This window comes from Rhizobium sp. 05L419 (assembly GCF_056397845.1).
Window position 1 is genome coordinate 1 of record NZ_JBFTOF010000015.1, and the last position, 55,613, is coordinate 55,613.

At 61.4% G+C, this 55,613-nt stretch carries 55 protein-coding genes and 1 pseudogene (1 of these 56 running past the window's edge); 19 read left to right on the plus strand and 37 right to left on the minus strand.

All coding sequences use genetic code 11. The features are described 5' to 3' along the window. The 12 genes from AC1DMK_RS18670 to AC1DMK_RS18725 form a co-directional block, all read right to left on the minus strand. A partial coding sequence (locus AC1DMK_RS18670; protein WP_477860995.1) for a transposase domain-containing protein occupies positions 1 to 422 on the minus strand: 422 nt, incomplete at its 3' end. A gap of 117 nt (positions 423 to 539) precedes the next feature. After that, positions 540 to 1,031 (minus strand): F0F1 ATP synthase subunit B, encoded by a 492-nt coding sequence (locus AC1DMK_RS18675; RefSeq protein WP_477860997.1) that lies wholly within the window; start codon positions 1,029 to 1,031, stop codon positions 540 to 542. Positions 1,032 to 1,034: 3 nt separating this feature from the next. After that, on the minus strand, positions 1,035 to 1,673 hold the full coding sequence (locus AC1DMK_RS18680) for a F0F1 ATP synthase subunit B (RefSeq protein ID WP_037059748.1): 639 nt from the start codon (positions 1,671 to 1,673) through the stop codon (positions 1,035 to 1,037). A gap of 78 nt (positions 1,674 to 1,751) precedes the next feature. Then, a complete protein-coding gene (locus tag AC1DMK_RS18685; protein ID WP_003588243.1) occupies positions 1,752 to 1,979 on the minus strand; it encodes a F0F1 ATP synthase subunit C in 228 nt (75 codons plus the stop codon). Between the two features lie 71 nt (positions 1,980 to 2,050). Next, positions 2,051 to 2,803 carry a F0F1 ATP synthase subunit A gene (locus AC1DMK_RS18690; protein WP_037059746.1) on the minus strand — a complete coding sequence of 251 codons (753 nt, stop codon included), beginning with the start codon at positions 2,801 to 2,803 and terminating at the stop codon, positions 2,051 to 2,053. A gap of 73 nt (positions 2,804 to 2,876) precedes the next feature. Further along, positions 2,877 to 3,221 (minus strand): AtpZ/AtpI family protein, encoded by a 345-nt coding sequence (locus tag AC1DMK_RS18695; RefSeq protein WP_037059744.1) that lies wholly within the window; start codon positions 3,219 to 3,221, stop codon positions 2,877 to 2,879. A 281-nt stretch (positions 3,222 to 3,502) separates the two neighbouring features. Then, a complete protein-coding gene (locus AC1DMK_RS18700; protein ID WP_051973909.1) occupies positions 3,503 to 4,717 on the minus strand; it encodes a cell wall hydrolase in 1,215 nt (404 codons plus the stop codon). A gap of 162 nt (positions 4,718 to 4,879) precedes the next feature. Further along, positions 4,880 to 6,778: a potassium transporter Kup gene (locus AC1DMK_RS18705; RefSeq protein ID WP_037059741.1), complete on the minus strand. Its 1,899-nt coding sequence runs from the start codon at positions 6,776 to 6,778 to the stop codon at positions 4,880 to 4,882. Positions 6,779 to 6,796: 18 nt separating this feature from the next. Beyond that, positions 6,797 to 7,774 carry a magnesium/cobalt transporter CorA gene (gene corA / locus AC1DMK_RS18710; protein ID WP_477861001.1) on the minus strand — a complete coding sequence of 326 codons (978 nt, stop codon included), beginning with the start codon at positions 7,772 to 7,774 and terminating at the stop codon, positions 6,797 to 6,799. A gap of 407 nt (positions 7,775 to 8,181) precedes the next feature. After that, positions 8,182 to 9,333, minus strand: coding sequence for an iron-sulfur cluster carrier protein ApbC (apbC, locus tag AC1DMK_RS18715; RefSeq protein WP_037059736.1), 1,152 nt, complete (start codon positions 9,331 to 9,333; stop codon positions 8,182 to 8,184). Positions 9,334 to 9,861: 528 nt separating this feature from the next. Continuing rightward, the gene (locus AC1DMK_RS18720) at positions 9,862 to 10,593 is read right to left on the minus strand and encodes a helix-turn-helix transcriptional regulator (protein ID WP_037059734.1); all 732 of its coding nucleotides are present in this window, start codon (positions 10,591 to 10,593) and stop codon (positions 9,862 to 9,864) included. A gap of 197 nt (positions 10,594 to 10,790) precedes the next feature. Beyond that, positions 10,791 to 11,585, minus strand: a complete 795-nt coding sequence (locus AC1DMK_RS18725; RefSeq protein WP_477861002.1) for an IclR family transcriptional regulator — start codon at positions 11,583 to 11,585, stop codon at positions 10,791 to 10,793. A gap of 108 nt (positions 11,586 to 11,693) precedes the next feature. Here AC1DMK_RS18725 and AC1DMK_RS18730 point away from each other — a divergent pair, with 108 nt between their 5' ends. The 5 genes and pseudogenes from AC1DMK_RS18730 to AC1DMK_RS18750 form a co-directional block, all read left to right on the plus strand. Continuing rightward, on the plus strand, positions 11,694 to 12,455 hold the full coding sequence (locus AC1DMK_RS18730) for an SDR family NAD(P)-dependent oxidoreductase (protein WP_477861137.1): 762 nt from the start codon (positions 11,694 to 11,696) through the stop codon (positions 12,453 to 12,455). Then, positions 12,455 to 13,372, plus strand: coding sequence for a 2-dehydro-3-deoxygalactonokinase (locus tag AC1DMK_RS18735; RefSeq protein WP_037059730.1), 918 nt, complete (start codon positions 12,455 to 12,457; stop codon positions 13,370 to 13,372). Before AC1DMK_RS18730 ends, AC1DMK_RS18735 begins: the two co-directional genes overlap by 1 nt. 15 nt (positions 13,373 to 13,387) lie before the next feature. Next, on the plus strand, positions 13,388 to 14,020 hold the full coding sequence (locus tag AC1DMK_RS18740; RefSeq protein ID WP_477861004.1) for a 2-dehydro-3-deoxy-6-phosphogalactonate aldolase: 633 nt from the start codon (positions 13,388 to 13,390) through the stop codon (positions 14,018 to 14,020). 5 nt (positions 14,021 to 14,025) lie between these two features. Continuing rightward, positions 14,026 to 14,913 (plus strand): SMP-30/gluconolactonase/LRE family protein, encoded by an 888-nt coding sequence (locus AC1DMK_RS18745; RefSeq protein ID WP_037059727.1) that lies wholly within the window; start codon positions 14,026 to 14,028, stop codon positions 14,911 to 14,913. Positions 14,914 to 14,978: 65 nt separating this feature from the next. After that, positions 14,979 to 15,215 (plus strand): annotated as a pseudogene (locus AC1DMK_RS18750) (PRC-barrel domain-containing protein); the annotation flags it as partial. A 156-nt stretch (positions 15,216 to 15,371) separates the two neighbouring features. Here AC1DMK_RS18750 and AC1DMK_RS18755 read toward each other — a convergent pair. Together AC1DMK_RS18755 and AC1DMK_RS18760 are read right to left on the minus strand one after the other, a co-directional pair. Beyond that, positions 15,372 to 16,727 (minus strand): putative bifunctional diguanylate cyclase/phosphodiesterase, encoded by a 1,356-nt coding sequence (locus tag AC1DMK_RS18755; protein WP_477861007.1) that lies wholly within the window; start codon positions 16,725 to 16,727, stop codon positions 15,372 to 15,374. A 124-nt stretch (positions 16,728 to 16,851) separates the two neighbouring features. Next, positions 16,852 to 18,570, minus strand: a complete 1,719-nt coding sequence (locus tag AC1DMK_RS18760; protein ID WP_477861009.1) for a response regulator — start codon at positions 18,568 to 18,570, stop codon at positions 16,852 to 16,854. A 175-nt stretch (positions 18,571 to 18,745) separates the two neighbouring features. Here AC1DMK_RS18760 and mutL point away from each other — a divergent pair, with 175 nt between their 5' ends. Both mutL and AC1DMK_RS18770 read left to right on the plus strand, forming a co-directional pair. Next, positions 18,746 to 20,563, plus strand: a complete 1,818-nt coding sequence (gene mutL / locus AC1DMK_RS18765; RefSeq protein ID WP_477861011.1) for a DNA mismatch repair endonuclease MutL — start codon at positions 18,746 to 18,748, stop codon at positions 20,561 to 20,563. A gap of 68 nt (positions 20,564 to 20,631) precedes the next feature. Then, on the plus strand, positions 20,632 to 20,862 hold the full coding sequence (locus AC1DMK_RS18770) for a DUF2093 domain-containing protein (protein ID WP_037059721.1): 231 nt from the start codon (positions 20,632 to 20,634) through the stop codon (positions 20,860 to 20,862). A gap of 3 nt (positions 20,863 to 20,865) precedes the next feature. On the opposite strand, the gene lpxK is transcribed toward AC1DMK_RS18770, so the two are convergent. From lpxK to AC1DMK_RS18800, 6 genes are all read right to left on the minus strand, one after another. Further along, positions 20,866 to 21,906, minus strand: a complete 1,041-nt coding sequence (gene lpxK / locus AC1DMK_RS18775; RefSeq protein WP_037059719.1) for a tetraacyldisaccharide 4'-kinase — start codon at positions 21,904 to 21,906, stop codon at positions 20,866 to 20,868. A 106-nt stretch (positions 21,907 to 22,012) separates the two neighbouring features. Beyond that, positions 22,013 to 22,726: an HAD family hydrolase gene (locus AC1DMK_RS18780; RefSeq protein WP_477861013.1), complete on the minus strand. Its 714-nt coding sequence runs from the start codon at positions 22,724 to 22,726 to the stop codon at positions 22,013 to 22,015. Positions 22,727 to 22,738: 12 nt separating this feature from the next. Next, entirely contained in the window at positions 22,739 to 24,058 is a 1,320-nt protein-coding gene (gene waaA / locus AC1DMK_RS18785; protein WP_477861015.1) for a lipid IV(A) 3-deoxy-D-manno-octulosonic acid transferase, read from the minus strand. A gap of 136 nt (positions 24,059 to 24,194) precedes the next feature. After that, positions 24,195 to 24,440 carry a DUF4170 domain-containing protein gene (locus AC1DMK_RS18790; protein ID WP_037059712.1) on the minus strand — a complete coding sequence of 82 codons (246 nt, stop codon included), beginning with the start codon at positions 24,438 to 24,440 and terminating at the stop codon, positions 24,195 to 24,197. A 69-nt stretch (positions 24,441 to 24,509) separates the two neighbouring features. Continuing rightward, complete coding sequence (locus AC1DMK_RS18795) at positions 24,510 to 25,310, minus strand: 3'(2'),5'-bisphosphate nucleotidase CysQ (RefSeq protein WP_477861018.1); 801 nt, start codon at positions 25,308 to 25,310, stop codon at positions 24,510 to 24,512. Positions 25,311 to 25,327: 17 nt separating this feature from the next. Then, positions 25,328 to 26,674 carry a TldD/PmbA family protein gene (locus tag AC1DMK_RS18800; protein ID WP_477861020.1) on the minus strand — a complete coding sequence of 449 codons (1,347 nt, stop codon included), beginning with the start codon at positions 26,672 to 26,674 and terminating at the stop codon, positions 25,328 to 25,330. Positions 26,675 to 26,793: 119 nt separating this feature from the next. Here AC1DMK_RS18800 and AC1DMK_RS18805 point away from each other — a divergent pair, with 119 nt between their 5' ends. Continuing rightward, positions 26,794 to 28,605, plus strand: coding sequence for a monovalent cation:proton antiporter-2 (CPA2) family protein (locus AC1DMK_RS18805; RefSeq protein ID WP_477861022.1), 1,812 nt, complete (start codon positions 26,794 to 26,796; stop codon positions 28,603 to 28,605). 28 nt (positions 28,606 to 28,633) lie between these two features. Here AC1DMK_RS18805 and AC1DMK_RS18810 read toward each other — a convergent pair whose 3' ends face one another. From AC1DMK_RS18810 to AC1DMK_RS18820, 3 genes are read right to left on the minus strand one after another with little or no spacing between them, the layout of a single operon-like run. Further along, positions 28,634 to 29,530, minus strand: coding sequence for a patatin-like phospholipase family protein (locus AC1DMK_RS18810; protein ID WP_037059708.1), 897 nt, complete (start codon positions 29,528 to 29,530; stop codon positions 28,634 to 28,636). A gap of 26 nt (positions 29,531 to 29,556) precedes the next feature. Further along, positions 29,557 to 30,117 carry a 16S rRNA (guanine(966)-N(2))-methyltransferase RsmD gene (gene rsmD, locus AC1DMK_RS18815; protein WP_037059707.1) on the minus strand — a complete coding sequence of 187 codons (561 nt, stop codon included), beginning with the start codon at positions 30,115 to 30,117 and terminating at the stop codon, positions 29,557 to 29,559. Further along, positions 30,098 to 32,239 carry a pseudouridine synthase gene (locus tag AC1DMK_RS18820; RefSeq protein ID WP_477861024.1) on the minus strand — a complete coding sequence of 714 codons (2,142 nt, stop codon included), beginning with the start codon at positions 32,237 to 32,239 and terminating at the stop codon, positions 30,098 to 30,100. The genes rsmD and AC1DMK_RS18820 overlap by 20 nt, the downstream gene beginning before the upstream one ends. An 89-nt stretch (positions 32,240 to 32,328) precedes the next feature. On the opposite strand from AC1DMK_RS18820, the gene AC1DMK_RS18825 reads away from it, so the two are divergent. Both AC1DMK_RS18825 and AC1DMK_RS18830 read left to right on the plus strand, forming a co-directional pair. Further along, positions 32,329 to 32,766 carry a nucleoside deaminase gene (locus tag AC1DMK_RS18825; protein ID WP_477861139.1) on the plus strand — a complete coding sequence of 146 codons (438 nt, stop codon included), beginning with the start codon at positions 32,329 to 32,331 and terminating at the stop codon, positions 32,764 to 32,766. 2 nt (positions 32,767 to 32,768) lie between these two features. Continuing rightward, positions 32,769 to 33,068, plus strand: a complete 300-nt coding sequence (locus tag AC1DMK_RS18830; protein WP_477861026.1) for a hypothetical protein — start codon at positions 32,769 to 32,771, stop codon at positions 33,066 to 33,068. Between the two features lie 17 nt (positions 33,069 to 33,085). Here the strand turns inward: AC1DMK_RS18830 and AC1DMK_RS18835 are convergent, their stop codons facing one another. The 5 genes from AC1DMK_RS18835 to chrA form a co-directional block, all read right to left on the minus strand. Further along, complete coding sequence (locus tag AC1DMK_RS18835; RefSeq protein ID WP_037059702.1) at positions 33,086 to 33,715, minus strand: hypothetical protein; 630 nt, start codon at positions 33,713 to 33,715, stop codon at positions 33,086 to 33,088. A 136-nt stretch (positions 33,716 to 33,851) separates the two neighbouring features. Further along, positions 33,852 to 36,890 carry an isoleucine--tRNA ligase gene (ileS, locus tag AC1DMK_RS18840; protein ID WP_477861029.1) on the minus strand — a complete coding sequence of 1,013 codons (3,039 nt, stop codon included), beginning with the start codon at positions 36,888 to 36,890 and terminating at the stop codon, positions 33,852 to 33,854. Positions 36,891 to 37,141: 251 nt separating this feature from the next. Continuing rightward, entirely contained in the window at positions 37,142 to 38,125 is a 984-nt protein-coding gene (locus AC1DMK_RS18845) for a bifunctional riboflavin kinase/FAD synthetase (RefSeq protein ID WP_037059700.1), read from the minus strand. A gap of 27 nt (positions 38,126 to 38,152) precedes the next feature. Continuing rightward, positions 38,153 to 39,001: a TIGR01459 family HAD-type hydrolase gene (locus AC1DMK_RS18850; RefSeq protein WP_037059699.1), complete on the minus strand. Its 849-nt coding sequence runs from the start codon at positions 38,999 to 39,001 to the stop codon at positions 38,153 to 38,155. A 104-nt stretch (positions 39,002 to 39,105) separates the two neighbouring features. Continuing rightward, the gene (chrA, locus tag AC1DMK_RS18855) at positions 39,106 to 40,452 is read right to left on the minus strand and encodes a chromate efflux transporter (RefSeq protein WP_477861141.1); all 1,347 of its coding nucleotides are present in this window, start codon (positions 40,450 to 40,452) and stop codon (positions 39,106 to 39,108) included. Between the two features lie 490 nt (positions 40,453 to 40,942). On the opposite strand from chrA, the gene groES reads away from it, so the two are divergent. The 3 genes from groES (at position 40,943) to AC1DMK_RS18870 (ending at position 44,085) form a co-directional block, all read left to right on the plus strand. Further along, positions 40,943 to 41,239, plus strand: a complete 297-nt coding sequence (gene groES / locus AC1DMK_RS18860) for a co-chaperone GroES (RefSeq protein WP_037059695.1) — start codon at positions 40,943 to 40,945, stop codon at positions 41,237 to 41,239. A gap of 71 nt (positions 41,240 to 41,310) precedes the next feature. Then, a complete protein-coding gene (groL, locus tag AC1DMK_RS18865) occupies positions 41,311 to 42,951 on the plus strand; it encodes a chaperonin GroEL (protein WP_037059693.1) in 1,641 nt (546 codons plus the stop codon). A gap of 687 nt (positions 42,952 to 43,638) precedes the next feature. Beyond that, positions 43,639 to 44,085 carry a hypothetical protein gene (locus AC1DMK_RS18870; RefSeq protein WP_037059691.1) on the plus strand — a complete coding sequence of 149 codons (447 nt, stop codon included), beginning with the start codon at positions 43,639 to 43,641 and terminating at the stop codon, positions 44,083 to 44,085. A 55-nt stretch (positions 44,086 to 44,140) separates the two neighbouring features. On the opposite strand, the gene AC1DMK_RS18875 is transcribed toward AC1DMK_RS18870, so the two are convergent. Beyond that, complete coding sequence (locus AC1DMK_RS18875) at positions 44,141 to 44,851, minus strand: glutathione binding-like protein (protein WP_037059689.1); 711 nt, start codon at positions 44,849 to 44,851, stop codon at positions 44,141 to 44,143. Positions 44,852 to 45,067: 216 nt separating this feature from the next. Between AC1DMK_RS18875 and AC1DMK_RS18880 the strand changes: the two genes are divergently transcribed. Then, entirely contained in the window at positions 45,068 to 45,511 is a 444-nt protein-coding gene (locus tag AC1DMK_RS18880) for a DoxX family protein (protein ID WP_037059686.1), read from the plus strand. Between the two features lie 65 nt (positions 45,512 to 45,576). On the opposite strand, the gene AC1DMK_RS18885 is transcribed toward AC1DMK_RS18880, so the two are convergent. The 5 genes from AC1DMK_RS18885 to hisS all read right to left on the minus strand — a co-directional run bounded on the left by AC1DMK_RS18885 (position 45,577) and on the right by hisS (position 49,986). Beyond that, positions 45,577 to 45,783, minus strand: coding sequence for a hypothetical protein (locus tag AC1DMK_RS18885; protein ID WP_477861033.1), 207 nt, complete (start codon positions 45,781 to 45,783; stop codon positions 45,577 to 45,579). A gap of 47 nt (positions 45,784 to 45,830) precedes the next feature. Further along, on the minus strand, positions 45,831 to 46,436 hold the full coding sequence (locus AC1DMK_RS18890; RefSeq protein ID WP_037059684.1) for a class I SAM-dependent methyltransferase: 606 nt from the start codon (positions 46,434 to 46,436) through the stop codon (positions 45,831 to 45,833). After that, on the minus strand, positions 46,436 to 47,131 hold the full coding sequence (gene hisG / locus AC1DMK_RS18895) for an ATP phosphoribosyltransferase (RefSeq protein ID WP_037059682.1): 696 nt from the start codon (positions 47,129 to 47,131) through the stop codon (positions 46,436 to 46,438). The genes AC1DMK_RS18890 and hisG overlap by 1 nt, the downstream gene beginning before the upstream one ends. Beyond that, positions 47,131 to 48,249, minus strand: coding sequence for an ATP phosphoribosyltransferase regulatory subunit (locus AC1DMK_RS18900; RefSeq protein WP_477861036.1), 1,119 nt, complete (start codon positions 48,247 to 48,249; stop codon positions 47,131 to 47,133). The genes hisG and AC1DMK_RS18900 overlap by 1 nt, the downstream gene beginning before the upstream one ends. Positions 48,250 to 48,423: 174 nt before the next feature. Then, positions 48,424 to 49,986 (minus strand): histidine--tRNA ligase, encoded by a 1,563-nt coding sequence (gene hisS / locus AC1DMK_RS18905; protein WP_477861038.1) that lies wholly within the window; start codon positions 49,984 to 49,986, stop codon positions 48,424 to 48,426. Between the two features lie 137 nt (positions 49,987 to 50,123). Between hisS and AC1DMK_RS18910 the strand changes: the two genes are divergently transcribed. The 3 genes from AC1DMK_RS18910 to copM all read left to right on the plus strand — a co-directional run bounded on the left by AC1DMK_RS18910 (position 50,124) and on the right by copM (position 51,974). Continuing rightward, positions 50,124 to 50,882, plus strand: a complete 759-nt coding sequence (locus AC1DMK_RS18910; RefSeq protein WP_477861040.1) for a hypothetical protein — start codon at positions 50,124 to 50,126, stop codon at positions 50,880 to 50,882. A gap of 286 nt (positions 50,883 to 51,168) precedes the next feature. After that, the gene (locus AC1DMK_RS18915) at positions 51,169 to 51,480 is read left to right on the plus strand and encodes a BrnA antitoxin family protein (RefSeq protein ID WP_477861042.1); all 312 of its coding nucleotides are present in this window, start codon (positions 51,169 to 51,171) and stop codon (positions 51,478 to 51,480) included. 134 nt (positions 51,481 to 51,614) lie between these two features. Further along, complete coding sequence (gene copM, locus AC1DMK_RS18920; RefSeq protein WP_477861044.1) at positions 51,615 to 51,974, plus strand: CopM family metallochaperone; 360 nt, start codon at positions 51,615 to 51,617, stop codon at positions 51,972 to 51,974. 45 nt (positions 51,975 to 52,019) lie between these two features. Here the strand turns inward: copM and AC1DMK_RS18925 are convergent, their stop codons facing one another. Next, positions 52,020 to 53,069: an aldo/keto reductase gene (locus tag AC1DMK_RS18925; RefSeq protein WP_037059668.1), complete on the minus strand. Its 1,050-nt coding sequence runs from the start codon at positions 53,067 to 53,069 to the stop codon at positions 52,020 to 52,022. A 239-nt stretch (positions 53,070 to 53,308) separates the two neighbouring features. Between AC1DMK_RS18925 and AC1DMK_RS18930 the strand changes: the two genes are divergently transcribed. After that, positions 53,309 to 54,013, plus strand: coding sequence for an HAD family hydrolase (locus tag AC1DMK_RS18930; protein ID WP_477861046.1), 705 nt, complete (start codon positions 53,309 to 53,311; stop codon positions 54,011 to 54,013). Positions 54,014 to 54,024: 11 nt separating this feature from the next. Here AC1DMK_RS18930 and AC1DMK_RS18935 read toward each other — a convergent pair whose 3' ends face one another. Together AC1DMK_RS18935 and AC1DMK_RS18940 are read right to left on the minus strand one after the other, a co-directional pair. Further along, positions 54,025 to 54,498: a hypothetical protein gene (locus AC1DMK_RS18935; protein WP_037059663.1), complete on the minus strand. Its 474-nt coding sequence runs from the start codon at positions 54,496 to 54,498 to the stop codon at positions 54,025 to 54,027. A gap of 5 nt (positions 54,499 to 54,503) precedes the next feature. Beyond that, positions 54,504 to 55,133 carry a DNA-3-methyladenine glycosylase I gene (locus tag AC1DMK_RS18940; RefSeq protein ID WP_037059660.1) on the minus strand — a complete coding sequence of 210 codons (630 nt, stop codon included), beginning with the start codon at positions 55,131 to 55,133 and terminating at the stop codon, positions 54,504 to 54,506. 210 nt (positions 55,134 to 55,343) lie between these two features. Here AC1DMK_RS18940 and AC1DMK_RS18945 point away from each other — a divergent pair, with 210 nt between their 5' ends. Next, positions 55,344 to 55,613, plus strand: the beginning of a protein-coding gene (locus AC1DMK_RS18945) for a L,D-transpeptidase (RefSeq protein WP_477861048.1). Its footprint extends 471 nt past the window's final position; the window shows 270 of its 741 coding nt (coding positions 1-270); the start codon lies at positions 55,344 to 55,346; the stop codon falls past the right edge of the window.

The following is a 55,613-nucleotide window of genomic DNA, read 5'->3' on the forward strand; positions in this document are numbered from 1 at the left end:
TGCGCGCGGTTCTCCTCACTGTCAGACGTGCGCAGCGTGCTGCCGTCCACCGCATAGCGGGCAAGCCCTCGCCAGGACCGGCCGGATTGATGACGCTCATCCCAACAGGCCGAACTCATGGCAAAGAGCTGCGCCAAGGGCGCTTGGCCCAGGCGCTGTCGGGCTTGCGTCAAAGCGCTCTTGGCAATGTCCGGGTTCACCTCATCCGGCAACACCAGATCAAGATGGGCCACCACCTCCGGGATCGACTGATGACGGTAGAGTGCAAGCGCGATCACCAGCCAGACCACTTGCTCGGCCGGCAGCTTGCGCTTGCGGATGCTGGCCTTGCCTGTAACCGCAAGAGCCCGGGCGATCCAGTCTGGATCAATCGCCCGCGAAAGAGCCGATAAATCGGCAGAATGACCAATGGTGCGCGACATCAAAAACACGATCAGGATGGGAAGCGAATCCCCATCCTGATCGATAAAACTTACCCAAGCCTGCTTAACTGAACCGCATTACCCACGAGGGGGCCTTTGGAAAGCGTGCTGCTCAACTCAGTTGAGACGGCTCTTGACTTCACCGACGGCGTTGCCGAAAAGTTCGGACTGAACCTTGGCATCCGCCTTCTTTGCCAAAATGGTTTCGGCAGCGGCTATCGCCAGGTCGACGGCAGCGGAACGAACCGCCTTCATCGCATCGGCTTCGGCCTGCTTGATCTTCTGCTCGGAAACCGCTGTGCGGTTTGCGACGAATTCCTCCGTCTTCTTCTTGGCCTCAGCGGTCAGCATCTCGGCCTCGCGTTCGGCGGCTGCCAGGATATGCGCGGCTTCCGCTTCGGCTTCCTTGCGCTTGCGCTGATATTCGGCCAGCAGGTGCTGGGCTTCCTCGCGCAGACGCTTGGCTTCCGCCAGCTCGTTGCGGATCTGGTCAGCGCGGTCGTCAAGCGACTTTGCCATCATGCCTGGAACCTTCAGGTATACGACCAGCGCCAGGAACAGGATGAGACCGACAAATGCGAAGAATGTTGCGTCCAATGCAAATTCCATCGATCAAGCCCCCTTCTTTGCCGCTACAACGGCAGCGGCGACGTCAGCCTTGGCGGCATTGCCACCGATCAGCTGCTCGACAACGGCGGTTGCGGTTTCTTCGGCGATCGTCCCGACGTCAGCAAATACCTTCGCCTTGATATCGGCGATGCGGCCTTCTGCAGCCTTGAGCTTTTCAGAAAGGCCTGCCTCGACTGCTCGGCGGTCGGCTTCTGCCTTCGCCTTGGCAGCGTCACGTGCGGCAGAACCGATCGCGTTCGACTTGGCCCGAGCCGTAGCGAGCTCGGCTTCGTATGCGGCAACATCCGCATCGGCTTCTGCCTTCAGGCGGCCGGCCTCGTCAAGGTCCTGAGCAATGCGGTCGTGACGCTGATCGAGGATGCCGCTGATGCGCGGCGCGATGACCTTTTGCATGAGCACGAAGAAGACGCCAAACGTAATCGCCAGCCACAGCAGCTGAGACGCGAAAGTCGTCGAATCGAAAGGCGGAAAGACACCGCCATGGTGTTCGGCTGGCACGCCGGTTTCGGTGTGGACCTCGCCTGCGGCCGGGGCGGCATGCGCGTCTGTACCGGTAGCTGCACCAGTTTCTGCGGTTCCCGCCGGGGCTTCTTCAGCGTAAGCCGGGGTCACAAAAAACATGCTCACCTCCAGGTGTACTGCAAATGCAAAGGATCACGGCTTGCGGGTCGCAGGCCGTGATCCTTCAGTGCGCCTGACTTAGACGGCGAAGAGCAGAAGGAGAGCGACGAGCAGCGAGAAGATGCCCAGAGCTTCCGTAACGGCGAAGCCGAAAACCAGACGGCCGAACTGGCTGTCAGCGGCAGACGGGTTGCGCAGAGCGCCGGACAGGTAGCTGCCGAAGATGTTGCCGAGGCCGAGAGCCGTGCCGGCCATACCAAAGCAAGCCAGGCCTGCACCGATGAACTTTGCTGCTTCCGCTTCCATGTTGAACTCCTTTGAAATGGTTGTGTTGCGGCGAATTGACTGACGCACTTCGGCGTCAATGTCGGTATCCCTTAGTGGCCACCCGGATGGATCGCGTCGTTGAGGTACATGCAAGTCAGCACCGCAAAGACGTAAGCCTGGAGGAAGGCGACGAGGAACTCGAGACCGGTCAGGGCGACCGTCATGATGAGAGGAAGAACGGCACCGCCGATACCCACCGCACCCAGCGCTCCAAGCGAGGCAACGAAGCCCGCGAACACTTTCAGCGTGATATGGCCGGCGAGCATGTTCGCGAAAAGACGAACGGAGAGCGAAATGGGCCGGGACAGGAACGAAATGATCTCGATGGAAACCACCAGCGGTAGGAGCAATCCGGGCACCCCTTGCGGGATGAAGACGTTCAGAAAGCCGAAGCCATGCTTGTAGAAGCCGTAGACGAGCACTGTGCCGATGACGAGCAGCGCCAGCGCGAATGTGACGATGATCTGGCTGGTGATCGTGAAGAAGTAAGGGAACATGCCGAGAAGGTTCGCCGTCAGGACGAACATGAAAAGCGAGAAGACCAGAGGGAAGAACTTCATCCCCTTGGTGCCTGCACCTTCCTTCAGCATACCGGCGATGAACTCATACGACATCTCGGCAACGGACTGCGAGCGGCCCGGCACGATCGCGCGGTTCGACGTGGAGAAATACAGGAAGCCGGCAGCGACGGCTGCAGATGCGACCATGAAAAGCGATGCATTCGTAAACGAGAAATCAATTCCGCCGACTTCGATCGGCACAATCTTCTGGATCAGGAACTGATGGGTCGGATCGTTAGACACCGCTTGTTCTCTCTATCTTTGGCCCGCTTGACACGGGATTTCTGCACTGGACCAAGCGCCGGAGCGCTCGGCCCTATTTCTTTTCGTCGTCGCGATCGGCCGGTGTCGGTGTCGCCACCTTTCCAGCCGCCCGCATAACGTTCAACACGCCGGCCCCGAATCCAAGAAGAAGAAGAATCATCAACCCCCAAGGCGCCGTGCCGACAAAACGGTCGAAGACATAGCCAAGAACAGCGCCGACGACGATTGCGGAAATGAACTCGCTCGAAAGCTTCATCGCCTGGGCATAGCCTTTGCGGCTCACCTCGGCGCGGGCTTCGTCAGCCTCGTCCTTCCCCGCCTCTAGGCGCTTGGTTGCGAGTTTCGCTCCCAATTGCGCGCGGCGCTTCTCAAGACTTTCCTCACGGTCATCCGCCATGTTGCTCTCCTCCGCTTGTCGCTGTCCGCAATCCCGCTACCCCGGTCTTCAGGACAACGACCCCAAGGTTTGAGAACCTTCCGGCCCGTTTTGAAGTCGCGCGCAACATAGTTTTAGCAAAAAGCATAGTCAAGGCGTTGGCGACTTCTGTCCAGCCATAAAATAGGTTAGCAAAAACATATGCTTAGGTCACGTTTTGAGCCATTGCGCAAATTCGAAGGAAAGAATCCGCTTTGGGGAGCGTTTATCCGGCCTGAAATCGGAGCCGGATCGACGATTTGTCAGCTCCAGCCCCCGCCATAGGTGCGGTAAAAGACGTGCAGACCGATGCGACCGACCTTTTCCATCGTCCTTGCCCATGTCGGACGGACATAGACGGCATGATAGTGAGTCGCCGAGCCGACTTGGGGCAGCCAGATCTTGCCTGCTGTTACGGCCATCGCAACTTCGCGAGCAATCCGCCAATGATACTGCGAATTCACCCGATCCTTGATGTTGTCGCATGCGAAGGAAAACTGGCAGCGATTGCGCCAGTCCTCGTTCTGATAGACGACGCCGCAGATCGTCTTCGGATAGGCCGGATTGCGCACGCGATTGAGAATGACCTGTGCGACGGCGGCCTGCCCCTTCACGGTTTCGCCACGGGCCTCGAAATAGATGCCGGATGCGAGACACTGCTGTTCGGTCGCCGAAAACACGGATGGCGCCAGCACGCTCGCCGCCCAGGCGTGATCATGCGGACCGATCTGCGGGACGAACCGGCCATCGTCGGCCTTGTCGGTCAGAATGGAATCAAACGGGGACTGGCGTGAATAATCGGGCGCCGGGGGGGCGTAGGCGACGGCCAGAACGTCGGCCTTTTCGCTGGTCACGAGGCCCGCCAGCATCGGCGAGACACCACGGTCCTGCTTCGGCGGCTCTTTCTTATAGAAGTTCGTTGCGATCTGGATTTCCTTGCCCCTGATCTTCGGCTTCACGAAGGCTGACTTGTCCTTGAGATCGAAGGTCGGCTGGAAGAGAAGCCGGGTGCGCTGGAGGATCGAACCTGCGGAAAAGTCTCTGGGCGGCTGCACCTGCTCGACGGCGACCACCCTGCCCTTCTTGGAGCGGCGATTGACGCGGTCTTCATCGGGCGTCGCTTCATGCCCCTTGTCCTTTGCCATGAAGGCGACCTTGCGGCCATCGGGCAGAATCATGCCCGCACCGGAGGCAATCGTGCTGGTCACGATCGGATCGGAAAAGGCGAGTTCGGCCTGGTGGATCGATCCGGCCGGGGAGTTGGTCAGCACCATGCGCCAGTTTTCTCGCCCCTGATCGAGGCCGGCTAGCAATGCCGCCAGGTCGGCGTGCGATGCCGTCGCGGGGAACATCAGCCATCCGCAGACGCCGAAGAGAGCGGGTGAGCTCCAGTTTTGAAGCAAGAGACGCAGCTTGCCACGGGAACGGCTATTTGGACGCAACACCAGACTCCGGCATGAGACGCATGAACATGCCATTGAAAATGTCTCATTAACCTTGATGCTTGGTTAATGCAGTGGTCCTATTTGATCCGCCGGGTGCCAGGCGGCCGTGAAAACGCAAAGAGCCCCGCCAACATGATGGCGGGACTCTTTGAAGGATGATCTCTTTGAACGCCGGTCTTTGAAAGACCGTGCGCCTCAGATGATGACGTGCGAGCCGAGCTCGACCACACGGTTTGCCGGCAGTCGGAAATAGTCGGACGGATTGGCCGCCGCGTTGGCAAGCGCGATATAAAGACGATCCTGCCAATAGGGCATCCCCGACTTCGCATCCGGCACCAGTTTGCGGCGGCCGAGATAGAAGGAAGTCGACATGATGTCGAACTTCAGCCCGGTCTTGCGCAGGGTCGCAAGCGCCTGCGACACGTTCTGCGATTCCATGAAGCCGAACAACAGCTCGACGCGCGAGAAGCGCTCGGAAATCTGCTCCACCTTGTAGCGGTCTGCGCTGGGAACGCGCGGCTTGTTGACCGTTCGGATCGTCAGGATCACATTCTTGTCGTGAAGGACATGGTTGTGCTTCAGATTGTGCAGCAACGCAGCCGGCGCGGACTCCGGATCGCTGGTCAGGAAGATCGCGGTGCCCGGGACGTGCGCGGGCGAGTGATCGCTCTTGCGCTCGATCGAGCTCACGAACGATGCCAGCGGGATATCCGTATGACGCGTCTTCTCCATGAGCAGCGCCGAACCGCGGCGCCACGTCCACATGATGATAGTGAACGCAGTCGCGATCAGAACCGGAATGTAACCGCCGTCGTGGATCTTCAAGAGGTTCGCACCGAGGAAGATCATTTCAAGCGCGAGCAGAGGGGCAAGAGCGATCGTCGCAACCGGGATCGACCAGTTCCAGCGCACGCGGACGAACTCGAAGGCCATGATCGAGGTGACGACCATCGCACCTGTAACGGAGATGCCGTAGGCCGTGGCCAGGGCGTCGGATGTGCCGAAGCTGATGACGAGGAAGATGACGCCGAAGAAAAGAACGGTGTTGACCGACGGCAGGAAGATCTGCCCCGTGTTCGTTTCAGACGTGAAGAGAATTTCCATCCGCGGCAGGAAGCCGAGGTTGATGCCCTGGCGCACGAGCGAGAAGGCGCCCGTTATGACGGCCTGGCTGGCGATAATGGTCGCAGCGGTCGCAAGAATGACGACCGGCAACAGCGCCCATTTCGGGAACATCAGATAAAACGGATCCGACATCGCCTCGGGATTGCCGAGCACGAGCGCGCCCTGGCCGAGATAATTGAGCGTCAGCGCCGGGAAAACGAGGGCGAACCAGGCCCACTGGATGGGACGACGGCCGAAATGTCCAAGATCGGCGTAGAGCGCTTCGGCCCCGGTCACGGTCAGGAAGACTGCGCCCAGCACGACCACGCCGTAAAAGCCTTCGTGCAGCAGGAAGCTGACCGCATAATAGGGGTTGAACGCGGCAAGGATCCCATAGTCGTCGGAGATATGCGAAATACCGGCTGCGGCCATGACAATGAACCACAGCGCGGTGATCGGTCCGAAATACCGCGCCATGGTACCGGTTCCGCGCGACTGCACGGCAAAGAGAAGGGCCAGAATACACACGGAGATCGGCACGATATAGCCGCTCATGTTGGGGGCCACGAGCTTCAGACCTTCGACGGCCGACAAAACCGAGAGAGCCGGAGTGATCATCGCATCGCCGAGGAAAAGCGCGGCACCCACCAGGCCGAGCAGCATCAGAAATGCCGTGTGCCCATTGGCCGTCTTCATCAGCAGCGCAAGCAGGGACAGAGTTCCGCCTTCGCCTTCGTTGTCTGCGCGCAGCAGGAAGAGTACGTATTTGATGGTGACGATGATGGTCAATGCCCAGATCATCAGCGAGATCAGGCTGATCACCTCAAACCGAGTCAGCCCGTCGATCGCCACAGGTTTCAGGGCCTCGCGAAAGGCGTAAAGGGGGCTGGTGCCGATATCGCCGTAGACGACGCCGACCGAGCCAAGCGCAAGATAAAAGAGCTTGCGCGGCCTCATTTTTTGATCGTGAGAATGGCTGCCTTCGGACATGAAATGAAAACAGGCTCTTCAGAGCCAGCCTTTCCATCGGAAAAAGAAAAAGGGGATGATGGCGGAAATCACCATGAGTCCGAGCGAATAGGGATAGCCCTGGACCCAGTGCAGTTCCGGCATGAGTTCGAAATTCATACCATAGATGGAGGCGACAAGCGTCGGTGGCAAGAAGACCACTGACGCAATCGAGAAAATCTTAATGATCGAGTTCTGTTCGATGTTGATCAAACCGAGAGACGCATCAAGAAGGAAGGTGACATTACCGGCGACAAACGACGAATGCTCGGAAAGCGACTGGATGTCGCGCGAAACCGTGCGGCAGAGTTCCTTCGTGTCGCGGTCCTGCTGAACGGCGGGAATGTTGTAGAAGAACGTCATGAGGCGGGATAGCGAAGCCAGGCTGTCACGAACCTTGCTGACAAGACGATGGTGGCCGGCAATATCGCGCAGCTTTTCCTCAAGATAGTTCGAGGGCTTGCGGACCTGCTTGGCGCGCTCCCCGAACACATGCATCGATAGGATATCGATCCGCGCTACCGATATTTCCAGGATTTCGGCCGTGCGGTCGATGATCGTTTCGAAAAGCTTGGCAAGCAGCGCCGCGCCGCTGCGCCATTGCTCCGGCACGCGGTGAAGCGCGGCTATGAACAAGGCAAAGGACTTCGGATTTGCGTACCGGATGGTCACCAGTCGCTTGCCTGCCAGTATGAAGGCGACGTCGGTCAGCGTCGGTGCCCCGGTCTCAGCTTTCCAGATGAGCGATGCCGTCATGAAGACGGCATCGTCTTCGACATACAAGCGGGCTGACGGTTCAATGTCCTTGAGATCGTCGCGGGTCGGCACTTCGATGGCAAGCGCCTTCTCGATATACAGCTCTTCCTCATGCGTCGGCTCGATCATGTCGATCCACACGACGTCGTTCGGCAAGGCGGGGCCCTGCGATAGGTCACCGAGCTCGATCGACTTGCAATTGGAACAGTATGCCGTGATCACCGGGCGCTTCTCCGGCAATCAGGCCAACGCACGACCATCGCCTTTTTCATCAAAAGCCCTTCCGCTGCACGCCGGCCAGGACGGCGCGCGGGTTATCGGTCTTCGATCCTAACGAAAGCAACTGAAGAAAGGTCATACACTTCCTGTCATATCCCGGCCCGGCCTGGATATGCTTTACGCGCAACGGCATCGCAGTCACCAATCCTTCGACCGACAAGAGAACTCCGAACACGCAGGTGGCGCAGCATCCGGCAACGCCGGATATCATCGAGCATTCGCAAAATCGCCATCATGGCGACGGCGCGCCATATGACGTAAACCTAGACAAGAATCAAGACATCTTACGTGAACTGCGCCGTTTGATCACATTTCCTCCTCAATTGGGAGTCTGGCGGCGCAGGGTGTCGTCACTCGAAAACGATCGCCGGTGCCGGACGCTGCGGCTGTATGCCGAGTTGTTCCCACACCTTGGCTGCGATATCGCGATAAATGCCGGCGACAACGCCGTTCGGCTCGGAAGCGACCATAGGCGTGCCGGCGTCGGATGTCTCGCGGATGCTGATCGTCAGCGGCACTTCGCCAAGGAACGGGACTCCGATTCGTTCCGCTTCCTTGCGGGCGCCGCCGTGGCCGAATATGTCGTATCGTGTGCCGGTGTCGGGTGCGATGAAGTAGCTCATGTTCTCGACGATACCGAGAACCGGAACCTCAACTTTCCTGAACATATTCAACCCTTTGCGAGCATCGATCAGGGCGAGATCCTGTGGTGTCGAAACGATGACGGCGCCTGCCAGGGGCACTTGCTGCGCCATGGTCAGCTGCGCGTCACCCGTGCCGGGCGGCATATCGACCACCAGAACGTCGAGATCGCCCCAGGCGACTTCGCGCAGCATCTGCATCAGCGCCGACTGCACCATCGGGCCGCGCCAGATCATCGCCGTTTCCTCGTCGACGAGGAAGCCCATGGACATCACCTTGAGGCCGTAGTTTTCCATCGGGTTGATGATGCGGCCATCGATCTGCGTCGGCCGGCCGGAGATCTGCAGGAGCCGCGGCATGGACGGACCATAAATATCCGCGTCGAGAATTCCGACGCGCAGTCCGTTCGCCTGCAGGCCAAGCGCAAGATTGACCGCCGTCGTCGATTTGCCGACACCGCCCTTGCCCGAGGCAACCGCGATGATCGCGTTGATACCGGGGACGCCAATCTTGCCTGCGCGCTGCGGCTGCGGGGCGTGGGAGTGGGCGTGATGGTCGTGGCCTGCATGCGCCTGCGGGCGGGAAACGGGCGCTGCCGCCGAACCGGCCTTCTTGTCGGCTGTCAGGGCAACCAATGCGCCCTTGACGCCCGGCATCTCCTTGATGACGCGCTCGGCAGCAAGCCGCAGCGGTTCCAACGCCTGTGCCTGATCCGCCGGAACGGTGACGGAGAAATAGACCTTGCCGTCGGAAATGAAGACGTCGGAGACCATGCCGAGCTCGACAATATTGTGTTCGAGATCGGGGCCGCGCACCGTCTTCAGCGTTTCGAGAACTTGTTCCTTGGTAACGCCGGTCATCCCATCCTCATCGCCTGTTTCGGCAATCTAGATAGAGGAGTGCCGCGGCTTCGCCAAACAAAATCGGCGCATCCTGTGGAACGGACGGGAATGTGGGTCATGCTGCTAGCGGATCCCGTCGCGCCACCAAGTCCGCCGGGCTTTCGCCCTGATGGCGCAACGGGTCTGCTACCAAGCATCAGGGATTCCTAGGGCAGGCTCTTCAAAATGCCAGCTGCAAGGCGCAGATTGTGAATGCCGGGCGTCCAATGCGTGACAAGGCGTATCCAAAATACAACAAACCGCCGCCCGATACCCGTCTCACCGAATGGGAGCGCAGACATCGAACGGCGGCGTGCAGGTCGCGCCGTTTGTACGGCGTCGTTACCAGGTCCCCTCTGGACCGCTGGCAATAGAGAAGCAGAAAACGTGCCAGTTGGGAAGACACCGCGAAAGCTGAAAAATGCCCCTGCGCAACGCCAGGCAACAAACGCTGATTGGCGTAATTTTAGGCTCAGCCTCTCACCTCGCCCGCAATTTAAGCAGGCGTCACTTTATCAATCCGATGCGAAGGGCCTTTGCCACAGCCTGCGTACGATTGACGGTGTCCAGCTTCTTGGTCGCGCGGTTGAGGTAGTGATTGATCGTATGCTCCGACAGGGCGAGGATCTCGGCAATCTCGACACTGGTCTTGCCCGCGGCAGTCCAATTGAGGCAGTCGATCTCGCGATCGGTCAGAGCATCGACCACGCGATTGTCGAGCGTCCGGATCTCGGCAAGCCTGTCGAACACATGGATGGCGATGTAATTCAGCTCACGCATCTCTTCAGCGCCGAAGCCTTCCCGATCGCCTGAAAACGAAATCGCGCCGCGGCAACCTGACGAGTCGTGGGTCGGGAAATAGGCGCAGCACGTCATCCGAAAGCGCTCGAACATAGCGGCGACGATCCCGGCCTTGCCGTCCGAGCGATCCAGCTTGGCTTTCGACAGGTCGTTGAAGAATGGAAGCGTCGATGTGCGCAGCCGCCGCATGACCGGGCTGTTCGTCACCAGGCCTTCGTGGTCATAGGCCGATAGCAGCTCCACCGGCCAATTGGTGATAACCGTATTGCTCTGCAGGTCACGCGCTGTCGCGGAAGGAAGATTGAACACCATGAACGCGCGCGTCCGATACGCTTCGGTCACTTTCTTCATGAATCGAAAAATATCGAACTGGGTATTCAGTCCGGCGACTTCGCTTACGTAGACGTCTACGGAAGACGCTTTCGGCACGTAGGTCATTGGTATGTTTAACTCGAGTTTCTCGGGGATTATTGAGGGGCGGCACGCAATGTCTTACGCCTGCAGTTGCATCTCCGATCACAAGCCGACGGCAGATACACAGCAGGACGGGATTGACAACTTTCAATTGTGATGATTCGTCACAAAATCACAATATCAGAATACTCTTATTTTTGGGCAAAAGATGGTGATGCCGCTCAGCGGCGCGGGCCGAGCCCGATGCGCATGCCGCTCATGATCTTTGCCGCCGTCTGCCGAACGGGAGCCGCCCATTCATTCAACCGCTCCATCGTCAGCCGATAGGCCGGGCCGGTGACGGAGACACCGCCGACGAAGGACAGATCTTCCGACCAGATCGGCGCTGCTACGCAGCGAATTCCGACTTCGTGCTCCTCTCGATCGAACGCGGTGCCATTTCTCCTGATCTCCTCCATTTCCGCCAGCAGCGTTTCGGCGGTTCGCGTGCTCGGCGTAAACCGCTGAAACGTCGCTTCGGCGATCAGCGCGTTCATGCGTTCGTCCGGCAACACGGACAGCGCAGCCTTGCCGACGCCGGTACAATAGACTGGCGAAGCATTGCCGATCTGCGAGTACATCCTGACCGGCTGGCGGCCTTCGACCTTGTCGAGATAGATGACCGACGCGCCACGCAGAACACCGAGATGCACTGTCTCGCCCGTCAACTGCTGCAGGGCATTGAGATGCGGCTCTGCAATCGATCTGAATTCGTTGCGAGCCCAACTGCGTGATGCAAGCTCGAGAAGACGCAGACCGGGGCTATAGCGGCCATCGCTATCAATCTCCAAAAGCCCTTCCTCGACCAGATGGCCGAGCTGACGGTGGAGCGTGGCGCGGGGCTGCTCGCCTGCGGCCAGGATATCGGTGAAGCGCAGCGGTCCATCGGCATGCGTCACAAGATCGAGGAGCACCATCAACTTGCCGAGAGTGCCCGTCTCGCGCCGCTCCATCGTTTCGTTACTTCCGCCGATCATAAGTGTTCCGATGCCTTGACAGGAGCGGCACCATAATCCGATAATTCCACATAGTCAAATTACGTTCCATATAATGGAACTTCCTGCCGGGAGGCAACGGTGACGAGCTTGAGTGCATCTTTTCCGGAGTTCAGGGATCGTAGCGTGCTGGTAACCGGTGGCGGCTCGGGCATCGGCGCAGCCATCGTCGAGGGTTTCGCCAGGCAGGGCGCCAAAGTCGCCTTCATCGATATCGCCGAAACGGAAAGCCGAGCGCTCGCCGACCGGATCTCCCGCGACACCCTGCATCCCGTGCGCTTTCACAGGGCAKACCTGCGCGATATCGGCGCCATGCGCAGCGCAATCGGCGCGATTGTTGCCCATTCCGGTCCGATCGGCGTGCTCGTCAACAACGCGGCGCGAGACGACCGCCATGATTTCGAGACAGTGACGGAAGAATACTGGGACGACAACCAGGCGACCAATCTGCGGCACGTCTTCTTCGCAGCCCAGGCGGCAGCCCCATCCATGCGGGCGGCGGGCGGTGGCGCGATCATCAACATGTCGTCGATCGCGTTTCTCCTGAACATGCCTGAGTTCCCCGGCTATTCGGCAGCCAAGGCGGGCGTGATCGGGCTGACGAAGAGCCTGGCCGGCAGGCTCGGACCGGACAATATCCGCGTCAACTGCATCCTTCCCGGAATGATCATTACCGATCGCCAGATGAAACTCTGGCTGACCGAGGAAGGCATCGCGCGGACCGTCGAGCGCCAGTGCATCAAGAAAGTGTTGCATGCGGACGCAATTGTCGGCCCGTGTCTGTTTCTTGCATCCGACTGTGCGTCCGCGGTGACCGCACAGTCCCTTATTGTCGATGGAGGCATTTTCTGATGACAAACCCCGCTTATGTTGCGGTCGACTGGGGCACGAGCAGCTTCCGGCTGTGGCTGATCAGCGCCGACGGCAGCATCCTTGGCGAAAGCCGGAGCGACGAAGGCATGACGACGGCAGCCAAGACAGGGTTTCCCGCCGTGCTCGCGACCCATCTCGAGAAGGTCGGCGCGCCAGGCACCGCACCCGTGATCGTCTGCGGTATGGCGGGCGCAAAACAGGGCTGGGTGGAAGCCGGATATATCGATGTCCCGACCTCGCTTTCCGCCATTCTCACAGGCGCCGTCGCCGTTCCCGGCCAGAGCCGCGACGTCCGCATTCTTCCGGGCCTGGCCCAGCGTGACAAGGCAATGCCTGACGTCATGCGCGGCGAGGAGACCCAGCTTCTGGGTGCGCTCGGCTCCGGCAGCAAGGGATCGCAGGCCGTCTGCATGCCGGGCACGCATTCGAAATGGGTGCACATCACCGACGGCAACGTCACGGGGTTTTCGAGCTTCATGACCGGCGAGCTCTTTGACGCGATCAGCAAACACACGATCCTCGCGCATGCTGTCGCAGGCGCTGACCAGCTGCCGGCGGACACGGCTGCATTCCAGGACGCGGTTCGCGCCGCCTTCGAGCGTCCCGCCATGGCAACCAACCTGTTCTTCACCGCGCGATCGGGACAGCTGCTGCACGGACTGGCGGCCGCCGGCGCGCAGGCCAGGATTTCCGGCACCTTGATTGGCATCGAGATCGCCGGCGGGCTTTCCGAGACCGGCACGGACGTCAACATCAGCCTTGTCGCGTCAGGCAGGCTGCAGGGCCTTTATGAAGCGGCCTTCAAGACACTATCTCTGTCCTACACAACGATCGATGCCGATACCGCGGTGCGCCGTGGCCTTGCGGCAGCCGCCAATGCCATCTGGCCGAACTGAGAAAGCGAAAGAGCGATGAACCGTATCCCCTTCCCCACCATGAAACGCCCCCTGATCGCCATTCTTCGCGGCATCAAGCCGGAGGAGACCGAAGGCGTGGTCGGTGCACTGATCGAAAACGGCTTGACGGCGATCGAAATCCCGCTGAATTCACCCGAGCCGTTCAAGTCGATCGAGATCGCGGCGAAGATGGCCCCCGCCGATTGCCTGATCGGTGCGGGTACCGTGCTCACGACGGAAGCCGTCGACGCCCTGCATTCGGCCGGCGGCACGCTGCTTGTCACGCCAAACGTCGATCCCGACGTCATCGTTCGCGCCCGCAACTACGGCATGGTGACCATGCCCGGCGTGTTCACGCCCACGGAAGCGCTCTTGGCGGCGCGCGCCGGCGCGACGGGGCTGAAATTCTTCCCGGCGAGCGTGCTCGGTCCGTCCGGCATCAATGCGATCCGCGCAATCCTGCCGCCGGAACTGACGATTGCTGCCGTCGGCGGCGTTTCGGACAAGAATTTTGCGGACTACACGAACGCCGGCATCATGGCCTTCGGTCTCGGCACCAGCGTCTACAAGCCGGGAATGACCGCCGCGGAGGTTGCCGAGCGAGCCAAGGTGACCATTTACGCCTACGACGCAGCGGTAGGAGCTTGAGACGCATGACTGAAATCCATGAGTTCGACGGCAAGACACTTTGCAGCACCAATTCGGTGCTTGGCGAGGGGCCGACGTATGATCCCGATACCAATACCGTCTGGTGGTTCAATATTCTCGGCAAGGAATTACACGAGCTCAATCTTTCCACGCGGGAAAAGAAGGTGCACGCGCTGCCTGTCATGGCGAGCGTGCTTGCGCGCATCGACACCGACCGGCAGTTGCTGGCGACCGAAGAGGGACTTTTCGTGCGCGATACGAAAAGCGGCAACCTGACGTTCCATGCCGCGCTCGAAAGCGACCAGCCGGAGAACCGTTCGAATGACGGCCGCACGCATCCCTCAGGGGCGCTGTGGGTCGGTACGATGAGCAAGCGCGCCGAAACGCATGCCGGGGCGATCTACCATGTTGCCCGCGGCAAGGTGACGAAGATCTTCAATGCGATCAGCATTCCGAATTCGATCTGCTTTTCGCCGGATGGTTCGATCGGCTACTATACCGATACCAGGCTCAGCCGTCTCATGCGCGTAATGGTCGATCCGGCAACCGGGCTTCCGACCGGCGAGCCGATCGTCCTGGTCGACAGCATGGAGGAACAAGGCGGCATCGACGGCTCTGTGGTCGATGCTGACGGCTATATCTGGAATGCCCGATGGGGAGGCGGATCGGTCGATCGCTACAGCCCCGATGGCCTGCGCATCGCACGCTACAAGGTCCCGACCGCACAGCCCTCCTGCCCTGCCTTCATCGGCCCGAACGCCGACCGGCTTGCCGTGACCACGGCCTGGGAGGGGCTGGACGATCAGGCGCGCTCGACACAGCCTGAAGCTGGTGCGCTTCTCGAACTGGGTGTCACAGTAAAGGGTATTTTCGATCCGGCCTACGTGCTCTAAGGCATGCCAGCGTTTCGACAGGGCGCTGCGGCCAGCGGCGCCCTGGGCAGGCCAGTGCAAGCACCTATCTGACGGAACAGTCGCCCGACCAGGTCAGCGCAAATACCTATATCGGTCAGTCGGTCTATAACGGCCAGAACGAAAGCATCGGTAGCGTCAACGACCTGATCATTAAGAAGGATGGTGGCATCGTCGCTGCAGTGATCGGCGTCGGCGGCTTCCTGGGGATCGGCGAAAAGAACGTCACCGTTCCGATGGACAAGGTTGCCATCGCCCAGAACACGCAGGACGGCAGCGTCAGGCCGAATAGGCTCCGGCACCTGGCGCGATGGACACCACTGCAACCGGTTCCACCACCAACAACTAGGATACTGCGCGCGGCTCGGATTAGTGCGCAGTGAGTACCGCGCAACCGATGGCGTCCCAAAGAGCGCCATCGGTGTTTATGCGTTGGGGCTTTATGCGCTGGCCCGCTCGCCGGCGTCGTAGTAATTTTCATGCAGGAAGCGCAATGTCGCGATACTGTCGGCGGGTTTGCCGAAGTGATAACCCTGGCCCATGCCGCAGCCAAGCATCCGAAGCTTTGTTGCTTCCGCGTAGTCCTCGATGCCTTCCGCCACGACCTCGAGATCGAGACCCTCGCACATCGTCAGGATCGCCTTGATGATGTGTTCGGAGGCGCGATCCGAATTGATGCGCGAGACGAAGGCCCGATCGATCTTAATCTTGTCGAACATGAAATCGCGCAGGCGCCCGAGGCTCGACTGTCCGGTTCCGAAATCGTCGAGCGAAATGCGCACGCCCGCCTGACGCAGATCGGCAATGATGCGATTGGCCGTATCGGCCGAGCCCATGACCGCGGTTTCGGTAATCTCGAGCTCGAGGCGATGGGGATCGAACCCGACACGGCCGAGAATGGAGAGCACACTGCCGCTGGTGCCCGGGTCCATCAGCTGGGCCGAGGAGAGATTGAAGGACAGGAAGAGTTCGCGCGGCCAGGAGAGGGCCGCCTCAGCCGCCTTGCGCAAAAGGGCCTCGGAAAGCGCATCGATAAAGCCGCGCTCTTCGGCAAGCGGCACGAATACACCGGGCGAAACGAAGCCGAGATCGGGATCGTTCCAGCGGGCCAGAGCTTCGAAGCCCACGACCTGGCTGTTGGCGAGCGAAACGATCGGCTGGAAATGCACGTCGATCGCATCGGAGATGATCGCATTTCGAAGTGCCTGCTCGAGCTGTGTCGCTCGCTTCATTTCCTGGGCGATCTCGCGCGAATAGACTGTGATCTGGCTGCGACCGCGGCGCTTGGAACGGTAGAGCGCCGTCTCTGCGCTCTTTGTCAGTTCCTCGAACTCTTCGCCGGCAAAGGGGTAGATGGCAAAGCCGAAGGACGCCGACAGGCGGACGTTGCGGTCGCCGAGATCGTAAGGCGCGGAAAGGACCTCGCGGATCATCTGCCCGAATTTCTCGGCGCTGGCGCGTTCGAAGATCAGCGGCAGGACGAAAGCAAATTCATCGCCATCGTGGCGGGTGACCAGCGCGCCGTCCGGAATGCACGCCTTGAGGCGATGGGCCACCTGGCAGAGAATTTCGTCGCCGGCGCTGGAACCGAAGAGATCGTTGATCGGCTTGAACGAATCGAGATTGGCGATGCCGATGGTGAAGGGTGCCGGGTCGCTGGCGCGCTCCGCCGATATTTGGGCGACGCGGTCTCGCATGCGATAGCGGTTGCCCAGCCCCGTCAGCGGATCCGTATAGGCCATCGTCTGAAGCTCATTCTGGCTTACGGGCACCAACGGCATATCAGCCAACATCATCGCTCAGACCCAGGAGTTTCCCCTACAGGCGGCAGGATGGCGGGCAAGTCTTAAAAATTCGATATTGGAAGACCCTCATTGGAACCGTGTTCACTCCCAAGATCTTGGGAGTTGACGCTGGCGCCTATAGCCTGGCCTGCGCACTGTCGCCGCTGATATATTTCTGGAAGATCGTCTCGAGAATGTCGGGGCTCACCGGTTTCATGATGACGTCGTCCATTCCGGCTTTCGCGCATTCGGCTCGGTCGCGCTCGAACGCCTGAGTAAGCACGCCGATGATCGGCGTTCTGGAGGGGCAGCCGTCCTCCACCTGCCGGATCAGCCGCGCCGCCTCGAAGCCATTGAAGCCGGGCAGCGAGATATCCATCAGGACGATCTTCGGCTTGTGCTCAGTCCACAGCCGCACCGCCTCATCACCGCTGGCGGCGATCAGATACCGATAGCCGAGGCCTTCGAGGATCTGCGAGAAGACGATCTGGTTGATGTCGTTGTCTTCCGCGACCAGCACATCCAGCGCCCTCGCCTCTTCGGTGGTCGTTATTTCCCAAGCGGTATCGATGCCGACTGCCGTGCTACCGCTGTTGCTGCGGTTGAAGTGCCGAGCGATCCGGAAGGTCAGCTCATTGGCAAGCTGAAAACCATCCATCACCAGAGACGGAATGCCATACTGCTCGGCAAGTTCCAGGCAGCGCATTCCCATCTGATTGTCGACGATCAGCAGATCGAGCGAGATACCGGCCGATGTCGCGATTTCCAGGAACTGCTCCTGTTCGTCTTCGCAGTGCACCGCGCACGCCTCGAAGCCATATTTCGCAAGCGTCCTGAGCGCAGCCGTCTCAGCGGCTATGTCGCCGGTCACCACCACGATTTTCCGACCGGAGAAATTCTCCGGCACGATCGCCTCCATGGCCGCCGGCTCGCGGCGCTCTCCGTTGCCATTAGGAACATAGGCGCGCCGGTAGGAGCTTCTGCTGGAGGTCGTCACCGTCGATGCCAGTTCGAATTCATCGAGATCGGCGCCGTCGCGGGGTAGATCCTGCATTGTCGAGACAAGGAAATAGCGCCCCGGCTTGCCGATGCGATGCTTGCGGGAGACAATGTCCCGCTCCGAGCCGTCGCGCGCGACCTGCCGCTGACGCGAGACCGACATCTCTCCCGTTTCCAGGACGTGGCGATCGCTTTCTTCGAACCGGGCGGCGATCTCGGGCGAAAAGAGATCGCCGCTCTTGCGTCCCAACACCTCGTCCACCGTTGTCTGAAACTTCTCGCAGAAAGCGATGTTGACGGCGACGTAATTGAGATTGCGATCTTTGACGAAGAGCGGGAAAGGCAGATTGTCGAGAATATCTTCGGTCAACTGCACCCGTTCGAGGTCCAGCCGCCACTGTTCCTCGCGCTTCTTGTCCTCCGAAATATCCGAGATGACGCAGACCCCGTATCCGCTCGCGAGACGCCGCTTCTGGAAGCGTATCCAGCAATCGTTGGCATGACGTTCGACCGCTTCGAACCGCTCGCGCCAATGCGAGGCGATCTTCTGGGACAACCAGTCCTCGCGGCTGATCGCGCCCTTACTGCCTGTCGATTGGGTGCGGATGCCGGTATCGTAGATGGCGCCCAGAAAGTCGCGAAGCCGCGTGCCGGGCTTCAGCATCGCTGCAGAAATCGGAAAGTAGTCCAGGACCTGCCTGCTGGCAAAGACCATGTGATCGGCCTTGTCATAGACAATGAAAGCGGAGGAGAGACTTTCGCAAACCGCGTCGAACAGCGCTGTCTGCAGACTGGCTTCAGCCGGCAATTCGCCACTCATAGATGATGTGTCCGCTTTTTCGAAGCCGGCACCCATTCTCATGCGTCCTACATCTGTGCGATTACAATACATTACTCGAAATATCGGGATAAAATGGCAGGTATGTCTTAAGGCGCGCTTAACGATAAGCATCGGAACATTTGGGCGGCACAAGCTTTGCCGGCAGCACTTTCTCCCTTCCCTCCGGCCCACGAATCCGCGAAAATGGCTCATGGCCATCAGACAGCTTTCCGAGACACTCATCAATCAGATCGCCGCCGGCGAGGTCATCGAACGGCCGGCGAGCGCGGCCAAGGAATTGATCGAGAACGCGCTCGACGCGGGCGCGACCCGCATCGAAATCGCAACCTCCGGCGGGGGCAAGAGCCTGCTGCGGGTTTCCGACAATGGCGCAGGCATGGACGAAACGGACCTCGAGCTGGCGGTCAGGCGGCATTGCACCTCGAAGATCTCCGACACGCTGGACGATATCCGGACACTCGGCTTTCGCGGCGAGGCGCTGCCTTCGATCGGGTCGGTGGCGCGGCTCAGCATTTCGAGCCGTCGCAGGGACAGCGCCGGCGGCAGCGAGATCGCGGTTGCGGGCGGGAAGCTCCTGCACCTGCGCCCTTCCGCATCCAATCCCGGAACGATCGTCGAGGTCCGCGATCTCTTTTTTGCAACCCCCGCGCGGCTCAAGTTCCTGAAGACGGAGAAGGCCGAGGCCGCGGCGATCACCGAGATCGTCAAGCGCATGGCAATCGCCTTCCCCGGCGTCCGCTTCGTGCTGTCGGGAACGGACCGAACGACGCTGGAATTTCCAGCGACCGGCGATGACCATCTGGCGCGCATGTCGCAGATCCTCGGAAAGGAGTTCCGCGACAATGCCATCGAGATCGATGCGGAGCGGGAAGACGTTGTACTGACCGGCTTTGCCGGCGTGCCGACCTTCAACCGCGGAAACTCGGCGCATCAGTATGCCTTCGTCAACGGTCGCCCGGTCCAGGACAAGCTGATCCTGTCGGCGATCCGCGGCGCCTATGCCGAGACCGTCCCCTCCGGACGTTATCCCGTCGCAGTCCTGTCGATCGCGATCGATCCGGCGCTGGTCGACGTCAACGTCCATCCCGCGAAGTCCGACGTGCGCTTCCGCGACCCGCAACTGGTGCGCGGCCTGCTCGTCGGCGCGATCCGCGAAGCTCTTGCCCGGGATGGCAGCCGCGCTGCAACGACGGGCGCCGACGGCATGCTGCGCTCGTTCCGCCCCGGCTTCCAGCCGAACGCCCAGCGTCCGCAGCAGCCATGGTCGGCAGAAACATCACCCTCGCGGCCTTACCATCAGCCTGCCAATGGCGGCTTCGGCGAGCGCCCGCAGGCATCCTTTGACGGCCTTATGACACCCACCGCACGCAGCGAGGTCTCACAGCCATCCTGGACCTCGCCGCCGCCTGTGTCCGAAACGGCGGCGCGCTATCCCTTGGGAGCTGCGCGCGCGCAGATCCACGAAAACTACATCGTCGCGCAGACCGACGACGGCCTTGTCATCGTCGATCAGCACGCCGCACATGAGCGCCTGGTGTTCGAGGCGATGCGCAAGGCGCTGCACTCCAAGCGGCTGGCTTCGCAGGTGCTTCTGATCCCTGAGATCGTCGACCTGCCGGAAGAGGATTGCGACCGGCTGATGCGATTTTCCGCCGACCTCGGTGAACTTGGCCTTGCCATCGAACGCTTCGGACCCGGCGCGATCGCGGTCAGGGAAACGCCGGCGATGCTCGGCGAGGTGGATGCAGCAGGGCTGATCCGCCAGTTGGCAGACGAGATCGCCGAATGGGATACGGCATCCGGTCTATCGGCAAAACTTGAATACGTCGCCGCGACCATGGCCTGCCACGGATCGGTGCGATCGGGCCGGCGCCTGCGGCCGGAAGAGATGAATGCGCTTCTGCGCCAGATGGAAGTGACGCCGGGTTCGGGCCAGTGCAACCACGGACGGCCGACCTATATCGAGCTGAAGCTTTCGGACATCGAGCGGTTGTTCGGCAGAAGCTGAAAAATGCTGGCAATGACGTCTGCGCCGGGTTATGGCAGGGAAATGACCGGCAGCAAGGAACGGAGCGAATGAACTTGTTCGAAGGGAATGGAAACCGCGAGGCACAGATAAAGTATCTCGATGCGGACTTTCAGATCCTGTCGCCGGGCTCCTATGTCGTCTGCGCGATTACCGGAAAGCAGATTCCGCTCGATGAACTGCGCTACTGGAGCGTCGCCCGGCAGGAGCCCTATGCCGACGCCATGTCGTCGCTTGAAGCCGACAAGCGCGCCGGCGTGCTGCCGAACCAGAAGCGGTAGCCCCTAGGCCTTCTGCTTTTCCTTCAGCCGGCGCTCGCGGCAGGCTTCGATGGCACGATCGATGATAAGGCCCGGCGCAAGGTGATCGGCGAACGCCATCTCCACCTCGATGACCCTGCAGCGTGCGGCAAGCTCCTCGGCTTTGCCGTGGTGGCCTGCGAGCCGCACGAAATCCTTCGACGTCGTGACGATCTGAAGACCTTCTCGTTCGGCCGTCCCGAGAATGTCATCGATCTCATCCTCCGTCAGGTGCTCATGATCGCCGAATGACTGCCGGACTGCGATATGCGCCCCGACGGATTCCACCGTGCGAAAGAATTTTGACGGGTCGGCGATGCCCGCGAAGGCCAGAACGCTGCGCCCAGCCAGGTCGGTGCCCGCCGACACCTGCAGAGCTGCGGTAAAATAAGGCTTTGCGGCACGCGCGGCGATGCGGACGATCTTGTCGGCGGCTGTTCCTGTGCCGACCTTCAGCAATGCGGTGGCGTAGCGCAACTGCTGGCGGATCGGCGCGCGAACAGGGCCGCTGGGGACGATATGGCCATTACCGAGGCCACGGGTCGCGTCGATCACCAGCAGCGCGTAGTCGATCGCAAGTCGCGCACTCTGGAAGCCGTCATCCATGATGATCAGGTCGACGCCTTCCTTGACAAGGCGCTGAGCGCCTTCGGCTCGCCGCCGCGAAATGACCGTCAAAGCCTCGCGAGCGAGTAGCAGCGGCTCGTCGCCAACGGCAACGGCGCGGTGATGGACCGGATCGACGACCGTCGTGACATCCAGCGAGCCGCCATAGCCGCGGCTGAGGAAGCCGGGCTTGAGGCCTTTGGCTTTGGCGGCGCGGGCAATCGTCAGCGCGGTCGGGGTCTTGCCCGCTCCGCCGACGGTGAAGTTGCCGACGCAGATGACCGGAATGGGGACGGTCGCCCGCTTGCCATTCGCCATGCGGTAACCGGAAATTCGTCCGTAGAGAAAGGAAATAGGATAGAGCGTCCAGGCACGCCAATCGGCCTTCGTCCACCAGAAAGGCGGCGCTTCGGATACCATTCTTGCCGTCCTGCGTTTCGCACCGCGGGCCTGGCGCCCGCGGTTCTCATCCCCAACCGGCCAGAAAGAGAAGGCAGTTTTCAAGAAAAAGCAAGCCTTTGGTCGGTCAGGCGAGCTGAAGATCGGGCAACAGCCCCTCAAGCTCGGTGATATCGTTGAGGCAATAATCCGAGGCCGCGGCGAGCGACTCGCGTGATCCGGTGCCGGTCAGCACCGCAACCGTCACACCCGCCTTCGCATTGCGGCCCATGTGAAGATCGTGGTTGTTATCGCCGACAACGGCGATCTCTGTGGGGTCGAGACCTGTCGCGGCACAGAAGCCAAGCACCATGCCCGGCTCCGGCTTTGTGCCGAAGCCGCTGTCGTAGCCTGCCACATAATCCACGACATCGGCGAAACCGAAGCGCTGAGCCGTCTGCCGGATCGAGCGCTCGTTGTCGCTTGACGCTATGCCGAGACGAAAGCCGCGGGCATGAAGGCGGCGAAAAAATGCCGCCAGATCCGTCACGGGCACGGAAAATTCGGCGGCGTTGGAGAAGAGCTCATCGAGCTTGGTCGTCAGTTCGGCGGCATCGATCCGGGAACCGGCCGCGACCAGTCCATCGGCGATCTGCCGGGTGTTGCCTGCGGCCAGCAGACTGTCGGGAACGATATGGCCGGTTACCGGATCCATGCCGCATGCCGTCAGCAGATGATCGGCGAGTTGCCGATCATCTTCGGACGCGATGCGCGCAAGTTCGCGGTTCACCGGCAGCCAGCTCTCGTCGTAGTCGAGAAGCGTGCCGTCCTTGTCGAAGAGAATGCCTTTGATCGCCCGCATGCCAACTTGCTTTCAGCGTTGTGCTGCCGTCTTCGGCAGCAATCTTGCCTTGACCGTCAGCGGATTGACGTAGGGTTCCAGTCCCTTCATCGTCGCCGTCAGTGCTCCGCGCATTTCTTGCACAGCCACGATGCCGGCCTCGATCATATTGCGGCGCGCGTGGTCGTTGCTCAGCAAATAATGCACGCCCTTGGCAAGCATTTCGGTGTCGCGAACCATGCGGGCGCTGCCGCGACGCGCGAGCGTCTGGTAGGCGTCGCGGAAATTCTGGACATTGCTGCCCGACAGGACTGCGCAGCCGAGCATAGCCGGCTCCAGCGGATTCTGGCCGCCCTCGGCAAACAGCGAACGTCCGACGAAAGCCACTTCCGTGAGGCGCAGATAAAGGCCCATCTCGCCGATCGTGTCGCCCAGGAAGACATCGACGTCAGGCGACAGGATATCCTCGCGGGTGCGGCGTGCGACCTTGAGGCCCTGCTTGACGAGTTCCGCCTCGATGGCGTCGGCGCGTTCTGGATGACGCGGCACGATGATCGTCAGCTGACCGTCGCGCTCCTTCAGCGTCCGATGGACGATGCCGGCCGCCTTTTCCTCACCGTCGAACGTGGAGATCGCAGCCCAGGTCTTTCGCTCGCCAAGCTGCTTCTTGTAGCGGGCAAATACAGCCGCATCATAGGAAGGCGCATCGGTATCGACCTTCAGGTTCCCCGACATGATCACCTGGCGGGCGCCGAGATCGCGGAAACGCTCCGCGTCGACATCCGACTGCGCGATGACGAGCGCCAGATTTTCGAACAGCGCTTCGGCCAGGGATGGCCGGCGGCCCCATCTATCGAAGGAACGATCCGACATGCGGGCATTGACGAGGATCTGCGGAATGCGGCGCCGGCCAAGCTCCATCACGGTCGCCGGCCAGATTTCGGACTCGGCAATGATGACGCAATCGGGCTGCCAGTAGCTCAGGAAGCGGCTGACCGCAGGCTTCAGATCCAGCGGTACGTACTGATGGATCGCCTCGTTGCCGATACGCTCGGCGGCAAGCTTCGCGGACGTGACCGTACCGGTCGTTAAAATAACGTGAATGTCGCGCCGACGGATTTCACGGATCAGCGGAATGACCGCATTCATCTCGCCGACGCTTGCCGCGTGAAACCATACCAGCGGTCCCGCAGGCCGGTCGGCGCTGGCATAGCCGGAACGCTCCAGCCGGCGCGCGCGCTCTTCCTTGCCCTTTGCGGCACGGTACGCCAGATACCCGCCGACAAACGGGGACAACAGCGTACCCGCAGTCTGATAGACACCCAGCGCTAACCGCGCCATGCGACCGCTCATCTGACCTGTCTCCGATCAAGGATGATCGACATGAACCCATTCCCAATTATCGTTGCGGCCGGAATGACCGATCAGTTTGTTCAGAATGCGTCAGCAGCCGCCTCGGCGGCCAGGAGCAGTTCGCCGGGATCTCAGCTTATTTGTCGGACTTGTCTTCCGGATCCAGCAGGCGATGCATATGGACAATGAAATAACGCATGTGCGCATTGTCCACGGTGGACTGCGCCTTGGACTTCCAGGCCGTCAATGCGGAGGCGTAGTCCGGGAAAATACCGACAATATCCAGGCCGCTGAGATCGCGGAACTGAACGTCGTCAAGACTTTCCAGTTCACCGCCAAATACGAGGTGCAACAGCTGTTTCTTCTCACCGGAATTCGTCATCGTAGTCTCTTTCCTTGTCTGCTCCTCCGCCGCTTCATCTGAGGGATTTTGACGGAAACGTCAACTGCCTCATCGCGCGCCGACGTGCGTTATCAAATCGTTCAGACGCGGCTGCGAAGCGGCGCAAAGCTCGCCATGGCGAACCTCCGCTTTGTTGTAGACAAGGTCGTTCCCATCGAGATCGACGAGACGTCCGCCTGCCCGCTCCAGGATGAGATCGGCTGCAGCAAGATCCCAGTCGTGCGAGTTGCGCTTGACGAAGGTCCCGTCAATACTGCCGTCGGCAACCATGGCAATGCGATAGGCAAGCGAGGGCACATGCTTGACGCGCTCGATCCGGCGCCGCAGCACCTCGGGAAAGCTGCCGAGCACGTCTTCGGCGATGGCGAAACGGGCGGGCGTTTCCAGCGGCGTTGCTGATACGGCGATCGACTTGCCGTTCTTCAGCGCCACACCGCCCGCCGTTGCTTCGTAAAACTCGTCCAGCGCAGGCGCATAGAGCACGCCAGCGACCGGCCGGCCCCGATGGACGACGGCGACGCTCACGCACCAGAGGTTCTGTCCGGCCAGAAACGCCCGGGTACCGTCGATCGGATCGATGATGAACAGCGTGGCCTGAGACAGCCGCTCCGTATTGTCGTCCGTCTCTTCCGATAGCCAGCCGTAGTCCGGACGCGCACCGCCAAGGATCGTCTGGAGCGTTTCGTTGGCGGCAAAATCGGCAGCACTGACGGGCGATCTGCCCTCGTTCTTCCACCACACCTCGGGCGACTGATTGAAATGGCTGAGAGCGACGGCGCCAGCCTGCCTTGCGGCGTCGGCGATCAATTCCAGATCGCTCTGCCAGCGGGCCATATCCACGTCGCTCATTCCATCAATCCAATCCGTCAGCGGCCCGCAAGCGTCATTCCTTCGATCGCCAGCGTCGGCGCGGCGACACCATATTTGCGGTCAATGTCGTTTGCCGGCGTCACCCGCATGAACATGTCTTTCAGGTTCGATGCAATCGTTACCTCGGAAACGGCGAAGGTCAGTTCACCGTTTTCAATCCAGAAGCCGGTGGCGCCACGGCTGTATTCGCCGGTAATCATGTTGACGCCCTGGCCGATCAGCTCGGTGACGTAGAAACCGTTCCCGACGCTTCGGATCAGATCCTCGGGCGACACGTTGCCTGGCTCAAGGGCAAGGTTTGTCGACGCGGGCGTCACCGCGTTGCCGCCGCGCACGCCGCGTCCATTGGTTTCCATCCCGATTTCGCGCGCCGTCGATGTCGACAGGAACCAGTGCTTCAGCACGCCGTCCTCGATCATCACCAGCTTCTCGCCGGAGATGCCTTCGCCATCGAAGGGACGCGACGACGGGCCGCGCACGATCAACGGGTCATCGGTAATCGACAGCCCCGCCTTGAGGACCTGCTGTCCCATCTTGTCACGCAGGAAGCTGGTCTTTCGTGCAACCGAGGCACCATTGATCGCGCCTGCGATGTGGCCGACGAAGCCGCGGGCGACGCGCGGATCGAAGATGACGGTGACGTCCTTGCCGGTATCGACCTGGCGCGGGTTGAGGCGTCTGATTGCCCGCTCGCCGGCACGCCGGCCGATATCGGCAGCGTCGTCCAGCTCTGCGAAATAGATGCGACTGTCGAAATCGTAGTCGCGCTCCATGCCGGTGCCCTCGCCGGCAATGACGCTGACAGAGCGGCCGAAGCGAGACGCCATGTAGCTGCCTTCGAAGCCGTGCGAGGTGACGAGAACGAGCCCTCCCCTACCGGCAGACGCGCCTGCGCCGGACGAATTGGTGACGCCCTTGACCGCCAGCCCTGCCTCTTCGGCGGCAAGAGCGTCTTCCGCCAGTTGCTCTGATGACACCTCGGTCGTGTCGAGCAATTGCAGGTCGGGATAGGACCTCGCGAGCTTGTCCTCGTCGGCGAGGCAGGCGAACGGGTCCTCCGGCGATACCTTGGCCATCGCAACGGCGCGCTCGGCAAGGGCCGAAAGGTCGAAGCCTGGGTTGGCGGAAACACTGGCAACGCGCTGGCCAATGAAGACGCGCAGCGAAAAATCATCGCTTTCGGACGATTCCGTTCCCTCCACCTTGCCAAGGCGCACGCTGACCGATTGCGAGCGGGACCGCACGACGACCGCATCGGCGGCGTCGGCTCCGGCTTTCCTGGCGAGGTCGATCAGTTGGCTTGCGCGGGAAAGAAGCGTCGAGGAGTCGATTTCAGAGGACATGATTTGGCCTTTCCTTCGCGTTCCATTTATTGTGCGCTACGGAAAGCATCAAGGCCGAGAGCGCCGATTCTTTTCTGCACTGCTTACGCCGCCTTCCCGCCGAGAAAGAACGCCGCACCATGTCCGAGCCCAACGCGCTTTTTACTGAAACGATCCTGCTGCTCGGCGGCGCCGTCGTGTCGGCACCGATCTTCAAGCGGCTTGGGCTTGGAACCGTGCTCGGCTACCTCGCAGCCGGTGTGGTGATTGGCCCTATCTTTCATGGACTTACGGACGGTGAGCAGATCCTGAACGTCGCCGAGCTTGGCGTCGTTTTCCTGCTGTTCATTATCGGCCTGGAACTGAAACCAAGCCGCCTGTGGCAGATGCGGCGCGACATTTTCGGACTAGGAACCGCCCAGGTCGGAGCAACCGGACTGCTGCTGACGCTGCTGACCTATTTTTCCGGCGTTCTCGATTGGCGGGGAAGCATCATCGCCGGCTTCGGACTTGCGCTCTCCTCCACCGCATTCGCAATGCAGATTCTCGACGAGGAAGGCGAGGTGAACTCGCGGTACGGACAACGTTCCTTCTCGATGCTTTTGTTTCAGGACCTTGCGATCGTGCCGCTGCTCGCCCTGATCAACATTCTCGACACCGGCAAGGGGCACGGCGCGCCGGTTCTCGACTTCGCCATGGCGATCGGCGCCATCGGCGCGATGATCATCATGGGCCGATATCTGTTGACGCCGCTTTTCCAGATTATCGCCCGGACCGGAGCGCGCGAGGCAATGATCGCCGCAGCGCTCTTCGTGGTCATGGGATCGGCGAGCCTGATGCAGCTTGCCGGGCTCTCCATGGCCATGGGGGCTTTTCTTGCCGGCGTCATGCTGGCGGAATCCTCCTACCGGCACGAGCTCGAGGCCGACATCGAGCCCTTCCGCGGCGTCCTGCTTGCGATCTTCTTCATCGCAGTCGGCCTGTCGCTTCAGCTTGACGTGCTGTGGGACAATACACTGCTGATCGTCGTCACTGTGCCTGTGATCATGGCCGCAAAGGCAATCGTCATCTATGCGCTCTGCCGCCTGACTGGCTCCCCGCACGACGATGCCATCCGCATCGCTTTCCTTTTGCCGCAAGGCGGCGAATTCGGTTTCGTGCTTTTCTCGGCGGCCGGCGCCGCCGGCCTGATGGCCTCGAGCACGGCATCCCTGCTGATCGCGATCGTCACGCTCTCCATGGCGCTGACCCCGATCGGCACCATGCTGTCGAAAAGGCTACTGAACGGGGAGGAGCAGGAGGAGCTCGACGAGGATTTTGCGGGTGCGGGCGCCGACGTCCTGATGGTCGGCTTCTCCCGCTTCGGGCAGATTGCGGCACAGATACTGCTTGCCGGCGGGCGGGCGGTGACGGTGATCGACGTTTCCGCAGACCGTATCCGCCAAGCTTCATCCTTCGGCTTCCGCATCTATTTCGGCGACGGCACCCGCAAGGACGTGTTGCGGGCTGCCGGTATCGACCATGCCAAGATCGTCGTCGTCTGCACGCAGAAGCGCGAAGTCACCGACAAGATCGTGGAACTCGTGCAGGCGGACTATCCGCACGCGAAGCTGTTCGTGCGCTCCTACGACCGCATCCACTCGATTGCGCTGCGCAACCGCAACGTCGACTACGAACTGCGCGAGACGCTGGAATCCGGCCTGCTGTTCGGGAGGCGGACGCTGGAAGCGCTCGGCATCAGCGAAACCGACGCCTACGAGATCGGCGAGGACATCCGCCGCCGCGACGAGCAGCGGCTGGTGCTGCAGGTCTCGGAAGGACTGCAGGCCGGGCGCGACATGTTGTTCTCGCAGCCGGTCACGCCCGAGCCGCTGGTGAAGCCCAAACGCGCGGCGGATTTCGATGATGATGACCTTTTGGCAGGCACGGCCGAAGCGACGGCGGACGCCTAGAACCGCCGTGCACTTTTGCTGGAATACTCTAGGCCTTGAGGCGTGCTTCGATCTCGCGATCGAGCGCGTATTTCAGCTCGTCCTTGACGCCGGCCGACATGGTGAGAACGTCCCGGGCTTTCAGGAAATCCATGACGCCCGTGCGTCCGACCACGGGGCGCAGAAAGATATGCGGCGCCTGCAGCTTGAGCTTCAAAGAAATAGCGGTCTGCATCATCAACTGGCCGGAGCCAAAGATGCTCTCCATGCGGTTCGGGATGTGCGTTCCATCGCCTTCGGGAGCGCCGACGACATCGATGCCGATCACGATGTCGGCAAGGTCCATTAGGCATTCGTAGGGCACCGGGTTACTGATGCCGCCATCGATCATAACCCTGCCATGCAGGCGAACCGGCATGAAGACGGCGGGTATGGCGGACGATGCTGCGAGGGCAGGGAAAAGCGCCCCCTCCTTCACGAGCACCTCGGCCTGTGCGTAATAGTCCGTCGCCGTCACCGTCATCGGGATCAGCAGATCCTCGAAGCGCTCCGGCAGCTCGGCCGGCAGGAAGGCCTTGAGGATGCGCTCAAGGTTGAATTGGCCGATGCGAACTCCGTTGGCGACGGCGTCGCGCACCGTTTGCGGACGAAGTCCCCAGAGCCGGCTGACGACCGCCCCCTTGTTGCCGACAGTCATCAGGGCATGTTCGCGGATGGCGGCCCCCGTCATCCCGGCCGCCATGCCGGCGCCCATGATAGCGCCGATCGAGGAGCCCGATATCGCGACCGGGCGAATGCCGAGCTCGTCAAGGGTTTCGATAACATGGATGTGGGAGAGGCCGCGAGCACCGCCACCGCCAAAGGCGACGGCAATTCTCGGCAAGGACCCATGCGGCGTATCTTGTGCGGCAGGCGACTCGGTACTGGTCTTCTCGGCCTGCTGCACCTCTACCCCCAACGATAGTCCGCTATTTACTGAGGCTGATAGCGGAAGAAATGAACCCTGGTGTCGCCAAAAATACGGCTTTCCAGAAAGAGATAGGAAGGATCGACCGAAACGGCAACGTCGGCGCGTTCCTCGAGCACGGCAATCGCACCGGTCTCCAACCAGCCACCCTTGGCGGCAGCTGCCATCGCCTTTTCCCCAAGACCCTTGCCATAGGGCGGATCGGCAAAGAGCATCTGGAACGGCTCAAGATTGCCGACGCTGCCGAGATCGGTTGCGTCGCGTCTCAAGATGCGCGTCTTGCCGTGCAGGCCGAGCGCGTCGATGTTCTCCCAGAGCAGCCCCCTGCCCTCGACGCTGTTTTCGACAAACAGCGCATGACGGCAACCGCGCGAGACGGCCTCAAGGCCGACGGCACCGGTACCGGCAAACAGGTCCAGTATCCGGGTGCCATCGACGCATTCCGGATAGGCATGGCTCAGAATATTGAACAGGCTCTCACGCGTCCGGTCGGCAGTCGGCCGGATGTCGTTTGATTTAGGTACGGCGAGCGGCCGTCCGCGAAACTCACCGCCGACGATCCGCACCGCGCGTCATTCCCTTCCCTTTAGGTCCACCACGCGACGGCCCGCCCGAAGGCTTGCCACCGCCACCCGGCCGATCGCCCGAAGGCTTGCCGGAGAAACTCTTGCCCCCACCTGGCTTGCCGCCGAAGCTCTTTCCCCGCGGCTTGTCACCGGAAGGCCTGTCGCCGGCCGGCCGGTCGCTGCGTGCCGGACGGTCAGCGAAGGAACGCGGACGTTCGGCGCCCTCTTCGCGCGGCTTGCGATCACCGCGAGGCTTGTCGCCGAACGGGCGATCGCCGGACGGACGCTCCGAACGCGCCTCGCCGGAAAAGCTCTTGGCGCGCGGACGGCGCGGCTTGTCACCGGATGGACGGTCGCTGCGTGCAGGACGGTCACCGAAAGAACGCGGGCGCTCGGCACCCTCTTCGCGCGGCTTGCGGTCGCCACGAGGCTTGTCGCCGAACGGACGATCACCACGAGGGGGGCGGTCACCGGCTGGCCGGTCGCCGCGTGCCGGACGATCCCCATAAGGTCTGTCACTGCGTGCCGGACGGTCGCTGCGTGCAGGGCGGTCGCCGTAGGAACGCGGGCGCTCGGCAACCTCTTCGCGCGGCTTGCGGTCGCCGCGAGGCTTGTCGCCGAACGGGCGGTCGCCACGAGGGGGGCGATCACCGGCCGGCCTGTCGCCACGAGGCGGACGATCGCCATGGGGCCTTTCGCCACGTGCGGTACGGTCGCCGCGAGGCGGGCGGTCGCCGAAAGGCTTGTCGCCGCGCGCGCCAGATGGGCGATCGCCGGAGCGCTTGCGGCCACCCTCTTCGTTGCTGACTTCGCTGGAACGGATCCACTCGCCTTCGTCATCGCGGGCACGGTTGACCTGGACGCGCGGACCGGTGTCGTCGTAGCGGGTCGGCTGCGGCTTGGCACGGCCGGGCTTCTCGCCGCGCTTGAGTGCGGTCTGGGCATTCTTCTCGGCCTTGGCGGTGGCCTTCTCGCCCAGCGGACGGGCGCCGGGCGCCATCCAGACGTTGGCGTTGCGGCGGCTGCCGAGCGCCGGGCGCTTCGGCCGGTCGTCGTCCTTGCGCCCGCCATCACGTCCACCATCGCGGCCACCACCATCACGACGTTCGTCGCGGCGATCATCGCGCTTGGTGTCGAGGCGGCTCAAGGCGCGTTCGCGCTTGTCTTCCGGCTTCCATGAACGCTCGCGGCGTTCCGGCTTGGCTTCGACCTCTTCTTCGGCGGCAACAGCCGACGCGTTGTAGATCGGCGCGTCGAAATTGGCCTTGGCATCCTCGATCAGGCGGGGGCCGAGCTGGTCGCGGAGCGTACGGCCGCGCACCTCGACAACCTCGCGCTCCGGCAGATCGCCGAGCTGGAAGGGTCCATAGGAAATGCGGATGAGGCGGTTGACGTCGAGGCCGAGCGCGCCGAGCACGTTCTTGATTTCGCGGTTCTTGCCTTCGCGAAGCCCCATGGTCAGCCAGACGTTGGAGCCCTGCGTACGGTCGAGCGTCGCTTCGATCGCACCATAGAGCACGCCGTCGACGGCGATGCCGTCCTTCAGCTTATCGAGTGCGTCCTGATCGATCTCGCCGTGGGCGCGCACGCGGTAGCGGCGCAGCCAGCCTGTCGTCGGCAATTCCAGCGCGCGGGCAAGGCCGCCGTCGTTGGTGAGCAGCAGCAGACCTTCGGTATTGATATCTAGGCGTCCGATCGACATGACGCGCGGCAGATCGTCCGGCAGATTGTCGAAAACTGTCGGGCGGCCTTCCGGATCGGAGTTCGTGGTCACGAGGCCGGCGGGCTTGTGGTAGAGCCAGAGGCGCGTGCGCTCGATGCCGCGGATCGGCACGCCGTCCACTTCGATCCTGTCCTCGAGCGTGACGTTGACAACGGGCGTGTCGAGAAGCTTGCCGTTCAGCGTGACGCGGCCTTCCATGATCATGCGCTCGATGTCGCGGCGCGAGGCAACGCCGGCACGCGCCATCACCTTGGAGATGCGTTCCGCCTTGGCGTCGCTATCGGCCGTGCTCGCCTCGGTCCTGGCGAACGTCTTTGCGGGCTTCGCGCCGGATTTCGGAGCGTTATCGCGCGGAGATGGCTTGCCGCCAGGCCGTTTTGGCTTGTCTTTGAATGTCATTTGTTGTTTGCCTGCCTTTTGGGCCTGTCTATCAGGTCGCGCCCCTGCGGTTAAGTGGAAATTGTCGAGTTGTGAAGACAAATCAATTTATGAATCTGGCGCTCGATGAGGCGCGTGCTGCGGGCGAGCGCGGCGAGGTGCCGATCGGGGCCGTGCTGGTGCTCGATGGCGCCGTGATCGCACGCTCCGGCAACCGCACGCGCGAATTAAACGACGTCACCGCCCACGCGGAAGTCGCGGTGATCCGCATGGCCTGCGAAGCGCTCGACCAGGAGCGACTGACGGGTGCAGACCTCTACGTGACGCTGGAGCCGTGCACGATGTGCGCGGCCGCTATTTCATTCGCCCGCATCCGCAGGCTCTACTATGGGGCGGAAGACCCGAAGGGCGGCGCGGTCGACAATGGGGTGCGCTTCTTTATGCAACCCACATGCCACCATGCTCCGGACGTCTACTCAGGCCTGCAAGAGACCGTGGCTGCGGATATCTTGCGGGCATTCTTTACGCAGAGGAGAGAGACGCAATAATATTGCTTGCCGGCATCGTCCCCGCCATGCTCGCACTGGCAGGTTTCGCCTATGCCAGGATTACGCCCGACAGCAGGGCTGTGCCGATGCAGTGGTCCTTGTCCGGGAAAGTGAACTGGTCCGCGCCCCGCGCCATGGCTTTCGCCTCCATACCGATGCTGGCAATCGCGCTGATGACGGTCCTTGCTGCCACCAGAGCCGGGCACGGCAGGAATATCGGGCTGGTGGGCATTCTGCTGTTCGCGAGCCAAGCGATGCACATCGCGCTCGTCTCCCGCTGGTCAAAAAGACAACGGGGCTGACGCCCCGCTCGATCCGCTTACTGAAGAAGATTCCACCACTGCTTGCCAGAGCCGGCCACGGCAGCTTCTTTCTTTTTCTTCTTCTGCTTCTTGAGTTCCGGTTCGCCGAGATCGTCGAGCTTTGAAGGATCGTCGGCCTGGCGGTACTCCGTCGGCGGATCGGAAATGGAGCGGCGCTGATCGAGATAAGCACCCTTCTGGAGGGCGCGTGCCTCGCGATAGGCCTGGGTCTGCTCTTGGGTGGTGCGACGCCCGCCCTCGATTGCGGAGCTTGCCAGCGGCGAGCGGAAACTCGATTTGTCGCTATTGTCGTCCGCGTCCTTGACCAGGCGCGCGCGCGTTTCTTCCGGGGATTCGATCCACTGCGGATTGTCCTTGCTGGCGATCGATTGCTGCGGCTCGACCAGCGTTTCCCTCGCCGCCGTGGAAGGCAGGACCAAGCCCGGACGCGGGGTGTATTTCACGCCTTTGTTCTTTGGTTCGGCGCCGGTGAGCGAGGTCGACTGGCCGAGGTCGTCCGTCAGCTGCTGGAACGCCGTCTTGTCCGTGCCGTAGCGCGGGCCGCTGGTGCAGCCTGACATCATCGAGCTGCCTGCCATCGCAACAGTCAGGCAGACGCCCAAATGGAACCAACGCTTCGGTAACATGAAAACCCTTCCAGCAATGCCGGTGCAATCATCGCCCAAAAACCGGACAACCGTCCCCCTGACGGAAAAATCCGGCCATTTTCAGGCAGCTTTTACCGGATGAACCGCGAATGCGCAATTCACCCGGCACTTTTCTTCAGTTTTGCACCGCTAGTTCGCGAAGCGCTGCAGCATCGCGTGCCGAGACGTCCGGATAACCGGCATCGGAGCCGACATCGGTGGTGATCCGCCAAGAGCGGGCGCATTTCGTGCCTTCGGCGAGCTTCGGCTCGACGCTCACCTGCGGCACCTCGGACAGGCGGAACGCATCGGCCGGGCCCTCTGCGCCGTCGATCAGGATGCCCGAGGTGATGCAGATCTCCTCGAAGTCCTGACCTTCCAGCGCCCGCAGCAGCGCAGGATCGGCGATGTGCACCACCGGAGCAGCTTCGAGCGACGAGCCGATGCGCTTGTCCTTGCGTTCGATTTCGAGCGCGCCGGTGACAACGGTTCGCACGGCCCGGATCCTCTTCCACTTCTCCGCCAGCGCCTCGTTCTTCCATGCCGCCGGAATGGTCGGGAACTGCTCGAGGTGGACGGAAACCGCCGACGGGTTGCGCGACAGCCATGCCTCCTCGGTCGTGAAGGGCAGCATCGGTGCCAGCCAGGTCACCATGCAATCGAAGATCGTACGGATGACATGCAGGCTGGCGCGACGGCGCAGACTCGACGGCGCGTCGCAGTAGAGCGCATCCTTGCGGATATCGAAGTAGAAGGCCGAGAGCTCGACATTGGCAAAGTCGATGAGCGCCCGGGCGATCTTCTTGAAGTCGAAGGCGTCGTAGTTTTCGCGGACGAGCTGGTCGAGTTCCGCCAGACGATGCAGCATCAGCTGCTCCAGTTCCGGCAGATCGGCGAGCGCGATGACCTCGCCCCTGTCGTGCGCGAGCGTGCCCAGCATCCAGCGGATGGTGTTGCGCAGCTTGCGATAGGCGTCGACGTTGGTCTGGATGATCGTCTTGCCGACGCGCAGGTCGTCCGCATAGTCCGAGGTCATGACCCACAGACGCAGGATGTCGGCGCCGGCGTCCTTCATGATCTCCTGCGGCGAGGTGACGTTGCCCTTGGACTTCGACATCTTCTCGCCCTTCTCGTCCATGGTGAAGCCATGGGTGAGGACGGCGTCGTAAGGCGCGCGGCCGCGGGTGGCGGCCGATTCCAGCAGCGAGGAGTGGAACCAGCCGCGATGCTGGTCGGAGCCTTCCAGGTAGAGATCGGCCGGCCATTTCAGGTCCGGGCGGTCTTCCAGCGTGAAGGTGTGGGTGGAGCCCGAGTCGAACCAGACATCGAGGATGTCCATGACCTGCTTCCACGGCTCGTTCGACTTCTTGCCGAGGAAGCGCTCGCGCGCGCCTTCGGCAAACCAGGCGTCGGCACCTTCCTTTTCAAAGGCTTCTAGGATGCGGGCGTTGACCTCGTCGTCCTGAAGGATCTCGCCCTGCTCATCGACGAAGACGCAAATCGGCACGCCCCACGCCCTTTGACGCGAAAGCACCCAGTCCGGGCGACCTTCGATCATGGCGCGCAGGCGGTTCTGGCCTGCTGATGGCACGAAGCGGGTGTCGTCGATGGCGTTCAGCGCACGAGAACGCAGCGTCGAGCCATCGGCGAGGTTCTTGTCCATGTAGACGAACCACTGCGGCGTGTTGCGGAAGATGACCGGCTTCTTCGAGCGCCACGAGTGCGGATAGGAGTGCTTCAGGCGGCCGCGGGCGAAGAGGTTTTCGGCGGCGATCAGGGCCTTGATGACCAGATCGTTGGCGTTGCCCTTCTTGCCGTTGTCATCCATGACGCGGCCGGGGCCTTCGGCGCGATCGGTGCCGAAGCCGGGGACATCAGCGGTGTAGAAACCAGCGTCGTCGACGGTGAAGGGGATCTTCGACGAGATGCCGCGCGCTTCGAGATTGCGGGCTTCCGCCGTCCAGGCGTCAAAGTCCTCGCGGCCGTGGCCGGGGGCCGTGTGCACGAAGCCGGTGCCAGCGTCGTCGGTGACGTGGTCGCCATCGAGGAGCGGAACCTTGAAGTCGTAGCCGAGCGAGGCGAGAGGATGGGCGCAGGTGATGGCGCCAAGTTCTTCGGCGGTTACGTCGCGCAGGCGCTTGAACTGCAGCTTGGCCTTGGCAAAGGACTCTTCCGCCAGCTTGTCGGCGAAGATCAGCTTTTCGCCAGGGCGCGGACCGAAATCGTTCTCAGCAGCCGTAACTTCATAGAGGCCGTAGGAGACGCGCGACGAATAGGCGATCGCCCGGTTGCCGGGGATCGTCCAGGGGGTCGTGGTCCAGATGACGACATAAGCCCCGACGTACCGGCTTTGAAGCGTTTCGGCCACATCCTTTCTGATCATTTCCCTCTGTTGATCCAGGCTGTCCGCATCACCGGGATCATCAGAATCGATCTGCGGTGAGCAACCGAAACGGTCGGCAACATTGTCCAAAGCTTCGGCATCGGTTGCGATGCCCTTGACCGGAAACTTCACCCAGATCGCGTCGCTCTCGACGTCGTGATACTCCACTTCGGCTTCGGCCAGCGCCGTGCGCTCGACGACCGACCACATGATCGGCTTGGAGCCGCGATAGAGCTGGCCGGTCTTTGCGATCTTCAGCAGTTCGCCGGCGATGCGCGATTCCGCGTGGAAGGCCATCGTCGTGTAGGGATTGTCGAAATCGCCCTCGATGCCGAGGCGCTTGAACTCTTCGGACTGGATCTTGATCCAGTCGGCGGCGAAGTCGCGGCATTCCTGACGGAATTCGTTGACCGGGACCTCGTCCTTGTTCTTACCCTTCTCGCGGTACTTTTCCTCGATCTTCCATTCGATCGGAAGGCCGTGGCAGTCCCAGCCGGGAACGTAGTTGGCGTCGAAGCCGCGCATCTGGAACGAACGGTTGATGACGTCCTTGAGGATCTTGTTCAGCGCGTGGCCGATGTGGATGTTGCCGTTGGCATAGGGAGGGCCGTCGTGGAGGACGAACTTCTCGCGTCCGGCGGCGGAAGCACGCAGCTTCTTGTAGAGACCCATCTGCTGCCAGCGGGCCACCGTTTCCGGCTCCTTCTGCGGCAGGCCGGCGCGCATCGGGAAATCGGTTTCGGGCAGATAGAGGGTCTTCGAGTAGTCGATCTTTTCGGCTGTATCGGTCATGTCTAGCAATCGTCTCTGGCGCCTCGGGATGGCGCAACGGGCTTGAAAATGTTTGGCGACGGAGGCGCTCGTTTGACGAGCGCCAAAAACCCGGACCTTCCGGCCGCTTAGCGCGCGCGGAAGGCCGGGCCGATAATTCGTATCGTGATCGCCAGCCGGAATTTACTCATCGCGCCGGTTCATAGGCGCTTTTGCCGGGAAAAGGAAGAGGGAATTGGGCTTGGAACTCTCAGCGCAAAAGTGCCTGAACGTCACGAAAAGCAGATCCTGCGGTCGAGCTCGCCAAGCGGCTGCACGCCTGAAAGCAGCGCCCTCGCCTCTTCCTCGTCAAGCTTGATCTGCTGGACCAGCGGCTCCAGGCCGTCGAATTTCAGCTCCGGGCGCAGAAAGCCGAAGAAGGACACGCAACAGATCTGGCCGTAGAGATCGCCACTGAAATCGAAAAGATAGGTTTCGAGAAGCGGTGCGCCGGTGTCGGTCACGGTCGGGCGCCGGCCATAGCTCGCCACCGCATCATGGAGTGTGCCGTCGGCCAGGCGGAAGCGGACGGCGTAGATGCCGGACTTAAGCTCGACTTCCGGCGGCAAGCGCATGTTGGCGGTCGGAAAACCGAGCTGCCGCCCGAGCTTCTCGCCGTCGATCACCTCAGCCTCCACGGTATAGTGGTAGCCGAGCATGCCGGCGGCCTCGCTGACATCCCCGTCCTTCAGCCGTTCTCGGATACGGCTCGACGACACGACGTCGGCATTCTCGTCGCGAAACGCATCGATCAGCGTGACGCCGAAGCCGTATTTGTCGCCGGCATCCATCAGGAACGCGGGGCCGCCTTCGCGTCCGCGGCCGAAGTGAAAATCGACGCCGGTGACGACTTCGGACGCGCCCAGCCAATCCTTGAGGATCGAATGGATGAAATCATCGGCGGAACGCTGCGAGAATGCGAGGTCGAAGGGGTACTCGATGACGGCGTTGAAGTCCATGGCTTCGAGAATGCGCGCGCGAAGCGGAGCCGGCGTGATGCGGAAGACGGGGGTTTCCGGCCGGAAGACGGTGCGCGGATGCGGCTCGAACGTCAGCACGAGCGCCGGAATGCCGCGCTCGCTGGCAATCTCCAGCGCCCGATTCAGAACCGATTGATGGCCGCGATGGACGCCGTCGAAATTGCCGATGGCGATAACGCCGCCACTGAGGTGGGTGGGCAAGGGGTTGCGGGTTTCGTTGCGGTGAAAGACGGTCATCGGCTGGCTTTTCTAATGCGGGGTCTCTTATGCGAGGCGGGGCATCCACCACTTCGGCGTCGCTCTTTCCCGCTCCAGGTAGGCTGTGAGGATCGCCTCGTCGGTCTCGCCATTCAGGGTGTACTCCTGCGCATGGATGCCGCCGCTGATATAGAGGAGATCGAGGCCGTAATCGAGAGCGCCGCGCACGTCGGTCGGCATGCCGTCACCTATCGCCAGAACGCGGTCCAGCGGAAAATCGCCATGCGCTTGCCGGGCAACGGACAGAACCGCGTCATAGATTGGCGTGTGCGGCTTGCCGGCGATGCGGGTCTCGCCACCAAGCTGCGTGTAGTAGGCGGCCATTGCGCCGGCGCAGGGAATGATGCGGTGACCACGCTCGACAACGAGATCGGGATTGGCGCAGATCATCGGCACATTGCGCGCCCGAAAATCCGTCAGCATCTCCGTATAGTCTTCCGGGGTTTCCGCCTCGTCGTCGAAGAAGCCGGTGCAGACGACGCTATCGGCCTCCCTGGCGTCGACGCGTTCCACGCCGAGACCTTCAATGAGGGCGACATCGCGCTCCGGGCCGAGAAGAAAGACCTTCCTGGGGCCTTCCGCAATAAGGCGGCGGGTCACATCGCCCGACGTCACGATCCGGTCATAGGCGCCGTCCTGGATTCCGATCTGCTGAAGCTGCGTCACCACCTGCGAAGCAATGCGCGGAGAATTGGTGATGAGGACGACCGTCAGGCCCTCGGCGCGGGCGGCCTCGAGCGCCTGAGCGGCTTTCGGGAAGGGATCGATGCCGTTGTGCAGGACCCCCCATACATCGCAGAACACCGCGTCGTACCGGCTGGTGATTTCCGCAAGGTTCTCGATCCGCTTGGCCATTCCGATTTCCCGATTTGCGTAGAGTGACGGCTGACATCGCAAAGGCAATGCGCGATGGCAAGGCATTTTGCGGTCGCTGGTCGCAAAAGTCCGCCGGACAGGCGTTACAGAAATACCTCTCCGGCTTTCACGAGCAGGCCGGCCAGCGCGCAAATCACCAGGATCTTCACCATCCCGAGCTTGAAACGGAAGAGCAGCACGCAGGCCACGAGAAAAAGCCCGAGCCCTGCGACATCAAGCGTTCGCCATTCCGGCCAGGCGAGGCTGACCAGCGGCAAACCTGCCCCGCCCGTCAACAGCGCGACACGTCCCACCTCGGCAAAGAGCACGTGCAGACCAAACCAGAGCGCCAGGTTGAGAATGACGCCGACGACGGCGGCCGTGATCGCCGACATGGCTGCGGAAAGCGTCGCGTTATCGCGCAGCTTCTCGATGAACGGGGCGCCGGCGAAGATCCAGATGAAGCTTGGGACGAACGTCGCCCATGCCGCCAGCGATGCGCCGAACAGGCCACCCGCCAGCGGCGCCATGGCGATGGGATTGCGGAACCCGGCAAGGAAGCCCACGAAGCAAAGCACCAGCACCAGAGGGCCGGGCGTGGTCTCGGCGAGCGCCAGACCATCCAGCATCTCGCCGGGTTTCAGCCAAGCGTATTTTCCGACAGCGACCTGCGCGACATAGGACAGGACGGCATAGGCGCCACCAAAAGTGATGACCGCCATCTTGGAAAAGAAGACGAAGACCGCACCGAAGACGTTGGTCTCGCCGCTCAGCGTCTCCGCAATCAGGTCTGCCGGCCCATCCAGGCTGCGCACAAAAAGCAGAGGGGACTGCCAGACGAGTATCCAGAACACGAGGACGATGAGGGGCTTGGCAATGGAACGCGTCGTCAGCGGCAGGAAATAGGGGCGCGTTGCCACGTCCGCTGGCGGGTCGTTCCACTGCTTGTCTCGCCTCATCGCAAAGCCGGCTGCGCCCGCCAGGATCACGACCAGTGGGAACGGCAGGTTCAGGAGGAATAGCGCCAGGAACGAGGCGGCTGCGATACAATAGTGAAAGCGGCCCCTCAGCGCCCGACGTCCCAGCCTCAGCAGAGCTTCGATGACAATGGCGAGAACTGCGGCCTTGAGCCCGAAGAACAGGGCCGAGAGCCAGGCCGCATCCTGAAAATACGCGTAGAGGCCGGACAGCACCAGAATGACGGCGAAGCCCGGAAGGATGAAGAGAAGCCCGGCCAGCAACCCGCCGCGGATACCGTGCATGAGCCAGCCGATGTAGGTTGCAAGCTGCTGCGCCTCCGGTCCTGGCAGCAGCATGCAGTAGCTCAGCGCATGCAGGAACCGCTCTTCCGAGATCCAGCGTTTTTCCTCGACGACGACCTTGTGCATCAGCGCAATCTGGCCGGCAGGCCCGCCGAAGCTCAAGCAGCCGATTTTCGCCCAAACGCGCATAGCCTCCTGTAGCGACGGTGCCGCCACGACATCATCGGCCGGGGTTATTTCATTCACGGTCTTTTGCCCCTCGCCCGGCCATCAGCGCGATCGTGTTTTTCTCGGCGTCGCTCTGCTCGATATCATTGGCACGGATATGCGACAATCCCAACGCGCTGGCCCAACGCGCTGGCCCAATGCGTTGACCGGGAGACGGGCGGCTCGCGCCGCGTCGCAGCGATTTCCGTCACATGGTCAATGCGCCGCAGCTGCCGACAAACGATTGTTCGTCCAAGACTATCTGCGATCCTGGATGATTTTTCGCGGGATCGGGCTTTCTGCCATCAAAAAGTTGCACAGGTGTCCTATTGAAAATTGCGAGGTTATCCTTGACTCCCCTACGTGCCATCCCTAAATGCAGGCCGCTAGCACTCACAACAGGCGAGTGCTAACATCCATCCGTGCGGGCCGTTTCTGGCCCGCAAGTGTCATTTGATCGAGGGATTAGACAATGGCAAGCACCAACTTCCGCCCCCTTCACGATCGCGTCGTTGTTCGCCGCGTTGAGTCCGAAGCCAAGACCAAGGGCGGCATCATCATTCCCGATACCGCTAAGGAAAAGCCGCAGGAAGGCGAAATCGTCGCCGTCGGTTCCGGCGCTCGTGACGAGTCCGGCAAGGTCGTCGCTCTCGACGTCAAGGCTGGCGACCGCGTTCTGTTCGGCAAGTGGTCCGGCACCGAAGTCAAGATCGACGGCGAAGACCTTCTGATCATGAAGGAAGCCGACATCATGGGCATCATCGGCTAATCAGCCGACTGCCTTTCCGACATAGCCGACGGGTCCAGAACCCGGACAACTCGAATTCAGGAGTTTCAATCATGGCAGCTAAAGAAATCAAGTTTGGCCGCACCGCGCGCGAAAAGATGCTGCGTGGCGTCGACATTCTCGCTGACGCAGTGAAGGTAACGCTCGGCCCGAAGGGTCGCAATGTCATCATCGACAAGTCCTTCGGCGCTCCGCGCATCACCAAGGACGGCGTTTCTGTCGCCAAGGAAATCGAACTTGAAGACAAGTTCGAGAACATGGGCGCCCAGATGGTCCGCGAAGTTGCTTCGAAGACCAACGATATCGCCGGCGACGGCACCACGACCGCAACCGTTCTTGCCCAGGCGATCGTTCGCGAAGGCAACAAGGCTGTTGCAGCCGGCATGAACCCGATGGACCTGAAGCGTGGCATCGACCTCGCCGTTGCCGACGTCGTGAAGGATCTCCAGGCCAAGGCCAAGAAGATCTCCACTTCGGAAGAAGTCGCGCAGGTCGGCACGATCTCCGCAAACGGCGACAAGCAGGTCGGTCTCGACATTGCTGAAGCCATGCAGAAGGTCGGCAATGAAGGCGTCATCACGGTTGAAGAAGCCAAGACCGCCGAAACCGAACTCGAAGTCGTCGAAGGCATGCAGTTCGACCGCGGCTACCTCAGCCCGTACTTCGTGACCAACCCGGAGAAGATGATCGCAGACCTCGAAGACGTCTTCATTCTCCTTCACGAGAAGAAGCTCTCGAACCTGCAGTCGATGCTCCCGGTTCTCGAAGCTGTCGTCCAGACCGGCAAGCCGCTCCTCATCATTGCTGAAGACGTCGAAGGCGAAGCTCTTGCAACGCTCGTCGTCAACAAGCTGCGCGGCGGCCTGAAGATTGCTGCTGTCAAGGCTCCTGGCTTCGGCGATCGCCGCAAGGCAATGCTCGAAGACATCGCCATCCTGACAGGCGGCACTGTCATCTCCGAAGACCTCGGCATCAAGCTCGAATCCGTAACGCTCGACATGCTCGGCCGTTCGAAGAAGGTTTCGATCTCCAAGGAAAACACCACGATCGTCGACGGCGCTGGCGCCAAGACCGACATCGAAGGCCGCGTTGCGCAGATCAAGGCTCAGATCGAAGAGACCTCGTCGGATTATGACCGCGAAAAGCTGCAGGAACGCCTTGCCAAGCTCGCTGGCGGCGTTGCCGTCATCCGCGTTGGCGGCTCGACGGAAGTCGAAGTCAAGGAAAAGAAGGACCGCATCGACGACGCCCTCAACGCGACGCGCGCTGCTGTTCAGGAAGGCATCGTCGCCGGCGGCGGCATCGCTCTTCTGCGCTCTTCCACGAAGATCACCGCAAAGGGTGAAAACGACGACCAGGAAGCCGGCATCAACATCGTTCGCCGCGCCCTGCAGTCGCTGGTTCGCCAGATCGCTGAAAACGCTGGTGACGAAGCTTCGATCGTTGTCGGCAAGGTGCTCGACAAGGACCAGGACAACTACGGCTACAACGCCCAGACGTCCGAATATGGCGACATGATCGTCATGGGCATCGTCGACCCGCTCAAGGTTGTTCGCACGGCTCTGCAGAACGCTGCTTCTGTCGCATCGCTGCTGATCACCACCGAAGCCATGATCGCCGAACTGCCGAAGAAGGATTCTGCTGGTGGCATGCCTGGCGGCATGGGCGGCATGGGCGGCATGGACATGATGTGATAGGCAAAAGCCTTCGCTGATCCATTTCCGGTCTCCGGAACAGAAGGGCGGTCTTCGGGCCGCCCTTTTTTCGTTGCCTGATTCGTCCACGCCTCGGCCGAATTTCCCGCTGTCGCGAGCTAAAACGTTTGATCAAGCTGAGCCGAGCGCTCCGCCCGGACACGAAGCTTGCGCCAAGCTTGCGACGTCACGCTTTTTTTCAACGCTGAATTTGTCGAAGATCGCATCGGTTTGTGAGGCTTTGTCAGATTTGACGGCTGCCGTAATCGTTTCAGTCCATCATTTTTTGGTTATTTAGCGATTTTTTTGCCATTCCTGCGCGATTTCATCCAAATGTCGCGTTGCACCGACAAAACGTGGGCGTGCAAAAAGCGATTGCCGTTTGCGAAAAAATTCCTATAAATCCGCGCTGCGTTTCACGCTTCGTTGGACAGCGAGAGGTCCTGTGTGACAGGGCTCTCTCGATTACTCGGTACTGACGTCAAACTCAGAATTAGATTTTCAATATTTAAATTATAAGTTGTGTATATTTTTCCGGAGAAAGTGGACGCGGGTGCCCTTAAAAAGGAACCGATCGTCCGTACCCCTTTTCCCGGGTCCCCCGAGCATGACGCCCGGGTGGCATAAACCTGTCCATATTTGTCGGGAGCGCAGCAGGGGAACGCTGCCCCCAAAATGGGGAAAAATTTGTTTAAGATCGCCAAGACCACCGCTACCGCACCACTCATGCCGGGATCGCTGGAACTCAACGACAACGACCCGGAGATGCTCGCTCAATTTTCCGTCGCTGAAACATGGGTAGGGGATTTGTCTAGCGGCGTGATCAGTCTCAAGGCGCGCAGCGCCAAGCTGCATGGTTTGTCAGTGCCGGAGTGCGGCCTCCTGAGCCTCATGCGCTGCTATGACCGGAGCGATCACAATCGCATCCTGGAGATCTTCGAACAGGCAGCGACGCTGTCGGCGTCCTTCTGTTTCTCGACGACGATCACCATGCCGAACGGCTACCGACAGCCGCTCTTCTGCATGGGCGAGTCCAGCGGCTACGAGGAGGGGTATGGCGGCAGCATGCTTGGCATGTTCGTTTTTCCACGCCTCAAGAACGACATCGGCGGCGCTTTCGCCCGTCGCCAATAGATATCTCAGACAGAAAGCCAGCCCCGCGGGACTGGCCTTCCTTGCCTCCGGGCGATCAGGCCGGACGCCGCGGCATGTTCAGACCCTTTTCGCTGGCCGGTCGTGCGATGCAGCGCTCCAGCCAATCCATAACAGCCGGGAATTTCGCGTACTCCAATTCCTCCCTGCCGCCATAGAAAACGTCGGCGCCACGGATCCATGGAAACGTGGTGATGTCGGCAATCGTGTAGAGATCGCCCATGATCCATTGGTGGCCCTTTAACCTCTCCTCCAAAACGCCGAGCAGGCGTTTCCCCTCATCGCGATACCGCTCCATCGGATAGGAATTGTTCGCGACCTTGTCGGCGGCGAACTTGTAGAAGTGGCCGAACTGACCCAGCATCGGCCCGATACCGGCCATCTGGAAGAAGACCCACTGGATTGTTTCGTACCGGCCGGTCGCATCTGCCGGAATGAGCTTGCCGGTCTTTTCCGCGAGATAAAGAAGGATAGCGCCCGATTCGAAGAGGCCGATCGGCTTTCCGTCGGGTCCGTTGGGATCGATGATCGCCGGGATGCGGCCGTTCGGGTTGAGCGAGACGAACTCCGGCGATTTCTGGTCGTTGGTGCCAAAAGAAATCAGATGCGCCTCGTATGGCAAGCCGAGCTCTTCAAGCGCGATGGAAACCTTCACGCCGTTCGGCGTCGGAAGCGAGTAAAGCTGGATGATATCGGGATTATCCGCCGGCCAACGGGCTGCGATCGGAAATGCTGAAAGGTCTGCCATCGTGTTCTCCGTGTTTCGGTGGCCGACCATAGAAGAGGGCGGATGGCAGTGACAAGCAGCGTCCGCCCGGATTATTCGTTCAACAATAGCGAACAAAGTGTCTGCGTTCGTTTATCTTTCCACGACGACGAAAAAAGGCGACAACGTGTCATCCGAGGTCAAGACCGTGCCGGGGGCACAAGACCTCAACCACCATTCAACCGGAGACAACGTCCCATGTCGAATACCAATAACATCGCCATTCTCGTCGCCCGCGTGCTGCTCGCCTTCATGTTCATCATGGCCGGGTTCGGTAAGCTCACGGATCCTGCAGGCACGGCTGGCATGATCGCCGGTGCGGGTCTTCCGGCCTCGGCGGCACTGGCCTATCTCGCTGGCGCCTTCGAGCTGGTGACCGGCCTTGCCGTCCTGCTCGGCTACCAGACCAAGATCATCGGCTTTCTGCTGGCTGCCTTCTGCATCTTCACCGCGCTGGTCTTCCATCTGCCGGCCGTCAACGTTCCTGATTTCCCAGCTGCAGCAAACGGATGGATCAATGCCCTCAACCAGATCATGGTCATGAAGAACTTCACGCTGGCCGGCGCCTACATCTTGCTCGCCATCGTCGGTCCGGGCGTCTACTCGCTCGACGCCCGCCGCGGCGCCTATGCTGCTGCCTAAGCGCTAAGAGCTTCTTCCCCAGCATGCTTGACCCGCCGTCACCAGACGGCGGGTTTTGTCGTTGGTTAACCCTCCCGCTCGGCGCCGGGAAGCGCTGCGATATCGGACAGCCACGGCACGGCCGAACGGCACCAGACCTGCCGACAGGGTTCGAGTTCGACGCGCTGGTCGATGCTGCACCTATCTCTCAGGTGGCAGATGCCGACCGCAAGGGGGTCAATCACCGCCTCGTAGGTCACGTAACCGCAATGGCATTGTCCGGTGATGCGCATGCCCATCCCATCTGACGGGTTCGATGCCGCCATCGACCGAATGCAGGCTATGGAACCCGCTTCGCCAGCCAGACGGTCGCGCCGCCGCATTGCGGATCTTGCGACATCTGCGCGACGACCGCAAAGCCATTTTCCGACAGCAGGGCCGTATACTCCTCGAACGAGAGGCTGGCGTGATAGAGCGGTTCGCCGGCGAACTCGCCCATCGCCACGCCGTCGAAATGGCCTGCGGTGAACATCAGCGCCGCACCCGGCGCCGCAAGGGCTGCGAACCGCGGGAACATCGCCCGCTGGTCGTCCTGCTTCAGGTGGAAGAAACTGTGCCAGGCGAGAATGCCATTATATTTCGCTGGCAGAGAAAATTCTCGCATATCGGCGACGAACCATGACCGATCGGCGAAGCGCTGGCGGCAGAGTCCGATCAGCGTCTCCGACGCATCGACCCCCGTGACGCGAAAGCCGCCGCGGATCAGGCTCGATGCAATCGGCTCCGCTCCACCACAGCCAAGGTCGAGAATATCGCCGCGTGGCGGCACGAGCGAGGTGAACCGGTCCAGCCACGGCTTTTCGAACAAATTGCGGCCGCGAAGCGCGTCGAATGCCACGGCGTTGTGCTCGTAGAGCGAAACGACGTTGTCGTCCTCGCCGACCATTACAGCGCCGAGCGAACGGCGTCGATCAGTCTTGCGACCGACGGCTGATCGGCATGGCTCTCCTTGCGGGCGCGCACCAGGCAAGCCTCCGAACGCAGGATGACGCCGTCGGAAAGAACCTTCAGATGGTTCGCCCGAAGCGTTGAGCCCGTCGAGGTGATGTCGACGATGATGTCCGCCGAACCGGATGCCGGCGCGCCTTCGGTTGCGCCCAGGCTCTCGACGATGCGATAGAGCTGGATGCCGTGCTGGCTGGAGAAGAACTGCTGCGTCAGGCGCCAGTATTTCGTGGCAATGGCCAGGCGGCGGCCATGGCGGGCACGGAAGTCGGCGGCGACGTCCCCCAGATCGGCCATCGTATCGACATCGAGCCAGATCTCGGGCACGGCGACAATGACGTCGGCATGCCCGAAGCCGAGGCGAGCGCAGAACTCGACGCGCTTGTCGGCTTCCGCGAGACCTTCGCGGATCAGGTCCTCGCCGGTGACGCCGAAATCGACGGTGCCGTTTCTGATCTCGCGGGAAATTTCCGAAGCGGAGAGAAACGCGACTTCGACATCGTCCCAGCCCTCGACCCGGCCGCGATAGGAGCGATCGTTGCCGACCGCCGTGATCGGCATTCCGGCGCGTTCGAAAATGGCCGAGGCGTCTTCCTTCATGCGGCCCTTTGAGGGGAGCGCGATGGTAATGGTCATCAGGCGGCCCTCTCGGTTTCGATGCGATCCAGCCAGAGTGAAAAGCCGACGGCCGGAATGCGATCCTTGGCGCCGAGGAAGGTCATCAGCCTGTCGAACCTGCCGCCGCCTGCGAGAACCTGCTGCGAACCTTCCACGCCGATCTCGAACACAAGGCCGGTATAGTAGTCGAGCGGACGCCCAAACGCAGCGCGATAATCGATCAGGGAGAGATCGACGCCTGCGTTTGCAAGAGCAGCCACTCGGCCATCGAAGCGGGAAAGCGCGTTTCCAAGCTTGAGACCAGCCGCATCCGCAAAACCCGAAAGAGCCGCGGAGGCATTGATGAGCGGCACGTTGAGCGACAGGAATTTTTCCAGCACTCCAAAGGCCGCGTCATCGAGGCGGGTTTCCGAAAGGATCAGCTTCTCCTTCAGCCGACGCGCGATGTCGTGCGGTGAACGGCTGGCGTTCGAGGAATAACCGGTCCGGTGCATGGTCGCGTCGATGTGAGCCACGAGGGCCGCCTCGTCGTCAGCGCCGACCAGACGGGCGACGTCATCATCGAGGCCCGTGACGAATTGGGGGCTGACCAGGCTCGCCAGCAGCGTTTCCAGCTGGATCATGTTGCCGAAGGCATGGATCAGGCGCTTCTGCCAGCCGAGCGGCAGGCCTAGCGCCTGAACGACGGCTTCGAAGACCGCCTGATCGCCGAGCGTCACCGAAAGGCGCTTGCCGGGTAGAAGACGGGAGAGAATGCCGGTTGCATCGCCGATCGCACGCGCATCGGCACTCGAGATGTTGATGTCGCCGAGATCCTCGATGCCCGCCTGATAGAATTCGCTACCGCCTTCGCGGCGCTGGCGGAAGACTTCGCCAAGATAGGAATAGCGCTTCGGCGTGCCGGTCGCCGTCTCGATATGCTGCAGGCAGACGGGGATGGTGAACTCGGGGCGCAGGCACAAGCTCGCGCCCGTCTCGCTCTCTGTCATGAAGATGCGACGGCGAAGGTCTTCGCCGGCGATATCGAGGAAGGGTTCGGCCGGCTGGATGACAGGGGTATCGACGCGTTCGGTGCGACGTGCGGCGAATTCCGACAGGAGTTCGGTAGAGAAATCGGGGAGATTTATCAGGGGCATGGTGTTGCTCCAGGGAAAAGTCCCCTCCCCGACCCCTCCCCACAAGGGGGTGGGGCTAACCCGGTGCGCTTGTCGAGCGAAATCGGGCAGTTTCCCGCGCGAGCAAAGGGTCCGTTGAGCAGGGCGGCGCGGCTCAATGCCCCTCCCGCCTGTGGGGAGGGGTTGGGGAGAGGTCTACCGCACATTCTGAGCTCGCTTCCGGTCTTCGGCCTGCGCAGCGAGGATTTCCTTCACCTTGGCGACCAGATCGGCTTGGGGAACGGTTTCCTGTGCAACACGGGCTTCGCGCCAGCTGGCGTTGTCGTCGATCTCGCCGGACAGGCGTTTGCCCTCGATCAGGTCCTTGATCTGCACGACACCCTCGGCGCGCTCGTCGCCGCCCTGGATGATGGCGACGGGACAGCCGCGGCGATCGGCATATTTCAGCTGGTTGCCGAACTTCTTCCAGTTGCCCTGGTACATCTCGGCGCGGATGCCGGCAGCGCGCAGCTCCTGCGTCATGCGCTGGTAGCGGCCCATCGCCTCGACATCGCCGTCCATGACGGTGACGAGCACAGGCGCGATAACGTCGCTCTGGCCGAGCTTGCCGAGGTTCTTCAGCGCCGTCATCAGGCGCGAGACGCCGATGGAAAAACCGGTCGCCGGAACGGGCTGGCCCATGAAGCGGGAAACAAGACCATCATAACGGCCGCCACCGCCGACGGAACCGAAGACGACCTTCTCGCCCTTCTCGTTGGTGACGTCGAAGGTGAGTTCGGCTTCGTAGACTGGGCCGGTGTAGTATTCGAGGCCGCGAACACAGGAAGGATCGATCTTGATGCGATCAGCGCCATATCCGGCCGCCCGGATCATCGGTTCAAGTTGCTCGGTGAGCAGGTTGACGGCGTCGTCATATGGCAGATGAGACATTCCGCCAAACTCGTCCGGGACGCCCCCGGTCTTGGCCGTAACTTGATCAAGCACCTGCTGAAGGCTAGGGACGCTTGAGGACGTTACCACCGCAAGCACAGCTTCGATCTGCCAAGACCAAAGCCCCACGCCCTTGGTGAAGTCACCGCTTTCATCTTTGCGCCCCGGACCAAGGAGTAGACGCACGCCCTCGGGGCCGAACTTGTCGAGCTTGTCGATGGCGCGCAAAACGTTGAGCCGCTGCAAGGCCTTGTCATCGCCGCCGAGGCCGATCGCTTCCAGCACGCCGTCCAGAACCTTGCGGTTGTTGACGCGGATGACGTAGTCGCCGCGCTTGATGCCGAGGGCTTCGAGCGTATCGGCCATCATCATGCACATTTCGGCATCGGCCTGGACGCCCGGCGCGCCGACGGTGTCGGCATCGAACTGCATGAACTGGCGGAAGCGACCCGGGCCGGGCTTCTCGTTGCGGAAGACATAACCGGCGCGATAGGTGCGGTAGGGAAGCTGGATTTCGTTGAAGTTCTCCGCCACGTGGCGGGCGAGCGGCGCCGTCAGGTCGTAGCGCAGCGACATCCACTGGTCGTCGTCGTCCTGCAGCGAGAAGACGCCCTCGTTCGGCCGGTCGGCATCCGGCAGGAACTTGCCTAGCGCATCGGTGTATTCGAACAGCGGCGTCTCGACAGGATCGAAACCATAATGCTCATAGACTCCGCGGATCTTCGCGGTCATCTCGTTGACGGCGCGAATATCGGCCGCCGAACGATCGACGAAGCCGCGGGGAAGTCTGGCCCTGAGCTTTTGTGGTTTCTTCTGCTTGTCGTTCATTTCCAACGTCTTCCGCTCACTGTGACAGTGGCGGTTTCCTAGCGGATTGGGCCCGGTGCGGCAAGGGCGAAGGCCCTTGATCCGGAACACAGAATCGATTGATCGAAGGATTGAGATCGTATGGCGGGAGCTACATCATGATTGCCGAGGCGCTTGTCTATGCCGCGACAATGCCGGTGACGCAAAAGGCGCACCGGAAATTCATAGGGTACTCGGTCAATCTCTGGTCGCGCGCCGGCCGCTGCAGCCGGCAATGGGCGGAGCATGAGGAGAATAGCCGCAACGCAATCCTGCAGGCGATGCCAGGCCTTCGCCAGAGGCGGACGGCCGTCGTTCTCGGCTCCGGCCTGCTTCGCGATGTGCCGATTAAGGAACTCGCGGAAGCCTTTGATACGGTCGTGCTCGTTGACCTCGTTCATCTCGCGTCGGTGCGGCTGTGGCTTACATTCAAGGGCTATCGCAACGTGCGGCTGATCGAGCGCGACTTGTCGGGCTATGATGAACTGGCGGCAGGCAGGGTACCCGAACCTCTCGGCTTTCTGCGCGGCGTTCCCTATCTCGATTTCGTCGTCTCCGCCAACCTCCTGTCGCAGATCGGCCGTGGCGTGGTGCGGCGCTGCGAGGCCGAGGAACCGGGCCGGATGCCCGATGACACCGTCGCGCGACTGATCAGTGCCCATCTTGGCGATCTGGCCGCCCTGCCCTGCAGAACCTGCCTTCTCACCGACATTTCCTACGCCGTCATCGACCGCACCGGCAAAGTCCACGATCACGCGGACCTCTTGCACGGCGTCTCGCCGCCGGCGGCGAAAGCCGAATGGTCATGGCCGGTCGTGCCAATCGGCGAAGAAAGCGTCGACTACCAGATCATTCACCGCGTGATTGCCGCCTATTGAATTGCAGCGTATCGCGGACGCAGTCAAGGATTTATTGTATCACTTTTATTTTGTGATATTCTGCCTATGGAAATTGGCTCTGATGAGCCGAAACGCATAAGGAATTTCGAGAAGCACCGGCTGGATTTCTTCGCTGACGCGTTGATCGTTCCAGCAAGGGAACGCCGCCTGAAAGCCGTCGGGTTCTGGACCGAAGCCGTGATCGCGGTCGTCTTTGCAATCCTTGGGGCGCAAGGCATTTCGGTCATATCGCTGCCCCCGGCCAGCCGCCAGGAAAGGAGACCACATGAACAATTCCAATCGGGTGATCAGACCTCTCACTGACGAAGGGGAGGCAAGGATCCAAAAAGGGACTGCCGAAGACCCGGACAATCCCGAATGGACCGAAGAAGACCTCAGGATAGCCCGTCCCTTTGTCGAGGTGTTTCCCGGACTTGCCGAGAGCATTCGCCGGTCGCGCGGACGGCCTGCCGTGGAGATGCCGAAGCGGCAGATTTCGTTGCGGCTCGATCCTGATGTGATCGATGCCTTCAAGGCAACCGGCAAGGGCTGGCAGGGGCGGATCAACGATGCGCTGCGCAAGGCGGCGAAGCTCTGAAACGGCAAACGGCACGTCTCCAACGGGCACGAAGTATCCGTGAGCCCCACGTCTCGGCGCCACCTCCCCGGCTCGTCTGGCACTTCTGTTTCGGGCTTGTCCAATTTCATTCGCAAGACAGAGGAAGAAAAACCATGTCTCTGAAAACCCTCGCCATTGCCGCAAGCATCGCCCTGTCGACAGTGCCCGCCCTCGCCGAGGATATGCAGATGGACATGAGCAAGCCGATAGGCGATCACAGTGCATCCAGCCATGCCTTCACGGAGGCAACTGACACTATGCACAAGAGCATGATGATCGAGTACAGCGGCGATCCGGATGTCGATTTCGTGCGTGGCATGATCCCGCACCACCAGGGCGCGATCGACATGGCCAGGATCGAGCTCCAATACGGCAAGGATCCGGGCATCCGCAAGCTGGCGGAGGGGGTGATCAAGGCGCAGGAGGCGGAAATCGCCGAAATGCAGGCCTGGCTGAAAGCTCACGGCAATTAGAAGCTTATAGGGATGCCGGCGTATCCACGCCGGCATCCCTAGCATTCAGGCCTTGGGCTCGAATGGCGCCGGACGCCGTCCGGCACCCTGCCGTGCAAGCATCCAGCCCGGATATTCCGGCGCCAGCGCGCTTACCTCGTCAAGCTTCGCCAAATCATCAGCATCCAGCTTCACGCTCACGGCGGCAAGGTTCTGGTTCAGCTGCTCGACCCGCTTGGCGCCGATGATCACTGTGGTTACGAAAGGCTTGGCGAGGATGTAGGCCAGCGCCACTGTCGCCACTCCAACCCCGTGTTTGGCGGCAATCTCGCGCATGGCTGCAACGCAAGCCCAGGCGCGATCCGTGTCTACCGGTGGAAAATCGAAGGTGGCGCGGCGACCTTCGCCGTTGCCGGGTGCACCCGGCCCGTACTTGCCGGACAGAAGACCACCGGCCAGCGGCGACCAGACCATCAGCCCAAGCTTTTCCTCCTGCATCAACGGCACGACGTCGCGTTCGAGATCGCGGCCGGCGATCGAGTAGTAGGCCTGCACCGTCTCGAAGCGGGAAAAGCCGCAGCGCTCTGAGATGCCGAGGGCCTTGGCGATGCGCCAGGCCTGCCAATTGGACACGCCGACGTAGCGGACGAGACCCCGGGACACGAGATCATCCAAGGCGCGCAGGGTTTCGTCGATCGGCGTCACCGTATCGGTGGCATGGATCTGGTAGAGGTCGATATGATCGGTCTGCAGGCGCTTCAAGCTCGCTTCGACAGAATCCATGATATGGCCGCGGGAGGCGCCTCGGTCATTCGGCTTGTCCCCCATGACCCCATAGACCTTGGTGGCGATGACGACGTCCTTGCGGGGAACGCCGAGGTTCTTCAGGGCCTGACCGAGCAGCTTTTCCGACTCTCCGAAGGAATAGACGTCTGCGGTATCGATGAAGTTCACGCCGGCGGCCAACGACCGCTCGACGATCCCGTCGGCGGCCTTCTGATCGACGTCGGCGATAGCGCTCCACATGCTGCCTTCGTCGGCGGCGCCGAAGGTCATGGTGCCGAGGCAGATTTCAGAGACGAACAGTCCCGTATTTCCAAGCTGATTGTAACGCATGGTCGGACGTTTCCTTATGACGGCCGCGAGCAGAGGCTGGCGGATTGACGGGTTGGATTTTTGGTTGTTGGCCTGCGCATGACAGGAGCAGCCGGGCCGCTGCACGGATGAGGCAATCTGAATCTAACGCATAGTGCCAGCTTTTCAACCGGGTCAGCCGCACGCATTTGGCATTCACGCTCCTCTTGTTTCGCGGCAGCCATCGAATAGATTCACGTCAAAATCCCCGGAGAGGACCGATGACGACCCGCACACTGACAACGATCGGTTTCGACGCTGACGACACGCTCTGGCAGAACGAACAGTACTACCGGCTGACCGAGGCGCACTTCACGGAGTTGCTGTCCGATTTCGCCGAGGGGCCGAAGATCTCGGAACGGCTGCTGGAAGCAGAGAAACGCAATCTCCGGCACTATGGCTTCGGCATCAAGGGTTTCACGCTTTCCATGATCGAGACGGCGATCGAGGTGACGGAAGGCAAGGTGTCGGCCGGCGTAATCGCCCGCATTCTCGATACCGGCCGCGATCTGCTGTCGCACCCGGTCGACACGCTGCCGCATGTCCAGGAGACGCTCGAGGCGCTGTCGGAGAGCTACCTTCTCGTCATGATCACCAAGGGCKACCTCTTCGATCAGGAGAGGAAGCTGGCGCAATCAGGGCTCGGCGATTTCTTCCACGCGGTCGAGATCGTGTCCGACAAGACAGCCGTTACCTACCGGCGCATCTTCTCCAAGATCGGCGGCGGACCCGAGCGGGCGATGATGGTCGGCAATTCGCTGAAGTCCGATATTGTTCCGGCCATCGCTGCCGGCAGCTACGGCGTCTTCGTGCCTCACGAACTGACCTGGGTGCTGGAGCATGTCGACGAACCGACGGAGGCGCCGCGGTTTCGAAGGATCGAGCACCTTGGAGAGTTGCTTAGCGTCATCGAGAGCCTCGGCTAGCGTCGCCGTGTTTAAGGCCGTGCCGGGAAGAGCGGCGACGGCTTGCGTTCGTCGGCCGGCGCCGGCATGGCGGGCGGCGCTGCCTGGGGCTCCACAAGGACGCTGTAGGGCGCACCCAGTCCGCGACGCGGCGAGGCCTTCGAATAGTAGGGCCGGAGCAACCAGGTGGTGCTGTTCTTCACCGTTATGCTGTAGCTCTCCCCATCTTCGTCCGTGCCGAAGATCGCCTCGTCGTCGGGAGCGGCAAGATCGAAGATGGCGAGAAAGGCAAACTTGCTCTTTGTCGAGAAACTTATTTTCACATGCTGGCCGGCCTTGACCGGCAGCGTATAGACCCTGCCCTTGCCGAATTTCGTCCAGCCCTTCAGTTCCATTGTCGCAGCTGGAAACTGCAGCTTCTCCAGCTGCTCGCCCGGCTGCAGATCGGGCGTCTGGGCGAATGCCGCGCCGGCCAACAGCGCCAGCGCTGCGGCCATGGCCATCATTATTCTCATGGACGTACCAATGCGTCGCGCATCGCCTCTACCTCGGAGCGGCAGAAGCAGCCTTCGAAATGATCGTTGACGAGACCCATTGCCTGCATGAAGGCATAAACTGTGGTCGGACCGACAAAGGTCCAGCCGCGCTTCTTCAGATTCTTGGAAATGAGGACCGATGTCGGCGTCGTGGGGTTGGCCATGATCGCGGCGCGGTCGACCACGCCGGGGCGTTCGTTGTGGCCGGGCTCGAAGCTCCAGAAATAGCGCGCAAGCGAACCGAATTCCTGCCTGAGTTCAATCGCGCGCTTGGCATTGTTGATCGTCGAGACGATCTTGCCGCGGTGGCGCACGATGCCGGAATCGCCGAGGCAGCGCTCGATATCGGCATCGTCGAACCGGGCTACTTTCTCGAAATCGAAGCGGGCGAAGGCGGCGCGGAAATTCTCGCGCTTTCGCAGGATCGTCAGCCAGGAAAGGCCCGACTGGAAACCTTCCAGGCAGATCTTCTCAAACAGGCGGATGTCGTCGGTGACCGGTCGTCCCCATTCCTCGTCGTGGTAGCGCATGTAGTCCGGCAGATTGGCGTGCCAATGACAACGATGCTTGCCGTCGTCGCCGATGATGATGCCTGTTTCGCTCATAGGTCCGCTTCGTTTCACAGCTGCGAATCCGGCTTTACCACTTAGAAACCCTCTTTCCAAACCGAACGATAACCCTGACGAAAAGTTTATCCGACGCTTTGGCCTTTAATGAATTCGAATTTACCATTCGCTGCAGGACGCGGTGGCAGCATGAGCGCAGGCGGCGTGTGCTGCCAGTGCATTTTCGGCCATTTGTAGAGAGTCCGTCCGATGATGAAATCCGTATTGCTCGCCGCAGCCCTGCTCGGCGTCTTCTCAACCGCCGCCTTTGGCGATGACCGCTATGCGACACGTCCGCCAGTCGTGCTGAGCCCGGACCTTGCTGCTCCCTGGATCATGCAGCTCGGCGGCGGCAAGGTGCGCCCCGTCGTCTACCAGCGACCCGTTCAGCAGCGCGGACTTTTCGCCCCGCGCGCCATTCGACGCGCTCCCCCTGCGCTCGCCCAGCCGGTCTCGGCGATCAATCCAGGCGTTCCCGTG

Excerpts from the sequence above, each read along its gene's own strand:
- AC1DMK_RS18695 (WP_037059744.1), bottom strand. The coding sequence starts at position 3,221 with ATGGCGGATGACCGTGAGGAAAGTCTTGAGAAGCGCCGCGCGCAATTG.
- ileS (WP_477861029.1), bottom strand. The coding sequence starts at position 36,890 with ATGACCGATACAGCCGAAAAGATCGACTACTCGAAGACCCTCTATCTG.
- AC1DMK_RS18935 (WP_037059663.1), bottom strand. The coding sequence starts at position 54,498 with ATGATGGCCATGGCCGCAGCGCTGGCGCTGTTGGCCGGCGCGGCATTC.
- AC1DMK_RS18845 (WP_037059700.1), bottom strand. The coding sequence starts at position 38,125 with ATGACCGTCTTTCACCGCAACGAAACCCGCAACCCCTTGCCCACCCAC.
- AC1DMK_RS18725 (WP_477861002.1), bottom strand. The coding sequence starts at position 11,585 with ATGATCGGCGGAAGTAACGAAACGATGGAGCGGCGCGAGACGGGCACT.
- apbC (WP_037059736.1), bottom strand. The coding sequence starts at position 9,333 with ATGACCGGCGTTACCAAGGAACAAGTTCTCGAAACGCTGAAGACGGTG.
- AC1DMK_RS18875 (WP_037059689.1), bottom strand. The coding sequence starts at position 44,851 with ATGGCAGACCTTTCAGCATTTCCGATCGCAGCCCGTTGGCCGGCGGAT.
- AC1DMK_RS18735 (WP_037059730.1), top strand. The coding sequence starts at position 12,455 with ATGACAAACCCCGCTTATGTTGCGGTCGACTGGGGCACGAGCAGCTTC.
- AC1DMK_RS18850 (WP_037059699.1), bottom strand. The coding sequence starts at position 39,001 with ATGGCCAAGCGGATCGAGAACCTTGCGGAAATCACCAGCCGGTACGAC.
- AC1DMK_RS18780 (WP_477861013.1), bottom strand. The coding sequence starts at position 22,726 with ATGCGGGCGATCAAAGGCATTCTCTTCGACAAGGACGGCACGCTTCTC.
- hisS (WP_477861038.1), bottom strand. The coding sequence starts at position 49,986 with ATGAACGACAAGCAGAAGAAACCACAAAAGCTCAGGGCCAGACTTCCC.
- AC1DMK_RS18675 (WP_477860997.1), bottom strand. The coding sequence starts at position 1,031 with ATGGAATTTGCATTGGACGCAACATTCTTCGCATTTGTCGGTCTCATC.
- AC1DMK_RS18770 (WP_037059721.1), top strand. The coding sequence starts at position 20,632 with ATGAACTTGTTCGAAGGGAATGGAAACCGCGAGGCACAGATAAAGTAT.
- groL (WP_037059693.1), top strand. The coding sequence starts at position 41,311 with ATGGCAGCTAAAGAAATCAAGTTTGGCCGCACCGCGCGCGAAAAGATG.
- AC1DMK_RS18680 (WP_037059748.1), bottom strand. The coding sequence starts at position 1,673 with ATGTTTTTTGTGACCCCGGCTTACGCTGAAGAAGCCCCGGCGGGAACC.
- AC1DMK_RS18925 (WP_037059668.1), bottom strand. The coding sequence starts at position 53,069 with ATGCGTTACAATCAGCTTGGAAATACGGGACTGTTCGTCTCTGAAATC.
- AC1DMK_RS18880 (WP_037059686.1), top strand. The coding sequence starts at position 45,068 with ATGTCGAATACCAATAACATCGCCATTCTCGTCGCCCGCGTGCTGCTC.
- lpxK (WP_037059719.1), bottom strand. The coding sequence starts at position 21,906 with ATGGTATCCGAAGCGCCGCCTTTCTGGTGGACGAAGGCCGATTGGCGT.
- AC1DMK_RS18825 (WP_477861139.1), top strand. The coding sequence starts at position 32,329 with ATGAATCTGGCGCTCGATGAGGCGCGTGCTGCGGGCGAGCGCGGCGAG.
- AC1DMK_RS18915 (WP_477861042.1), top strand. The coding sequence starts at position 51,169 with ATGAACAATTCCAATCGGGTGATCAGACCTCTCACTGACGAAGGGGAG.
- waaA (WP_477861015.1), bottom strand. The coding sequence starts at position 24,058 with ATGAGCGGTCGCATGGCGCGGTTAGCGCTGGGTGTCTATCAGACTGCG.
- AC1DMK_RS18795 (WP_477861018.1), bottom strand. The coding sequence starts at position 25,310 with ATGAGCGACGTGGATATGGCCCGCTGGCAGAGCGATCTGGAATTGATC.
- mutL (WP_477861011.1), top strand. The coding sequence starts at position 18,746 with ATGGCCATCAGACAGCTTTCCGAGACACTCATCAATCAGATCGCCGCC.
- AC1DMK_RS18885 (WP_477861033.1), bottom strand. The coding sequence starts at position 45,783 with ATGCGCATCACCGGACAATGCCATTGCGGTTACGTGACCTACGAGGCG.
- AC1DMK_RS18835 (WP_037059702.1), bottom strand. The coding sequence starts at position 33,715 with ATGTTACCGAAGCGTTGGTTCCATTTGGGCGTCTGCCTGACTGTTGCG.
- AC1DMK_RS18900 (WP_477861036.1), bottom strand. The coding sequence starts at position 48,249 with ATGCCCCTGATAAATCTCCCCGATTTCTCTACCGAACTCCTGTCGGAA.
- AC1DMK_RS18910 (WP_477861040.1), top strand. The coding sequence starts at position 50,124 with ATGATTGCCGAGGCGCTTGTCTATGCCGCGACAATGCCGGTGACGCAA.
- AC1DMK_RS18705 (WP_037059741.1), bottom strand. The coding sequence starts at position 6,778 with ATGTCCGAAGGCAGCCATTCTCACGATCAAAAAATGAGGCCGCGCAAG.
- AC1DMK_RS18800 (WP_477861020.1), bottom strand. The coding sequence starts at position 26,674 with ATGTCCTCTGAAATCGACTCCTCGACGCTTCTTTCCCGCGCAAGCCAA.
- AC1DMK_RS18685 (WP_003588243.1), bottom strand. The coding sequence starts at position 1,979 with ATGGAAGCGGAAGCAGCAAAGTTCATCGGTGCAGGCCTGGCTTGCTTT.
- AC1DMK_RS18740 (WP_477861004.1), top strand. The coding sequence starts at position 13,388 with ATGAACCGTATCCCCTTCCCCACCATGAAACGCCCCCTGATCGCCATT.
- AC1DMK_RS18755 (WP_477861007.1), bottom strand. The coding sequence starts at position 16,727 with ATGATGTTGGCTGATATGCCGTTGGTGCCCGTAAGCCAGAATGAGCTT.
- copM (WP_477861044.1), top strand. The coding sequence starts at position 51,615 with ATGTCTCTGAAAACCCTCGCCATTGCCGCAAGCATCGCCCTGTCGACA.
- AC1DMK_RS18745 (WP_037059727.1), top strand. The coding sequence starts at position 14,026 with ATGACTGAAATCCATGAGTTCGACGGCAAGACACTTTGCAGCACCAAT.
- AC1DMK_RS18700 (WP_051973909.1), bottom strand. The coding sequence starts at position 4,717 with ATGGCATGTTCATGCGTCTCATGCCGGAGTCTGGTGTTGCGTCCAAAT.
- hisG (WP_037059682.1), bottom strand. The coding sequence starts at position 47,131 with ATGACCATTACCATCGCGCTCCCCTCAAAGGGCCGCATGAAGGAAGAC.
- AC1DMK_RS18790 (WP_037059712.1), bottom strand. The coding sequence starts at position 24,440 with ATGACGAATTCCGGTGAGAAGAAACAGCTGTTGCACCTCGTATTTGGC.
- AC1DMK_RS18820 (WP_477861024.1), bottom strand. The coding sequence starts at position 32,239 with ATGACATTCAAAGACAAGCCAAAACGGCCTGGCGGCAAGCCATCTCCG.
- AC1DMK_RS18760 (WP_477861009.1), bottom strand. The coding sequence starts at position 18,570 with ATGGGTGCCGGCTTCGAAAAAGCGGACACATCATCTATGAGTGGCGAA.
- chrA (WP_477861141.1), bottom strand. The coding sequence starts at position 40,452 with ATGCGCGTTTGGGCGAAAATCGGCTGCTTGAGCTTCGGCGGGCCTGCC.
- AC1DMK_RS18720 (WP_037059734.1), bottom strand. The coding sequence starts at position 10,593 with ATGACCTACGTGCCGAAAGCGTCTTCCGTAGACGTCTACGTAAGCGAA.
- AC1DMK_RS18805 (WP_477861022.1), top strand. The coding sequence starts at position 26,794 with ATGTCCGAGCCCAACGCGCTTTTTACTGAAACGATCCTGCTGCTCGGC.
- groES (WP_037059695.1), top strand. The coding sequence starts at position 40,943 with ATGGCAAGCACCAACTTCCGCCCCCTTCACGATCGCGTCGTTGTTCGC.
- AC1DMK_RS18890 (WP_037059684.1), bottom strand. The coding sequence starts at position 46,436 with ATGGTCGGCGAGGACGACAACGTCGTTTCGCTCTACGAGCACAACGCC.
- AC1DMK_RS18940 (WP_037059660.1), bottom strand. The coding sequence starts at position 55,133 with ATGAGCGAAACAGGCATCATCATCGGCGACGACGGCAAGCATCGTTGT.